The following is a 56,644-nucleotide window of genomic DNA, read 5'->3' as shown; positions in this document are numbered from 1 at the left end:
GGCGCTCCGCTGATGATTTCCGACGGTTTTGTCGAAGCTGCCGATCGCGGCCGCATCGTCGATCTGCTGTCCTGTGCCTAAAAGCTGCCGAGAAGGTGTGTATTATCTCCGGCTTATACTCGGTCCGTTAATACAGCGGGTCTTGAAACCATGACGATTCGGTTACAGTTATGTTTAAGGCCGCCGGAATGAAATAAGAACAGTGGATCAGCGGCGGCGCATTCATCGACGGAGAAGATGCCATGCGCAGCATTTTGACGTGTGTGATGATTGCATATGCGTCGCTGGCGACGGCTCATGACGCACCCTCGGGGTGGAGTTATGACCCCTATTGTTGCAACGGCGACAGTCATACTGGCGACTGCCAGATGATCCCTTCGAAAAGCGTGGCGGTGACGCCGGGCGGATATCGCGTAACGTTGCTGCCGGGCGACCACCGGCTGGTCACGCATGCGCATGTCTTCCTGCTGCCGATGACCAAGGCGATGCAATCCGGCGACGAGGACTACCATCTCTGTCTTTTTCCGAATGAGGATACGCCGCGCTGCTTCTATGCGCCGGAGATGGGATTCTGAGGCTACCGCGATGCCTGCTTCTAATCCCCGGCCGCCTTCATCTCTTCGAGGATCCAGTTGCGGAAGGCTTTGATCTTCGGAACGTTGCGGCGGTTTTCGGGATAGGCGAGCCAGTAGGCCTTGCCGTCGCTGCGGGTCAGTTCGAAGGGCTGATAGAGCCGGCCGAGCGCGATCTCGGCCGCATAGAAGGCCGGGTTGAGGATGGCGACGCCATGTCCTGACATTGCCGCATCGGCTTCCACCGCCTGGGAGCCGAGCTGGTTGCGCGGGCGGCGGTCGAGATCCGTGTCGGTGACGCCGGCTGCCTCGAACCATTGCTTCCACCAGATGTCGCCGGCGTCGAAGAGATCGAACTTCAGGAGATCACGCGGCTCCTTGATGCCACCGGCCGATGCCGCCAGCTTCGGGCTCAGCATCGGGGTGAACTCCAGCCCCATCAGCCGGTGCAGCGCCAGCCCCGGCCAGTTGCCGTCGCCCCAGCGGATGCCGACATCGATCTGCTCGCGGGAAAAGTCGATGATATCGGAGGTCGCCTGAAAGCGCACCGCGATCGCCGGATGCTTCAAATGGAAGGAGCCGAGGCGCGGCGCCAGCCATTTCGAGGCGAAGGTGTGGGTCGAGCTGATGGCGAGCGTGCCTTCGACGCTGTCGCGCGCCGTCGCCATCGCGTCGTGCAGCATGGCAAAGGCTTCGGTCACCTTCGGCGCCAGCCGCTCGCCGGTCTCCGTCAGCGCGATCTGGCGGGGACGGCGCAGGAAGAGCGGCTCGCCGACATTCTCCTCCAAGAGCTTGATCTGGTAGCTGACGGCGGTCTGGGTCATGCCGAGTTCGTCGCCCGCCTTGGTGAAACTGCCGAGCCGGGCGGCGGCCTCGAAAACGCGCAGCGCATTCAGCGGGAATTGTTTCGAGAGTTTCATGGATAAGTTCTCTTGATGCAGGCAGACGGTCGTTCGATTGGAATTGCAGCATTTTCCACGGCAAACTGCAACTCATACCATCAAACTGACGAGGTGATGTCATGGATTGCTTTGCTATCGAAGAGAAGCGCTCGGAGCCGAGCGTGGGTGTGTTCAAGCGTCTTGCCGGACGGCTGGTCGGCCGTTTCTGCCGGCTGCCCCGCCTCGATCTCGATGCTGCGCCGGACCGCGTCAAGCGCGATCTTGGTTTCCTCGACGGACGCGATCCGTTTTACGAGGACGCGTGCAAGCGATAGGCCGCCAGCGCCGTCAGGATTTCGGCGGCGGTCATTGCGGCGATCACCTCGGGGCGTTTGTCCCTGACCGCCGAGCCGCCGATCGGCAGCGTCAATCGCTCCATCCAGGCGCGTTCGCCGCCTTCGCGGGAAAGCCAGCTTGCCAGGGTAGCGCGTTTGGTCGCCGAACCGATCATGCCGGTATAGGCGAGATCCTCTCTTGCCAGCGCTTCACGGGCGATGAGAAAGTCCAGCGCATGGTCGTGCGTCAGGATGACGGCCGCGCCGCCGGCGGCAATATCCTTCACCAGCGCTTCCGGCATCGGCACGAGGCGGGTCTTCGTCGCCGCCGGCAGATTGGCGAGTTCTTCCTGACGGGTTTCGACCACCGTGACCGACAGCGGCAGCGGCGCAAGGGCAGCTGCCAGCGCACGGCCGACATGGCCGGCGCCGAAGAGAAGCACCTCGGGCAGGCGCTCGATCTCGCCGGCATGTGTGGCTTCGAGTTCGTCTTTCAACTTCGGCGTCAGTTGGCGGAACCGCAACTGTGTACGCCCACCGCAGCACTGGCCGATTTCAGGGCCGAGCGGGATATCCATGGTGGCTGCGCCGCCGGTTCCCGCCAGCATCTCCCGGGCATTGTGGATCGCCATGAATTCGAACTGTCCGCCGCCGATCGTGCCCCATAAAGCGGTTGGCGAGACGAGCATGAAGGCCCCAGCCTCGCGCGGGGTGGAGCCCTGTGTCTCGGTGATGTCGACGAGGACGCTGTTGGGGTAGGCGGCGAGGAAAGTGGGGAGGTCGGTCATCAGAGGATGGCCGATGGACGTGCGGGTGTCTCACCCCACTCTGTCCTGCCGGACATCTCCCCCACAAGGGGGGAGATCGGCATGAGGCGCTGGCCTTCGGGACGTGAGGAGCGGTAGCATAGCGTTGGATTTTTGTGGTGTCGCGCCAGGGCAACGAGGCGCAGAGCGTGCTGTTTTGCCGATCTCCCCCCTTGTGGGGGAGATGTCCGGCAGGACAGAGGGGGATGCCACCCGCCCCACTCAAGCAACTCAGCCGGACGCCTTACCATCCTACACCCGCTTCATCCGCTCCACCGCCATCAGCACCCGTTCCGGCGTCGCCGGGGCGTCGAGCCTGGGGCAGACCTTGTAATCCGCGACGCTCGCGACCGCCATCGACAGCGCTTCCAGCACCGAGATCGCTAGCATGAAAGGTGGTTCGCCGACGGCCTTGGAGCGGCCGATGGTGGCCTCGGCGTTCTCCGACCATTCGGCGAGGCGCACATTGAAGATCTTCGGCCGGTCGGAGGCGAGCGGGATCTTGTAGGTGGATGGCGCATGGGTGCGCAGCCGCCCCTTGTCGTCCCACCAGAGTTCTTCCGTCGTCAGCCAGCCCAGGCCCTGGACGAAGGCGCCCTCGACCTGGCCGAGGTCAATCGCCGGGTTCAGCGAGCGGCCGACATCGTGGACAATGTCGGTGCGGTCGATCAGATATTCGCCGGTCAGCGTATCGATCGAGACCTCTGTGCAGGCGGCGCCATAGGCGAAATAATAGAAGGGCGTGCCGCGGCCGGCCTTGCGGTCCCAATGGATCTTCGGCGTCTTGTAGAAGCCGGCGGCGGACAGCTGGACACGGGCGAAATAGGCCTGCTTGATGAAATCGGGGAAGGGGATCTCGCTCTCGCCGACCCGCACGCGGTTCGGCAGGAAGACGATGTCGGATGGCGCCACCTCCCATTTCTCGGCGGCAAAGGCCACCAGCCGTTCCTTGATCTGGCGGGCGGCGTCGTGCGCTGCCATGCCGTTGAGGTCCGAGCCGGAGGAGGCGGCGGTCGCCGAGGTGTTCGGCACCTTGGCGGTCGTCGTCGCGGTGATCTTGACCCGATCGATATCGACCTGGAAGCTGTCGGCCAGCACCTGCGCCACCTTGGTATAGAGGCCCTGACCCATTTCGGTGCCGCCATGATTGAGGTGGATCGAGCCGTCCTGATAGATATGGACGAGGGCGCCGGCCTGATTGAAGGCGGTCATGGTGAAGGAGATGCCGAATTTCACCGGCGTCAGGGCAATGCCCTTCTTGATATAGCGGCTGTCGCGGTTGAAGCCGATGATGGCATTTCTCCGCGCCCGGTAGTCTGACGTATCCTCCAGTTCGTCGACGACGCGGGCGATGATATTGTCCTCGACCTCCTGATGGTAAGGCGTCATCGTGCGCCCGGAGCCCGGCTGGCCGTAGAAATTCAGCTTGCGGATATCGAGCGGATCCTTGCCGAGGGCATAGGCGATCTCCTCGATGATGCGCTCGGCGCCGAGCATGCCCTGCGGCCCGCCGAAGCCGCGGAAGGCGGTGTTGGAGACGGTGTGTGTCTTCAGCGGCTTCGATTGCAGATGCACATGCGGATAGAAATAGCTGGAATCGGCATGGAACAGCGCGCGGTCGGTCACCGGTCCGGAGAGGTCGGAGGAGAAGCCGCAGCGCGCGGCGTAAGTGGCGTCGACCGCGTGGATGCGGCCTTCGGCATCGAAGCCCACTTCGTAATCGACCAGGAAATCATGGCGTTTGCCGGTGGCACTCATATCCTCGTCGCGGTCCGGGCGGAATTTGACGGCACGGCCGAGCTTCTTGGCGGCGATCGCCGCAAGGGCTGCGAACTGACTGCCCTGCGTCTCCTTGCCGCCGAAGCCGCCGCCCATGCGGCGCACGTTGACGGTGACCGCGTTCGACGGGATATCGAGCACGTGGCCGACAATATGCTGGATTTCGCTCGGATGCTGCGTCGAGGACCAGACGGTGACCTCGTCGTCCTCGCCGGGAATGGCCACGGCGATATGGCCTTCGAGATAGAAATGCTCCTGGCCGCCGATGCGCATCTGCCCCTTCAGCCGCATGGCGGTATTCGGCATTTCCGTTTCCGGCTCGCCGCGCTGGAGCGTCATCGGGGTGATGACCAGCGGGCCGCCATTGGCGAGCGCACCGTCGATATCGTGCCAGTGCGTGAGGTCGCGATAATCGATCTTCGCCAGCCGTGCGGCGCGGCGGGCAGCGTCGCGTGTTTCGGCGATGACGGCAAAGATCGGCTGGCCGTGAAATTGAACCAGAGTTTCAGCAAGCAGCGGCTCGTCATGGCTGCCGTTGGAACTGGTGTCGTTGACGCCGGGCACGTCCTTGCCGGTGAAAACCCAGACCACCCCCGGATAGGCGGCGACCTGGGAAAGGTCGACGCTGAGGATCTCGGCATGCGCCCGGTCGGAGAGACCGAGTGCGCCGTGCAGGAGGCCGGCGGGTTCGGGAATGTCATCGATATAATCGGCGGTTCCGGTGACATGCTTGTGCGCTGAGTCATGGCGCAGCGAGCCGTGCATGGGGCCGGAGATGACGACTTTGCGGTCTTCGAAGGTGGACTTGTCCATTAGCGTCTCCCTGTCGAAAAATTGCCCGTCGCAGATGCTCCGGGCGCTCGCGGCTCAGCGCCGCTCGCCCCCCTCATCCGCCCTATCGGGCACCTTCTCCCCGCTGGGGAGAAGAGGGAGTCGAGACGCGGCGTCTTGTCTCTTCTCCCCCGCGGGGAGAAGGTGGCGGCAGCCGGATGAGGGGGTTGGCTTGCGCAAACGTGAGCCGTCTCCATCACGCCACCTCCTCGAACCGCTTCAGCTCCGCCGGCGCGCCGACGGTCTCAAGGTAGAACCGTGTCAGCAGGTTCTTCGCCGTCAGCTGGCGATACTCCGCCGTGGCGCGCCAGTCGGTCAGCGGCTGGTAGTCGGCGTCGAAGGCGGGGCGGGCGGCGTCGATCGAGGCTTCCGTCCACGGCTTGCCGATCAGCGCGGCCTCGACTGACGGCGCGCGTTTCGGCGTCGCCGCCATGCCGCCGAAGGCGATGCGGATGTCGGTGATGGTCTCGGCCTCGTCGAGCGTCAGTAGAAAGGCGCCAAGCACGGCGGTGATGTCCTCGTCACGGCGCTTGGTGATCTTGTAGGCGGCAAAGCGGCTGGCGGCCTTGGGATAGGGCACGAAGACGCTTTCGACGAATTCGCCGGGTCTGCGATCCTGTTTGCCATAGGCGATGAAGAAATCCTCGAGCGGCATTCGGCGCTGCCCTTGCAGGGAACGCAGGGTCAGAGTCGCGCCGAGGGCGATCAGCGGCGGGGGACTGTCGCCGATCGGCGAACCGTTGGCGATATTGCCGCCGATCGTGCCCATGTTGCGCACCTGCTCGCCGCCGATGCGGTCTATCAGCCGCCCGAGCGCTGGGATCTTGCTGGAAATCGCCTCGAAGGCCCTGCTGTAGCTGACGCCGGCGCCGATGGTGACGCCATCATCGCTTTCCGTCACCGACTGCAATTCGCTCAGATGATTGATGAAAACGACCGGGCTCAGCCGGCGCATCTGCTTCGTCACCCAGAGACCGACATCGGTCGCGCCGGCAATGACGGTCGCGTCGGGTTCCTCAGAGAGGACTTCCGCCAGCGCCTGGAGCGAAGCCGGAACGATCAGCCGGTCTTCGCCGCTGGCAATCCGGATGGTGCCGCTCGCCTGCATGGCCCAGAGCCGCGCGACGATCTCCGAGCGTGTCCGCTGCAGTGGGTCGAAGAGCGCGCTCGGCCGCTGCAGGCTGACCTGCTCGGCGGCTTTGACGATCGGCTCGTAGCCGGTGCAGCGACAGAGATTGCCTTGCAGCGCCTTTTCGATCTCGCGGCGGCCGGGTTTTTCCTTCGTCAGCCACAGCCCGTAGAGCGACATGACGAAGCCCGGGGTGCAGAAGCCGCACTGCGAGCCATGACAGTCGACCAGCGCCTGCTGCACCGGATGCAGGGCGCCGTCCCGGCCGGCCAGATGCTCGACCGTCACCACGTGCGTGGCATGCAGTGAGCCCATGAAACGGATGCAGGCATTGACCGATTCGTAAGCGAGCTTGCCGTCGGCCAGCCGCCCGACGAGCACGGTGCAGGCGCCGCAGTCACCTTCGGCGCATCCTTCCTTGGTGCCCGTCAGCCGCCGCTTCATCCTGAGAAAATCGAGAAGTGTCTCGGTCGGCCCGACATTGGCGAGCGCGATATCCTCGCCGTTCAGGATGAAGCGGATGCTGTCGTTCATGATATTCCCGGTTGTTTTTTCCAAATGGTTAAGCCGCCGTCCAGCCACCGTCAATCGAGATATGCGTTCCGGTCACCTGCCGGGCGGCGTCGCTGGCGAGGTAGAGCGACAGGGCGCCGATCTCTTCGGCCTTGACGAATTCACGGGTCGGCTGCGCCTTGAGGATGACCTCGCTCTTCACCTGCTCCTCGGTCATGCCGCGAGCCCTGGCGGTATCCGGTATCTGCTTTTCGACCAGCGGCGTCAGCACATAGCCGGGGCAGATGGCGTTCACCGTCACGCCGAATTCGGCAAGCTCCAGGGCGGCCGTCTTCGTCAGGCCTAATATACCATGTTTTGCCGCGACATAGGCGGATTTGAAGGGAGAGGCGACGAGCCCGTGGGCCGAGGCGATATTGATGATCCGGCCATGCTTTCTCGCCTTCATCAGCGGGATGGCGGCGCGCATGGTGTGAAAGGAGCTCGACAGATTGATGGCGATAATCTGATCCCACTTCTCGATCGGGAAATCCTCGATCTTCTCGACATGCTGGATGCCGGCATTGTTGACCAGGACATCGACGCTGCCGAAGCTCTTCGCCGCCGTTTCGATCAGGTCGGCGATCTCGGCGGGCTTGGTCATGTCGGCCGGATGATAAATCGCCCGTCCCTTCGACACCGATTCAAGCCGTTCGACGATCGCCTTGATTTCATCGGCATTTCCGAAACCATTGATGACGACATTGTCGCCGGTTTCGGCAAAGGCGGTGGCGATCGCCAGGCCGATGCCGCTGGTGGAGCCGGTGACGATGACTGATCTGCTCATGCTGTTTTCTCCTGACATCGCGATGCTGCGTTGCAACGTTATGGCGAGGTTATGCCCAAAGCCGGCAAGCTGGCAATTCCGCTTTATTCGCTTTTCTCGCCCGCATCCGTGTCCTATTGATTCGCCTCGACAATCGACATGCCTCGGGAGGATTTAATGAGCGGATATGTTCTGGCGATCGATCAGGGAACGACGTCGACACGGGCGATCGTCTTCGATGGCGACATGCATGTCGCCGGCAAGGGCCAGAAGGAATTCACCCAGATCTATCCGCGCTCCGGCTGGGTCGAGCACGATTCCGAGGAGATCTGGGACTCGGTCGTCTCCACCGTCAACATGGCGTTGCGCGACGCCGGGATTACGGCGAGGGATGTTGCTGCGCTCGGCATCACCAATCAGCGCGAGACGGTCGTTGTCTGGGAGCGCGAGACCGGCCGGCCGATCCAGAATGCCATCGTCTGGCAGGACCGGCGCACCGCGAGCTATTGCGATAATCTGAAACGGCAGGATCTCGAGCGGCTGTTCACCAGGAAGACCGGCCTGCTCCTCGACCCCTATTTTTCCGGCACGAAGCTTTCCTGGATGCTCGCCAACGTGAAGGGCGCGCGTGCACGTGCCGCCAGGGGCGATCTCTGCTTCGGTACGATCGACACCTTCCTGATCTGGCGGCTGACCGGCGGCAAGAGCTTCGTCACCGACGCCACCAATGCCTCGCGCACGTTGATGTACAACATCGCCGAAAACACCTGGGACGAGGATTTGCTCGAGATTCTCAGAGTGCCGGCCGCCATGCTGCCTGACGTCAAGGATTGCTCCGCCGATTTCGGCACGGTCGATCCTGAGATCTTCGGCGCAGCGATCCCGATCCTCGGTGTTGCCGGCGACCAGCAGGCGGCCACCATCGGCCAGGCCTGCTTTGCAGCGGGCATGATGAAATCGACCTACGGCACCGGCTGTTTCGCGCTGCTCAACACCGGCGCCGATATGGTGCGCTCGAAAAACCGGCTGCTGACCACCATCGCCTATCGTCTGGACGGCGAGACGACCTATGCGCTCGAGGGTTCGATCTTCATCGCCGGGGCGGCGGTGCAATGGCTGCGGGACGGGCTCGGGATCATCGGCAGCGCCGCCGAGACCAATGCGCTTGCCGAGAAGGCCGATCCGACGCAGGATGTCTATCTCGTGCCCGCCTTCACCGGGCTTGGCGCACCGCATTGGGATGCCAAGGCGCGGGGTGCGATCTTCGGGCTGACACGCAACAGCGGTCCGGCGGAACTTTCGAGAGCGGCCCTTGAAGCTGTCTGCTACCAGACTCGCGATCTCCTCGATGCCATGAAGAAGGACTGGAAGAATGCCGGCGACGACACGGTGCTGCGCGTCGATGGCGGCATGGTGGCCTCCGACTGGACGATGCAACGGCTCGCCGATCTGCTCGATGCCCCGGTCGACCGCCCGGTCATTCTCGAAACGACCGCACTCGGTGCGGCCTGGCTCGCCGGCAGCCGGGCAGGGGTCTGGCCGGACCGGGATGGCTTTTCGGCAAGGTGGAAACGCGACCGGCGCTTCGAGCCCGACATGGATGACAAGGTGCGGGCGGCAAAGCTCAAGGGCTGGAAGAGCGCGGTCCGGCGGACGCTGAGCGAGGGGTGAGGCGCGATCGGAACCGCACCATAGCGTTGCCTGTTTCAGCGGGTGGGGCCCGGTTTTCAGCGCCTTTTTCTTGATAATTTTTTGATGCGGCCTGTCGGCTAAGCGGTTACTCCTTCGTCATTCGGAAAGAGGAGTGACCCGATGCTTTATGCAATCCTTTGTTACGCTCACGAGGAAACCGTCTTCGCCTGGACCCAGGAGGAAGAGGCTGCCGTCATGGAGAAGCTTTACGCCGTGCAGGAGCCGCTGGCGAAAGCCGGTAAGCTCGGCCCCGTCGCGCGGCTGATGCCGACGACGGCTGCGACCACCGTGCGCAAAGGCAAGGACGAGCCCTTGGTCATCGACGGGCCCTTTGCGGAAACGAAAGAGGCGCTTCTCGGCTTCTATGTGGTTGACTTCGAAACCCTCGACGAGGCGGTCGCCTTCTCGAAGCAGCTTTCATCCGTCAATCCGGGTTCCACCTCTTACGAAATTCGGCCTTTCTACGTCTTCAGGCCGGGAGATGCTGCATCATGACCGATATTGCCTGGATCGACCTTGCTCTTGCCTCGGCCCGCCCGAAGGCGCTTGGCGCGCTGCTGCGCTATTTCCGCGATCTCGACACGGCGGAAGAGGCGTTTCAGGAGGCATGTCTGAGGGCGATCCGGACATGGCCGGAGAAAGGACCGCCGCGCGATCCGACAGCCTGGCTTATCTTCGTCGGCCGCAACAGCGGTATCGATGCGGTGCGCAAGCGGACGAAACTCCAGGCCCTGCCGGACGAGGAGGTCATTTCCGATACCGAGGATGCCGAAAGCGATATCGCCGATCGGCTGGACGATTCCAATTATCGCGACGACATTCTGCGGCTTCTCTTCATCTGCTGCCATCCGGATCTGCCGGCCACCCAGCAGATCGCGCTGGCGCTGCGCATCGTGTCCGGCCTTTCGGTGACGCAGATCGCGCGCGCTTTCCTGGTATCGGAAAGCGCCATGGAGCAGCGCATCACCCGGGCGAAGGCGCGTGTCGCCAAGGCAGGCGTGCCTTTCGAAACGCCGAGCCCCGAGGAGAGGGCTGAACGTCTCTCGATCGTCAGCACGATGATCTATCTCATCTTCAACGAGGGCTACAGCCAGGCCGACCCCAAGCATGAGGCGGCCGCCTTCAGCGACGAGGCGATCCGGCTGGCGCGGCTGATGCTGCATATTTTCCCGGCGGAACCGGAGCTGATGGGGCTGCTTGCGCTTATGCTCCTGCAAATCTCGCGCCGGCCGGCGCGCTTCAGCGCCGAGGGCGAAATCGTGCTGCTTGAAGATCAGGACCGCTCGCTTTGGAGCCAACCCTTCATCAACGAAGCCCTGGCGCTGCTCGACAAGGCGCTGCGGCACCGCCGGCCCGGGCCGTATCAGCTTCAGGCGGCCATTGCCGCCATCCATTCCCGCGCGAAACGTGCCGAGGATACCGACTGGGTCGAGATCGATCTCCTTTACCGCGCGCTGGAGCGTGTGCAGCCTTCGCCTGTCGTGACCCTTAACCGCGCCGTCGTCGTTTCCAAGCTGCACGGGCCGCAGCAGGCGCTCGATCTCATCGATCCGCTCGGCGAGAAGCTCGGCGGCTATTTCTACTATCACGGTCTGCGGGGCGGGCTGCTGAAGCAGCTTGGCTTGACCTGCCAGGCGCGCGAGGCCTTCGACCATGCCATCGCGCTTGCCCATTCGGCGGCGGAAGCGGCCCATATCCGCCGGCAGATCGACAAGATGCAGGAAGAGCCCACGCAGCCGATCGCAAATTAAATCAGGATTGGCGCGCTGTCGGGACGGCGAAGTTTGATACGTCCTTGTAACAACCTGACAGGAAACAGGTTTCACTCAAATGGAGAGATGTCGAAATGACCGCAAGCACGCAACATGAACTCACCCTGGTTCGCGAATTCGACGCCCCGCGCGAGAAGATCTACAAGGCATGGACCGATCCCGACCTGCTGAAGCAGTGGTTCGTACCGCGCCCCTGGGGTGTCGCGGAAGCGACGCTCGACGTTCGCCCCGGCGGTTCCAATGTCATCGTCATGCAGGATCCCGAGGGCAATCAGTATCCGAACCGCGGCGTTTATCTCGAGATCGTCGAGAACGAGAAGATCGTCTTCACCGACGCCTATGCCAGCGCCTGGGTGCCTGCCGAAAAACCTTTCTTCACCGGCGTCATCCTGCTCGAAGATCTCGGCAATGGCCGCACGAAGTATACGGCCAAGGCGCTGCACTGGCGCGCCGAGGACAAGGAAGAGCACGAGAAGATGGGATTCCACGAGGGATGGGGCAAGGCTGCCGATCAGCTGGCGGAACTGCTGGCAAAGATGTGAAGCGTTGAGGGCGGCGTGGCTGAGGCCCGCGCCGCCCTCCCGCTTCACGTGCGGCGTGAGGTGGCTTGGAAGATGATTCCACTGAGGCTTGGAAGTCGTTGAATTTTAACTTGGAATTGGGATTCGGGTGGCCAGGTGTTGCTGTCGACGCGGGGTGTTACCTGTGCCAATCTACCGGCATGAAGGGTTAGGTCTACATCCTCGCATCCGCGCGCAATGGCACGCTCTATACCGGCGTGACGCGTGACCTTGCAGGTCGGCTATATGAGCATCAGAACGAACTGACGCCAGGCTTTACGTCGAAGTTTGGCGTAAAGACATTGGTGTGGTTCGAGGAGCATGATTTGCTGACGACTGCGATCACGCGGGAGAAGACGATCAAGAAATGGCCGAGGCAGTGGAAGCTCAATTTGATCGAGCGGGAGAATCCTGAATGGGAGGATATCTCGTTTCACCTCTTGGGACTGTGAAGAGTCTCCCGTCGCGCGGACACGCGACTGCTGGATTCCTGTGACGAGCACAGGAATGAGGGAGGTCCTGGTGTCCGCAGTGCTCCAAAACGACCCTCTTCGCCCTGATCTGGCTCTGCATATTGCGCTTTGAATGATAGAGGATATGGAGCGCAGGTTGATCCCCTCGCTCCCTCATTCCTGTGCCTGTCACAGGAATCCAGCAGCGCCGTGTCTACGGCGCAAAGACTCTTTCCTACGCTGCCATCGGACGCCGCATCGCTATCGAAATTCTCGAACATTCCGTTCCAGAGTTTGTATTTGCGCTTGCTCTCCACGATCCTTATCTCCAGGCAGAACATAACGGGATGCAGACGATGGAACTCGGCCTTTATACCTTTGCGGATGTCAATCCCAATCCCTCGCGCAGCAAGGGAGCGGAGGGGGCCGAGCGGCTGAAGCATCTGATCGAGGAGATCGAGCTTGCCGATCAGGTCGGGCTCGACGTCTTCGGACTCGGCGAGCATCACCGGCCGGATTATGCGGCGTCGGCTCCGGCCGTCGCGCTGGCTGCGGCGGCCGTCAAGACCAGGAATATCCGGCTGACCAGCGCCGTCACCGTGCTTTCCTCGGATGATCCCGTGCGAGTCTTCCAGCAGTTTGCGACGCTTGATCTCATTTCCAACGGCCGGGCCGAAATCATGGCAGGGCGTGGCTCCTTCATCGAGTCCTTCCCGCTGTTCGGCTACAATCTCGAGGATTACGACCAGCTTTTCGAGGAGAAACTCGATCTGCTCCTGGCGCTGCGCGACAGCGAGACGGTGGAATGGGAGGGCGAGCTTCGCGCGCCGATCCGCGGGCGCGGCGTCTACCCGAGGCCGCTGCAGGATCCGCTGCCGTTGTGGGTCGCGGTCGGTGGCACGCCGCAGTCGGTGGCGCGCGCCGGCGCGCTCGGACTGCCGGTTGCGCTCGCCATCATCGGCGGCGAGCCGCGCCGTTTCGCGCCGCTTTTCGATCTTTACCGCGAGGCGGCGCGGCGCGCAGGGCAGGATCAGGCCAAGCTGAAGACCAGCATCAATGTTCACGGCTTCATCGCCGATACGACCGAGGCCGCCGCCGAGCAGTTTTACGGGCCGCAGGCGGAAGTGATGAACCGCATCGGTCGCGAGCGCGGCTGGGGACCGACCAGCCGGGCGCATTTCGATCTGTCGCGTGGGCCGAACGGCGCGCTCTTCGTCGGTGATCCGGAGGTCGTCGCGGAAAAGATCGTCGCCCATCACGCGCTTTTCAGGAACGACCGCTTCCTGCTGCAGATGGCGATCGGCCTGATGCCGCATGCTGAGATCATGCGCGGCATCGAGCTCTACGGGACGAAAGTCGCCCCGATCGTCAGAAAGGCATTGACTGAAAGGGGCGAAGGGGCGAAAGCCACGGCTTGAGGCGGCCGCGCCGCGCCCGCGCAAGGCCGGAAGAGACGAATGGTTATCGCAAACGACGATGAACTGACAAAGCTCAAGGAGATCGGCCGGATCTGCGCCAACGCCATCCAGGTGATGGCGGCAGCGATGGAACCGGGCATGACGACGCTGGAGCTCGATCGGATCGGCCGCAAGGTGCTTGAGGATTCCGGCGCGCGCTCGGCGCCGGAGTTCTGCTACCAGTTTCCGGGTGCCACCTGCATCAGCGTCAATGAGGAAATCGCCCACGGCATTCCCGGGCCACGTGTCATCCAGGCCGGCGATCTGATCAATATCGACGTCTCGGCTGAGAAGGACGGCTTCTTCGCCGATACCGGTGCTTCCTTCGCAGTGCCGCCGGTCAAGCCGAAGATCGAACGGCTCTGCCGCGACGGCAGGCGGGCGCTCTGGGTCGGGCTCAACCAAGTGAAATCGGGTGAGCCGCTGGCAAAGATCGGCACCGCCGTCGGCGCTTTCGCCCAGAAGAACCGCTATACGCTGGTTGCCAATCTGGCGAGCCACGGCGTCGGCCGTTCGCTGCACGAGGAACCAGCCGAGCTCTCCACCTGGCCCGATCCTTCGGAAAAGCGTGTCATGACGGACGGTCTCGTCTTTACGGTCGAGCCGTTCCTTTCGCTCGGCGCGACCTGGGCCGAGGGCGGCGACGATGCCTGGACGCTCTATGCCGATCCGAAGGCGCCGACCGTGCAATATGAACACACGGTGGTTGCGACGCGGAACGGACCGGTGATTTTGACTTTGCCGGACGGGCGGGCATAGGGCGACGGCTCAACGCTCTCCCTCATTCCTGTGCTCGTCACAGGAATCCAGCCACCGCGCGTCTGCGCGGTGAATGACTCTATTGGATATCGAGGAGAGTCTCCCGCGCCCAGGGACCTGGGCGCACTGGATCCCTGTGACGAGCACAGGGATGAGGAGGGGAGGTTGGCTCATCCATCAACTCACCCAGCTTGGCGGCCAATCTTCGCGCTCACCCCCGCGTTTCCGGCCTGCCGCCCTGCAGGATCTCCGTCGCAGCGCGTTCCAATATCCCGGCGATGCGGGCGGCCTCGGTTTTCGACCAGGGATAACGCATCCTGAGGGCCGAGCGCAGCAGCATGCGGGCGGCGCGGATATCGCCGCCGTCCTGCATGAAGTCGCCGTCATCGCTGTCGGCGCCGTGGCGATCGGTTTCGAAAACACGCTTCACATAGGCCATCTTCTCGCCGATGCGTTCGAGCTTGGCGAGCGTGTGGAGGATCATGTCGCGGTTTTCCTCGACGCGGCGGCGTCCGGCCTCGGTGATGCGGTAGAGCTTCTTGGTGCCCTCGTTCTCCACTTCGGCAAGGCCGGTTTCCTCGAGATAGGTGAGTGCGGGATAGATGACACCGGGGCTCGGCACATAGAAGCCGCCGGAACGCTCCTCCAGCAGCTTGATCAATTCGTAACCGTGGCGCGGCTGCTCGGCGAGCAGGGCCAGGATGACGAGCTGCAGATCGCCCGCCGCGAATTTGCGGCCCATGCGAAACGCTTCACCGAACATGCCGCCTTTAAAACCTCTCATGGCTTTTCCTTTCGCTAGATGTATCGTTGGCTATGTCGTAAAACATATATCGTAAGATACTCGTTTTCAAGTCGAGCCGGGATTTTTTCGACCTTTCCGGAAATTGATCGACCGATCAGAAATAGTCGTTTGCGATGCCGGTGTTGCGGCGCGATAAGCACTGCATGCTTTCCCGCCCGCCTCGCTCCCAGCCGAACCTCGTTGCCACCGCCGCTGCCGGCGCCGTTGCCATGGCGGCGGCCATGGGCTTCGGGCGCTTCTCCTACACCCCGATCCTGCCCGGGATGATGAGCGGCGTGCCGCTTTCGGCAGCGGATGCTGGCTTCATCGCCTCGGCCAATTTCGTCGGTTATCTGGTCGGCGCCGTGCTTGCGGCCTATGGCTGGGCGGCGGGGCGCGAGCGGCTGGTGGCGCTCTCGGCGCTGCTTGCCACCGCAATCCTGCTCGCGGCCATGGCAGCCACCGATTCCGTCGCGGTCTTCGCCGTCATCCGCTTCCTGGCCGGCCTCGCCAGCGCCTTTGCGATGGTCTTCACCTCGTCGATCGTGCTCAGCCACGGGGCTGCGGCCGGCAACGACCATGTGCAGGCGGCGCATTTCGGTGGGCCCGGGGCGGGGATCGCGCTGTCCTCGGTGATGGTGCTGTTGATCGGCCTCGGCTTTCACGACGGGCCGGGCGGCTGGCGCGCCGATTGGATCGGCGGGGCAATCTATTGTGCGATAAGCCTGGTCGTCGTCTACCTTCTGCTGCCGTCGGCACCGGCGCAAACGGCTGAGGCGGGCAAGGAGCCGGCGCTCAACTGGAGCCGGCCGATGGTGCTGGTAACCCTGTCCTACGGCCTATTCGGCTTCGGCTATGTCATCACCGCGACCTTCCTCGTCACCATCGCCCGCCTGTCGGCAACGGGAGCTTTCGTTGAATTCCTCTGCTGGTTCATCGCCGGTCTGACGGCGGCGGTGGCGCTGTTTGCCTGGAGGCCGCTGGTGAGGCCCCTCGGGCTCGGCGGCGTCTATGTCGCGGCGCTTCTGGTCGAGGCGGCCGGCGTGATGGCAACCGTGGCGCTGCCGCCTTCGGTCGCACCGCTGATCGGCGGCGCACTGTTCGGCGCGACGTTCCTCGCGATCACGGCTTACGGGCTGCAGATCGGCCGCAAGCTTTCGCCCGAGAGCCCGCGGCGAATTCTGGCGATGATGACCGCCGCCTTCGGCCTCGGCCAGATCGTCGGGCCTGTTGTTGCCGGCTGGATCGCCGAACGCTCAGGCAGTTTCACCGTGCCGACGGTGATCGCCGCCGCCGCACTCCTGGTCTGCGCCGCTCTGGTGATGCCCGTGATCAAGAAAGTCGCCTAACCGGTTACATCTCCGTAACAATCGGCCGAACCCATTGCTGCTTCCTTCGAACTGCCTTAGTTTCCGGCACAATCAGTGTTCCAAGACACTCCCGAGACTCCCAGTTCAGGAAAGCAAAGCCCCCCGTGTTTCATTCGTTTTTTCCCCAGCCGAAACCTTTCTTCATTTCGCTTGTCGTGTGGACACTGATTTCAATATTCGGCTGGTATTTTGTCGCTGAGGGCCTCGGCGCGTCGCTCGGCTTTGTGCCGGTTCCGGAAGAGCAGCAGCCGATCGATCTTTCTTTCTTCCTGCTGCCCGAAAATATCTGGTTCTACAGCTACTTCTTTCTCTCGGCGGTGATCTTCTGCGGCGCATGGCATCTGAGGGCGCTGCACCATCCCTGGAAGCTATGGTCGATCTGGGGTTCGGCGCTTATCATTTTCGTCACCTATTTCGGCGTCCAGATCACGGTCGTGATCAACAACTGGCGCCGGCCCTTCGGCGATCTTCTCCAGAACGCCTTGTCGAAGCAGCCGGGCATTTCCGTCGACAATTTTTACAGCCTGATGTGGGTCTTCTGTCAGATCGCATTCCTCAGCATGTTCGTGTCGATCATGACCGACTTCTTTACGAGCCACTACATCTTCCGCTGGCGCGCTGCGATGAACGACTTCTACATGTCGAAGTGGGAAAAGCTGCGTCACATCGAGGGCGCCTCGCAGCGCGTTCAGGAAGACACGATGCGTTTTTCGAGCACCCTCGAAGGTCTCGGCATTAGCCTGATCAACTCGGTGATGACCCTCGTAGTCTTCCTTCCGATCCTTCTGACGCTCTCGCATTACGTGACTGAACTGCCGGTCATCGGGCCGCTGGCGAATTCACTCTTCTGGCTGGCGCTCTTCTGGTCGGCATTCGGCACGCTGCTTCTGGCGGTCGCCGGTATCAAGCTGCCGGGCCTGAACTTCCGCAATCAGCGCGTCGAAGCCGCCTATCGCAAGGAACTCGTCTATGGCGAGGATCATGCCGAGCGGGCTCAGCCGTTGACGGTCAGGGAGCTCTTCAACAACGTTCGGCGGAACTATTTCCGCATGTATTTCCACTACATGTATTTCAACGTCGCCCGCTATTTCTACATTCAGGCAGACGCGCTCTTCGTGGTCTTCATGCTGGTCCCGACGATCGTTGCAGGCACGATCACCTATGGTATCTTCCAGCAGATCTCGACCGCCTTCGGCCAGGTCAGCAACTCGTTCCAGTATCTGGTCAACTCCTGGACGACGATCATCGAACTGCTCTCCATCCACAAGCGCCTCAAGGCCTTCGAGGCTGCTATCGACGACGAGCCGCTGCCGGCGATCGACCAGCATTATCTGGAGCGCGAAGCTGGCGTTGTTCATGTTGATGGCTGATGGGTGAGGCTGGACGGGTGGGGTCGTGGCTTTAAGGCCCGCTGTGCCGTGCGGCCCCCTCATCCGCCCTGACGGGCACCTTCTCCCCGCCGGGGAGAAGGGGGAACCGCGACCTCGCCACTGCTTCCTCTTGGAGAAGGTGGGCCGAAGGGTCGGATGAGGGGGCCGCACGGTACACCGTCCCGGTAATATAAACGCGTCACAACCCCGACGTCTGCTGCAGCTTGCCGCGGGCTTCGATCATCGGGATCGCTTCGGAATAACTGACGCAGGCGACATCGGCCCGATGGCAGACGTCGCTGACCAGGCGGTCCAGCGCCCGCCAGTAGGCGCCGCCGTTCATTTCGACGAAATGGAAGCCGAGCTGGAGGGGGATGCGGCTGCCGTTGTACTGGCGATCGAAGGCCTGGGAGAAGGCTGAATAGGCGCGCTGCTCGAAGGCGACGCTGTCTGCGGAATCTTCCTCGCCCCTCGAGTGGCGGACGAAGAGATTGTAGTCCATGCCGATGATCGGCTTTTCGCTCGGGCCTTCGGGGATCAGCGGCAGGCCGAAGCGGATGATGCCGTCTTCTTCGACCGGCATGGCCGGGCCTTTGGTGACGAGGCTTGCATCGTAAGTGAAGCCCGCCTTCTTTTCGGCGGCGATCATATCGGCGCCCGCGGTTGCCGAGAGATAGGGGGCGCGAAAGCCCTTGATGCCATGATCGACAAGGTCCTGCCAGCCGGCCGGCTCGTCGAGGCCGACGCTCTTCCAGGCATTCTTCAGCGTCGCGTGGAAGGTGGCGTATTCGGCTGACCAGTCGGCCTCGCTCCAGAGGCGGCCGTCGAAATGACCGCAGGCATGGCTCGAGATGTCGTGGCCTTCGAGATGGGCATGCCAGATATTGCCGAGGCGTTCGCGGATTTCGTCGTCGCTCTGGGCGAAGCCGACATTGGATTTTCCGCGTTTCTGATGCGGCGCCTGGTAGGCCTTCTTCGCCGCCTCGTTCATCAGGAAGGTGCAGGAGAGGAAATAGGTGAAGTGGGCGCCGTTCTTGGCGGCCATCTCGCGGCTTTTCAGCCAGAGCGCGTTATCATGGGCGCCGTCGAAGGAAATGATGACCAGCTGCTTCGGCCGGTCGGCCCCCTCTGCCGTGACAGGAAGAAGGAACGAGGCAGCCAAACAGGCGGAGAGGAAAGGACGAGACATGGGCACCGCGACAATTTGTTCGCGGTTTCCCTCTAATAGAATTGCGGCGAAGCTACGGTCCGGCTGGCATTTTTTCACGCCAGGCTCTAAGCCATGACAAACGGCACGGAAGGGACCCGCAATGACTTTGCTTATCATCGGCATCATACTTTTCCTCGGCGTGCATCTGGTGCGGGTGGTCGCTCCCGGCTTTCGCCAGTCGATGATCGCAAGCCTCGGCGAGAAGGGCTGGCGGGCCGCCTATTCGATCGCGAGTCTCGCCACGCTGATCCTCTTGATCTACGGCTTCGGACAGGCGCGCGCGGTGACCGGTGTGCTCTACAATCCGCCGGTCTGGATGGCGCATATCTCGATCACGCTGATGCTGATCGCGATGATCTGTCTGGTCGCCTCGCTGCTGCCGGCCGGACACATCGCCACCAAGACGAAACATCCGATGGTATTGTCGGTGAAGATCTGGGCGCTGGCGCATCTGCTCGCCAACGGCGAGACGTCTTCGGTGCTGCTGTTTGCCGCTTTCCTCGCCTGGGGTGTCATCCTGCGCATCTCGCTGAAACGGCGGCAGCGGGCGGGCGAGATCACGCTGCGCCCCTTCGTCTCGGCGAAATACGATCTCTATGCCGTCGTCATCGGCATCGTTGCCTGGGCGCTGATCATCTGGAAGCTGCACGAATGGTTGATCGGCGTTTCACCGCTGGTCGTGTAACGAATCTTTCATATCCCCCTTACAACCGCGGCAAAATGCGGTAGAAGGCCCGGCAATGTGCGTAGCGCACAGCCTATGGGTATTGCCGCGGCCGGAGACGAGAATGGCATTCAACGACGACAGCTTCATCCGTGAAGTCAATGAGGAATTGCGGTCCGACCAGATGAAGGGCGCCTGGCGCCGGTTCGGCCGCTATATCATCGTCGCTGCCATCCTGATCGTCGTCGGCACCGCCGGCAAGGTTCTCTACGACTACTGGGACGATAGCCGTTCCTCGGGCGCCGGCGACCAGTTCCTGGCGGCGATGAAGCTTGCCGACGAGAACAAGAACGATGAGGCGCTGGCCGCGCTCGACAAGCTGGAGAAGGAAGGGCATGGCGCCTATCCGGTGCTGGCGCGCATGCGGGCTGCGACCGTCCAGGCCCAAAAGGGCGACGCCGCCGCGGCGATCACCGCCTTCAACGAGATCGGCAAAGACAACGGCATTCCCGCTGCCGTGCGCGATGCCGCCAGAATGCGTGCGGGCTGGCTGCTGATCGAGAACGGCTCCTATGAACAGGTTTCGGCCGCGATCGAGGAAATGGCCGTGCCCGGCAACGCCTTCCGCCATTCGGCGCGCGAGGCACTCGGTCTGGCCGCCTACAAGGCCGGCAACATGGCGCAGGCGCGGCAATGGTTCCAGTCGATTGTCGATGACGCCGAAAGCCCGCGTCCTGTTGCCAATCGCGGCCAGATGATGCTTGATCTCATTACCGCATCCGGCAAGGCGCCCGCCGCGCAGGGCTGAGTTTTAAGGAAAAAGAATGAGTTTCACGGTCGCCATCGTCGGTCGTCCGAATGTCGGCAAGTCGACGCTTTTCAACCGCCTGGTGGGCAAGAAGCTTGCGCTCGTCGACGATACGCCCGGCGTGACGCGTGACCGCCGGCCGGGTGATGCGCGGCTGATGGGCCTGACCTTTACGATTATCGACACGGCCGGTCTGGAAGAGGCGGACGAGGAAAGTCTGCAGGGCCGGATGCGCGCCCAGACGGAAGCGGCGATCGACGAGGCCGATCTTTCGCTTTTCGTCGTCGATGCCAAGAACGGGCTGACGCCGGTCGATACCGCTCTTGCCGAAATGCTGCGCCGACGCGGCAAGCCGGTGGTGCTCGTCGCCAATAAATCCGAAGCGCGCGGCTCCGACAGCGGCTTCTACGACGCCTATACGCTGGGTCTTGGCGAGCCGACGCCGATTTCGGCCGAGCACGGGCAGGGCATGCTCGACCTGCGCGACGCGATCGTCGAGGCGATCGGCAAGGACCGTGCCTATGCCAAGGACGATGTCGCGGTTACCGATGTCGACATTCCGCCGGACGAAAACGAGGCCGACGGCGAGGACGAAGAGCCGATCTATGACGACACCAAGCCGCTCAGGGTGGCGATCGTCGGCCGGCCGAATGCGGGCAAGTCGACGCTGATCAACCGTTTCCTCGGCGAGGACCGGCTGTTGACCGGGCCGGAGGCCGGCATCACCCGGGACTCCATCTCGGTCGAATGGGATTGGCGCGGCCGCACCATCAAGATGTTCGACACCGCAGGCATGCGCCGCAAGGCGCGGGTAACCGAGAAGCTGGAAAAACTTTCGGTCGCCGATGCGCTGCGCGCCATCCGCTTCGCCGAGACGGTCGTCATCGTTTTCGACGCGACGATCCCCTTCGAGAAGCAGGACCTGCAGATCGTCGATCTCGTGCTGCGCGAGGGGCGCGCCGCCGTTCTCGCCTTCAACAAATGGGACATGATCGAGGACCGGCAGGCGGTGCTTGCCGACCTGCGCGAAAAGACCGACCGGCTGCTGCCGCAGGCGCGCGGCATCCGCGCCGTGCCGATCTCCGGCCAGACCGGCTGGGGGCTGGACAAGCTGATGCAGTCGATCATCGATACCGACAGGGTCTGGAACAAGCGTATCTCGACGGCACGGCTCAACCGCTGGCTGGAAACGCAGCAGATCCAGCATCCGCCACCGGCCGTCTCCGGCCGGCGCATCAAGCTGAAATACATGACCCAGGTCAAGGCACGCCCGCCGGCCTTCATGATCTCCTGCACCCGCTCCGACGCGCTGCCGGAATCCTATACGCGCTATCTGATCAACGGGTTGCGTGCCGATTTCGACATGCCGAGCGTGCCGATCCGCATCCATTTCCGTTCGCCTGATAATCCGTACGAATCGAAGAAGAAGCGGACGTAGAGGCTGGGCGCCAGTTGGTGCTTGCGGGAATATCCGGTCGCGTTGTGGCGCGGGATACCCCCTCTGCCCTGCCGGGCATCTCCCCCACCGGTGGGGAGATCGGATGGGCGGACCCGCTCGTTCCAACATCAATTGTCTGGTGGGATTCCATCCGCGAGTCGATCTCCCTCCTTGTGGGGGAGATGCCCGGCAGGGCAGAGGGGGGTGCCTCAGGCACGACCTATCTCGGTTGTGGTGAATCTAAGCTATGCTCTTAGTCAGCGCTTCACGCAGCGCCACGATCTCGGCCTGGAGCCGAGTAAGATCCCCAGCGTCAAGGCCGCTCGCTTCCGCGATGCAGCCGGGAATGCCGATCGCCTTTTCCTTCAGGCGAATGCCTGCTTCGCTTAAGCGGATGACGACGACGCGTTCGTCCGTGCTGCTGCGCTCGCGGCTGATATAGCCGGCGCTTTCCAGGCGTTTTAGTAGCGGTGTCAATGTGCTCGATTCCAGGAAGAGTTTCTCGCCGAGGCCGCCGACCGTCTGGCCGTCCTGTTCCCATAGCGCCACCAAGGCAAGATATTGCGGGTAGGTGAGGCCGAGCGTGTCGAGTAGCGGCTTGTAGACGCGGTTCAGCGCGTGGCTTGCCGTGTAGATGGCAAAGCAGATGAAATCGTCGAGCTTCAGCTGATCCTGCATGGGGGCATCTCCAAAACCGAGCGAATTTATATCGCGCGATAAATAATCGGAAGCGATTTTTATGCATGGCTGATATGCGGAAATTTAAATTGTCCAATAAATAATCGTGCGCGATATAAATACGTGTTCGAGACGAACAACGAAACCGAGAGGACAAGACAATGTCGACCATCAAGACCGCAGTTTCCGCAGCAGTACTCCTGGCAACCTCCGCCGTCGGCGCGCTTGCCGATCCGGTCCTCGAGCCGACAACGCAGACGTTCATCGACGGTCTTGCCGGCGGCAAGCCGATCTACACGCTGTCGCCGGCCGATGCCCGTAACGTTCTGTCCGGCGCGCAGAAGGGCGAGGTCAAAAAGCTCGCCGCAAAGGAAGAGGATAAGGTCATCAAAACAGGCCCGACCGGCAGCATCAAGCTGCGCATCGTCCGCCCGGAGCATGCCAAGGGCACGCTGCCGGCCGTTCTCTACTTCCACGGCGGCGGCTGGGTGCTCGGCGATGCGGATACGCATGACCGGCTGGTGCGCGAAATCGCCAATGGCGCCAATGCCGCCGTCGTCTTCGTCGACTATGAACGCTCGCCGGAGGCCCGATACCCCGTGGCCATCGAGCAGGCCTATGCCGCGACCAAATATGTCGCCGAGCATGCCAAGGAATTCAACGTCGACGCCGGCAGGCTCGCGGTCGCGGGCGACAGCGTCGGCGGCAACATGGCGGCGGTGGTGACGCTGCTTGCCAAGGAGCGCGGCGGCCCCGCCATCGACCAGCAGGTGCTGTTCTACCCCGTCACCGACGCCAATTTCGACAATGGTTCCTATAATGAGTTCGCCAATGGCCCGTGGCTGACGAAGGAAGCGATGAAGTGGTTCTGGAACGCCTATCTGCCTGATGAGGCCAAGCGCAAGGAGCCGACGGCTTCGCCGCTGCAGGCATCGCTCGAACAGCTCAACGGCCTGCCGCCGGCCCTTATCATCAGCGATGAAAACGACGTGCTGCGCGACGAAGGTGAAGCCTATGGCCGCAAGCTCAGCCAGGCTGGCGTCAAGGTCACCTCGATCCGTTACAACGGTACGATCCACGACTTCGTGCTGCTGAACGCAATTGCCGAAACGCCGGCGGTCCGCAGCGCGATCAAGGTCGCGAACGACACGCTGCGCAATGCCTTGCACAAATAGATCGGTCAGTCCGAGGAAGGGACAGGCCCGGCGGTTTCGCCGGGCTTTCTGCTTCTTGGAAGCGACTTGGCAAATTGCCAGGCCTTCTTCCATTTCGGCGTGATCACGCCATTGGCGGCGCGGATATTGTTGATGAACTGCGTCGTCGCCGCTTCCCAGGAATATTGCATGGCCAGCGCGCGCGCCTTCTCGCGCGAAGCGGAAAGGGCGGCAAGGCAGGCGGTGCGCAGGTCCGCATTCAGCGCCCCGACCTCGCTATCCTCGCCGATAATATCGAGCGGCCCGGTGACGGGGTAGGCGGCAACCGGCACGCCCGATGCCAGCGCTTCGAGGATGGTGTTGCCAAAGGTGTCGGTGAGCGACGGGAAGACGAAGACGTCGGCTTGAGCATAGGCCTTCGCCAGATCCTCGCCGAATTTCACGCCGGTAAAGTGCACATCGGGATAGCGCTGCTCCAGTTCGGCGCGCGCCGGGCCATCGCCAACGACAACCTTCGAGCCGGGCAGGTCGAGATCGAGAAAGGCCGGCAGGTTCTTTTCCAGCGCGACGCGGCCAACCGTCATGAAGATCGGACGCGGCAGGCCGAAAGGCTCCTTTTCGAGTGGCATGGGATGAAATTGCGTGGCGTCGATACCCCGCGTCCAGGGCATCAAATTCTTGATGCCGCGGGCTGACAGCTCGCGGGCCAGGCTCGGTGTCGCGACCATGCAGCCGGCGCCGCCATTGTGGAACCAGCGTATGAAAGCATAGAGCCAGCTCTGCGGGATCGGCAGGCGGGCCGAAACATATTCGGGAAAGCGGGTGTGATAGCTGGTGGAGAAGGGCATGCCCTTGCGCAGACACCAGCGGCGGGCGGTCAGCCCCAGCGGACCTTCGGTGGCGATGTGCACATAGGTGGGATTATGCTTTTCGATCTCGCGCGCGACGCGGCGGTAACCGGCGATCGACAGGCGAATCTCCGGGTAGGTCGGGCAGGGGATGCTGTTGAAGCGCTCCGGCGTCACCATCGAAACCTCAACGCCCATCTTCGCCAATTCGCGATTGGTGTTCTCGATCGAGCGCACGACGCCGTTGACCTGCGGGTGCCAGGCGTCGGTGATGATCACCAGCCGTTCCGGCAGATTTCCGGCGGCCGCAGCATTGGCCCAGCTCTCGCCGCTATAAGTGTTTGCCGGACGTTGCAGCATGTCGTGATTTCCATCCGCGTTGCAGTGATATGCCAACGCTCAGCCCCATAGCGGGGTTCCGGAACGGCGATTCCCGCCTGCCTATTTTGAGGCATGACCATGATGGAAATATTACAGCCGCATGCCTGCATTTGCAGGGCTTTTGGCGGCCCGATCCCCGCGAATATGTCAGCGGCCGATCGCGAATTTCATGCGGAAGGAATGACGGCGCCGGTCATGGACCGGCGCCGTTTGGGAGGTTAAGCGGCAGCGGAGGCCGAACCTGCAGTCGGAACTTCCGAGATCGTCTTCAGAACCTGCGACGCGATCTGGTAGGGGCAGCCCTGCGAGTTCGGGCGGCGATCTTCCAGATAGCCCTTGTAGTCGTTCTTGACGAAGGAGTGCGGCACGCGGATCGAAGCGCCGCGGTCGGCGACGCCGTAGGAGAACTTGTTCCACGGCGCGGTTTCGTGCTTGCCGGTCAGGCGCTTGTCATTGTCAGGGCCGTAGACGTTGATGTGATCCATCAGGTTCTTTTCGAACTGCGCCATCAGCGCTTCGAAATAGGCCTTGCCGCCGACTTCGCGCATATACTTGGTCGAGAAGTTGCAATGCATGCCCGAACCATTCCAGTCGGTGTCGCCGAGCGGCTTGCAGTGATATTCGATGTCGATGCCGTATTTTTCGGTCAGGCGCTGCAGCAGGTAGCGTGCCATCCAGATCTGGTCGGCGGCCTTCTTGGAGCCCTTGCCGAAGATCTGGAATTCCCACTGGCCCTTGGCCACTTCGGCATTGATGCCTTCGTGGTTGATGCCGGCAGCCAGGCAAAGGTCGAGATGTTCTTCGACGATTTCGCGGGCGACATCGCCGACGTTCGAATAGCCGACGCCGGTGTAGTAGGGGCCCTGCGGAGCCGGATAGCCCTGCTCGGGGAAGCCGAGCGGACGGCCGTTCTGGTAGAAGAAATATTCCTGCTCGAAGCCGAACCAGGCATCTTCATCGTCAAGGATGGTCGCGCGGGCGTTGCTCGGGTGCGGCGTGACGCCATCGGGCATCATGACTTCGCACATGACGAGCGCGCCGTTGGTGCGGGCCGGATCGGGATAAATGGCGACGGGCTTCAGCACGCAATCGGAGCTGCGGCCTTCGGCCTGCATGGTCGACGAACCGTCGAAGCCCCAGAGCGGAAGCTGTTCCAGCGTCGGGAATACGTCGAATTCCTTGATCTGCGTCTTGCCACGCAGGTTCGGTACCGGAGTGTACCCATCGAGCCAAATATACTCGAGCTTATATTTTGTCATCGTGACTCTCTCAATGCTACGAAGGTGAGCAAATCCGGAGACGATCTCCGCGCGTAAGCGCATCCAACCGCCAGGGGATGCGCTTTTAAAAGCACGTAGCGTGCCAGTTCGGCCGCCTCGACAAGAAAATATGCACATCAGCCGCCCGACACGCATTCTCTGTGTGACCGAAATGCCCGCTTTCGGCGCGAAAACGGATTTTCGGCTTTGGAACCGGATGAAAATTTCTGCGTTAGCCCGAGGTGATGAAGTGTTGAACAAATAGGCGGACGCTCGCCGCGAAGACAGCATATCGATCAATCACAATATATGCGTGCATATATTTTGTGCAATTTGCATAAACTATGTGCATTGTGCTAAGGTCGCGACGTCGAATGTTGATGCGCCGAACGGAATGGAGGCGATCTTATGCCCACCGGTTTCCATCGTGAATCCGCAACGATCTACCAGTTTCCCGTCAAGCCGGCGCGGACCCCCAGCCGGTTCGAACGCGCCCGACTGATGGAGCGCGAGGCAGCCGATGTCTGCGACGCGGCGCTCGACAGCTGCTGGTATCATGACGAGGCGGTTCGCGAGACCGATCGGCCGACGAAGTCCTGATTGCTTGATTCCCACGGCAGGTAACGCCGATACGGCGGGGAGCGCCCGCGCATGGCGTTCGTATGTTGGTCGCCATGCGCGGGCTTAACGCCCGCTCAATCCGAGCTTTTCCTTGGCGACCAAGGCGCCATGCTCACTGACGACGCGGGCTGCGACGCTCGCGGCGAATCGGGCGGCTGCCGGCGCGTCCTGGGTCTCGAGATAGCGCGCGAGAAAGGCGCCGTTGAAACTGTCGCCGGCGCTGGTGGTATCGACCACTGTCTCCACCGTCTCGGCCGGAACGAAGGTCTCGTCGCCGGCGAAATTCAGGCGAACGCCGTCCGCGCCGTTCTTGACGACGACGTTGGCAGCGCCAAGGGCGCGATAGCGTTGAATCGTCGCCTCGATGGAATCGTCGCCGAAATGCGCGGCTTCGTCATCGAAGCTCGGCATGACGAGCACGGAAGAGCGGGCGCCTTCGCGGATCGTCGCGTGCATCACGTCGTAACTCGACCAGAGGCGGGGACGGATGTTCGGGTCGAAGACCACGAGCTTGCCGGCCGCCTTGGCGCGGCGGATTTCGGCGAGCAGTGTCGTGGCATCCTCTTGCGGCAGAATGGCCAGCGTGATGCCGGAGAAATAGACGAGGTCGGCGCTTTCCACCGCTTCGCGCAGGCGGTCGGGATCGGCGGCAAGGCTGCGGGCGGCCGAGCTGTCGCGCCAGTAGCTGAAGGAGCGCTCGCCGTTCTTCAGACTGATCATATAGAGGCCGGGCGTCCTGCCCCTGATGCGCCGGATCAGGCTCGTGCCGATGCCTGCCTTGTCGATGAAGGCGACCATCTCGTCCGACATGGCATCGTCGCCGAGGGCGGTGAAATAATCGACCGACCAGTCGGGGCCAAGGCAGGCGCGGGCATACCAGGCGGTGTTGAAGGTGTCGCCGGCAAAGCCTTTGCGCAACAGGCCGTCACCGGCCTGCGAGAGCTCCACCATGCATTCACCGATCGATAGAAACCGTCTTCCGCTCACCTTGTCCTCCCGGCATGAGCGCCGCTGATCCAACAGGCCGCTCTATCGCTTTGAATTGACGCTTCATCCGCTGATACGCGGAGCCGTGCGGAGTGACAAGCATTGATATCGTAAGCGCCGGTATCGCAGGAAATGAAAAACCCGCCTTCGCGGACGAGGCGAAGGCGGTTACCGGCGCGGGTTGATTATTCGTGGATGGTGTAGCTGCCGAGCTCGCAAAGGTCCTGCGTATCTTCGGTCGTGTCGAGGTCCGAGTTTTCGTCGAATTCGAAGCGCATGTCGTATTTGCAGACGGTGCGGCCGTCGGCGATGGTGATGTTCACGGTCTCGCCCGGATTGAGGACCTTCTCGCCGAAGACGTCTTCTTCCCAGCTATTGACGCCGGTCGGCGAGCTGTAGAAGCGCGTCAGGACGGAATTGGTCCCGTTGGTGAGCTGGAACTTCAGATCTTCGGCACGCGATGGCACGGCTGAGGCGGCGATGATCGCGGCGGCAACCGCGATCAATCCAGAGACTTTCGATTTCATATATGCGTTCCCCTCGCCCATGATTGGGCGCAGAAAGGGATAGCATATCCGCAACTAAATCTTTGTTATCGGAGACTATAGATTCCGAAATAAGTCCGTTTTGGGAACACTTCCCCCCAAAGATGGAGGGACGTAGATGTTCTGAAAAGATCGTTCCATTCACGGCCTGTCCATGTGGTAGCAGGCCGCCTTCTGGCCGGGGCGAACCTCCTCGGTCGGCGGCATTTCGGTGCGGCAGATGTCGGTCGCCTTCCAACAGCGCGGTGAGAAGACACAGCCTTTCGGCGGGTTGAGCGGCGAGGGCGGGTCGCCCTGCAGGCGGATGCGGGTGCGCAGGCGCGCGAGCTTCGGATCCGGGATCGGTGCGGCCGAAAAGAGCGCCTGTGTATAAGGATGGGCCGGATGGTCGAAGACGGTGGCGCAGTCGCCCGATTCCACCACCCTGCCGAGATAGAGCACCAGTACATCGTCGGAGATCAGCCGCACGACGGACAGGTCGTGGCTGATGAAGATCAGCGTCAGGCCGAACTCCTTGCGCAGCTTGCGCAGAAGCGTGATCACCTGGCCCTGGATCGAGACGTCGAGGGCCGAAACCGGCTCGTCGCAGACGATGAGCTTCGGTTTGGTGATGACGGCGCGCGCAATGCCGATCCGCTGCGCCTGGCCGCCGGAAAATTCATGCGGATAGCGATTGATCATCTCCGGGACAAGACCAACGGCAGCCATGATCTGGCGGACCCGGTCGGTGCGCTCGGCCTTCGAAAGCTTCGGCTCGAAGACGGTGAGCGGCTCGGCGATGATGTCGCCGACGGTCATGCGCGGGTCGAGCGAGGCGATCGGATCCTGGAAGATGATCTGCATGTCGCGGCGCGCGGCGCGCATCTCCTCTTCACTGAGGTCGAGCAGATTGCGGCCCTGCCAGAGAATGCGGCCCTTCTGCGATTTCAACAACCGCAGGATGGAGCGGCCGAGCGTCGACTTGCCACAGCCGGATTCGCCGACGATGCCGAGCGTGCGGCCTTCGGCGATATCGAAGCTGACATTGTTGACGGCGGTGAGGAAGACCGGCGGCTTGAAGAGGCCTTTTGCCGGCAGTTCGAATTGGGTCGTCAGGTTTTCGACCCTCAGCAGCGATCGCTCAGCCATGGTTCAGCAACTCCTCACGACGCGGGAACGGGTGGTAACAGGCGGCGCAGTGGCGCGGCGCCAGCGTCTCGAGCGGCGGCGGATGGTCGATGCAATCGTTCTGGACCTGCGAACAGCGCGGCGAGAAATTGCAGCCCTTCGGCAGGTGCTGCAGGTTCGGCGGGCGGCCGGGAATGACGACGAGGTCGTCGACATCCTGGTCCGGCCGCGGGATGGAGGCATGCAACGCCGCCGTATAGGGATGGGCCGGATTGTCGAAGAGTTCGTCGACGGGGGCCTCCTCGACGATGCGGCCGGCATACATGACGGCGACGCGGTCGGCGAGGCCTGCGACCACTCCGAGATCGTGGGTGATCATCACCAGCGCCGTGTTCATCTCCGCCGTCAGGTCGTTGAACAGGTCGAGGATCTGCGCCTGAATCGTGACGTCGAGCGCCGTTGTCGGTTCGTCGGCGATCAGAAGCTTCGGCTTGGTCAGCAGCGCCATGGCAATGACGATGCGCTGGCGCATGCCGCCGGAGAGCTCGTGCGGGTAGAGGTGGAACCGCCGGGTCGGATCCGGAATGCCGACGCGTTTCAGCATATCGAGGGCAGCGTCCGATGCCGCGCGGGCCGTCAGGCCGCGATGAACCTCGAGCTGTTCGGTCAGCTGCCGGGAAATCTTGAGCGACGGGTTCAAGGCGGTCATCGGATCCTGGAAGACCATGGCCATGTCCTTGCCGCGAATCTGATCGAGCTCGCGCGGTTTCAGCGACAGCACGTCCTTGCCTTCGAGCAGCGCCTGGCCCGTCGTGGCGCCGTTCTTGGCCAGCAGGCCCATGATGCCGAGGAAGGTCTGGCTCTTGCCGGAGCCGGATTCGCCGACGATGGCGACGCGCTCGCCGCGCCGGACGGTGAGGTTCATATTCGAGACCGCCTTCACCTCGCCGTCAGGCGTCGCGAAGGTGATCGAGTAGTCGTTGAGTTCGAGCAGGACGTCTTTTTGCGTTTCTTGGGGCATTCTTAGCGATCCTTCGGGTCGAACGCGTCGCGCAGGCCGTCGCCGATGAACAGCAGGCTGAGCAGCAGGGCGACGAGGAAGCCGGCCGGGAAGATCAGCAGCCAGGGCATGCTTTCCATGGCGTCGGTTCCCTCGGCGATCAGCGTGCCGAGCGAGGTCAGCGGTTCCTGCACGCCGAAGCCGAGATAGGACAGGAAGCTTTCGGTGGCGATGATTTCAGGCACGGTCAGCGCTGCGAAAATGACCACAGGGCCGACGAGGTTCGGAATGATGTGCTTGACGATGATCTTGAACGGCCGCTGCCCGGAGGCGCGCGCCGCCTCGATGAACTCGCGATGCTTGATCGACAGCGTCTGGCCGCGCACGATGCGGGCCATTGTCAGCCATTCCAGCGCACCGATTGCGGCAAAGAGCAGATAGACGTTGCGGCCGAAGATCACCATCAGCAGGATGACGAAGAGGATGTAGGGAAGCGCATACATGATATCGACGAAGCGCATCATGATGGCATCCAGCCTGCCGCCGATATAGCCCGAGATCGCGCCGTAAAGCACGCCGATGACGACCGACACGACGGTTGCCGTCAGTGCGACCGCAAGCGAGACGCGGGTGCCGTAGAGGACGCGGGCAAGAAGGTCGCGGCCGTTCGGGTCGGTGCCGAAATAGTGGCCGGTCTCGATCGACGGCGGAATGCGGAAGGCCGCCCAGTCCGGATCCTCATAGTTGAACGGAATGAACCAGGGACCGAGGAAGGCTGCGACGATCAGCAGCGCCAGGACGGCGATCGACAGGACGGCCGCCTTGTTGCGTCCGAGCCGGCGCAGGGCGTCCCTGGTGAGCGAGCGGCCTTCGGGCGCCAGGCCTTCCGCTTCGAGAAGCTCCTGAGCGAGCAGCTCGCGTTTCGCGGGGTTGAGGATCATCGGTTTCTCACTTTCGGATCGAGCCAGGCATAGGCGATGTCGACGAGAAGGTTCAGGAACACGATCAGCACCATGTAGAAGATGACCGTGCCGAGAACCATGCCGTAGTCGCGGTTGAGGGCTGCGTTGACGAAATAGCGGCCGATGCCGGGCAATCCGAAGATGCTTTCGACGACCAGCGAGCCGGTGAGAAGGTAGCTTGCCGCCGGACCCAGATAGGAAACGACGGGCATCATGGCGGGTTTCAGCGCATGGCGCATCACCGTCAGGCGCGGGCCGATGCCCTTGGCCTTGGCGGTGCGGATGAAGTTCTGGTTCATCACCTCGATCATCGAGCCGCGGGTGATGCGCGAGATGCGGCCTGCATGCGGCAAAGCCAGAACGACGATCGGCAGGATCAGATATTTGATCGAGCCGTCACCCCAGCCGCCGACCGGAAACCAGGCGAGGTGAATGCCGAAGATCAATTGCAGGATCGGCGCGATCAGGAAGTTGGGCAATACGACGCCAACCAGGATCAGCGCGCCGAGAATGTAATCCGGCGCCTTGTTCTGGTAGAGCGCCCCAAGACAGCCGACGGCCACGCCGACGATGATGGCGATCAGAAAGGCAGCCGTGCCGATGGTGAAGGTATAGGGCAGACCGATCATGATCTGCTGGGCGACGGTGAAATCCTCGCTGGCGAAGGAGGGGCCGAGATCGCCTCGCAGCAGGTCGCCGACATAGATCAGGTATTGCTGGATCAGCGGCTTATCGAGGTTGTAGTGAATGGCAAGGTTCTTCAGGATCACCGGCGGCAATGGCCTTTCGCCATCGAAGGGGCCGCCGGGAGCAAGGCGCAAAACAAAAAAGCAGGCTGTGACGGCGATCCACAGGACGGGGATCGTCGATAGCAGGCGACGGAGGGCGTATTTGATCATGGTCGTGGGCCGGTCCTTCCCGCGCGGGGCGGGAAGGACCGTTTTCCCTTACTCTTTCATCGACAGCCAGCGCGTGCGGTGGATGTCCTGGATGTTGTCGACGAAGCCTTCGATCTTCGGCGAAACGACATTCTTCGAGACATAATAGTAGATCGGCAGGGCGGCGGATTCATCAAGCGCCAGCTGCTCGGCCTTCTTGAAGATTTCGGCGCGCTTCTTCAGATCGGTCTCCGCGTTGCCCTCTTTGATCATCTTGTCGTAATCGGGATTGGACCAGCGGCCGTAATTCATCTGCACGCCCGTCACCAAGAGGTTCAGGAAGTTGTCCGGATCGTTGTAATCGGCGAGCCAGCCGGCACGGCCGATTTCGACCTGGCCACGCTGCATCTGGTCGTAATGCACCTTGGTTTCGGCATTGACGAGCTCGACATTGACGCCGAGCGGCTTCCACATGGAGGCGATCGCCACCGCGATGCGCTTGTGGTTGTCGTTGGTGTTGTAGCTGAGGACGGCATGGAGCGGCTTGTCCGGACCGAAGCCGGCCTCAGTGAGCAGCTTCTTGGCTTCGGCGACCTTGTCCTTATAAGGCAGGTCCTTCCAGCTGACATAGGCCGGCTCGCCGTAATTGGCGGTGCCCGGCGGAACCCAGGAATAGGCCGGCAATTCGCCGGTGCCGAGGATCTGCGGACCGATCACTTCACGGTTGATCGCCATCGACAGCGCCTGGCGGACGCGCTTGTCGCTGAAGGGCGGCTTCTGCGAGTTGACGACATAATAATAGAGGCCGGAGAAGGGGGCGACGTGTGCCTGGCCCGGCAGGTTTTTCTTCATCCATTCATACTGGTCGGTCGGGAAGTCGGTCATAATGTCGAATTCGCCGGCACGGTAACGTTTCAGTGCGGCTTCCTGGTCCTCCAGCACGAAGAACTTGGCGCCGTCGATCTTCAGGTCCTTGGTGCCGTACCACTGATCGTTCTTAACAGTCGTCACATGCGAGCCCGGAACCCATTCGGTCGGCTTATAGGGACCGTTGGTGACGATGTTGCCGATCTTGACCCAGTCCTGACCCTTGGCCTCGACGACATGCTTGGGCAGCGGATAGGCCGTGTAGTGCATCAGGGCGTTGAGGAAATAAGGCGTCGAGTTTTCGAGCGTGATTTCAAGCGTCTTGTCGTCGATCGCCTTGACGCCGAGCTGGTTGAGATCGGTGATTTCGCCCTTGTTGATCTTTTCGGCGTTCTTGATGGTGAACTGCAGATAGGCATACTCGGCAGCGTTCTTCGGGTCGACGAGGCGCTGGAAGGCGAAGACGAAGTCTCCTGCCGTTACCGGCTGGCCATCGGACCACTTGATGCCGTCGCGAAGCTTGAAGGTGTAGACCTTGCCGTCCGGCGAAATGGTCCAGCTTTCGGCCTGGGCGGGAATCGGATTGTCCTTGGCGTCCTCCGTGACGAGGCCTTCGAAAATGTCGCCGGCAATACGGTTCTCCCAGTCGCCGGAAAGCTTCTGCGGGTCGAGCGACTGCGGATCGCCACCATTGTGGATGTTGAGCGTGGCCGCATGCGCCGAAAACGCCAGCAATGTGCCAAGCATTGCGGAGGCGAGAAATTTTTTCGTGAACTGGTTCATCGTGGGTCCACCTTTCTAGGCTTTGCGCCTTTATTAGACATCTGTTCCCGGTATTTGACCTCTTACGTGCAGGTCAGTGCGCACCTTATCGCAAAGGAATCGCGTTGCAACCCCAAATGCGGAGGCTGGAAACGGGTTGTGGACAAGCCTATATACGTCTCCCCCTTGTCGGATCACGACGACGTCACGCGGGGTGTCCGGCACTTTCACAACGACCTCATCCAGTTGTCTTTTGTTTCGTCCGCTTTAGTGTGGCGAGCGCAAACGAAGCAGGAGATGTAGCCGATGGCATTGCAGGCAGGCGGGAATGCGGATTGGTGGCGCGGCGCGGTAATCTATCAGGTCTATCCGCGCTCGTTTCAAGACACCAACAGCGATGGCCTCGGCGACCTCAAGGGGATCACCCGCCGGCTGCCGCATATTGCCAGCCTCGGCGTCGATGCGATCTGGCTCTCGCCCTTCTTCAAGTCGCCGATGGCCGACATGGGCTATGACGTCTCCGACTATTGCGATGTCGACCCGATCTTCGGCACGCTCGCCGATTTCGACGAGATGATGGCCGAGGCGCACAGGCTCGGCATCAAGGTGGTCATCGACCAGGTGATCTCGCACACATCGGACCGGCATCCCTGGTTCGTCGAGAGCCGGGCGAGCCGGAGCAATTCCAAGGCGGACTGGTATGTCTGGGCCGATCCGAAGCCGGATGGGACGGCGCCGAACAACTGGCTATCGATCTTCGGCGGGCCGGGCTGGGAGTGGGACGGCGTGCGCAGGCAATATTACCAGCATAACTTCCTGACCTCGCAGCCGGACCTCAATTTCCATTGCGAAGAAGTGCAGGATGCGGTGCTGGAGACGGTGAAGTTCTGGCTCGACCGCGGCGTCGACGGCTTCCGGCTGGATACGGTGAACTATTATTTCTGCGACAAGCAGCTGAGAAGCAATCCGCCGCATGAGCCCGACGAGGATGACGCCGGCCTCGATGCGCCAGACAGCAATCCGTACGGCATGCAGAACCACCTCTACGACAAGACGCAGCCGGAAAATGTCGGTTTCCTCAAGCGCTTCCGGGCGCTGCTCGATCAGTACGAGGATCGCACGACTGTCGGCGAGGTCGGCGATGGGGCGCGTTCGCTAAAGACGGTTGGCGCCTATACGAGCGGCGGCGACAAGCTGCACATGTGCTACACATTCGACCTGCTCGGACCGGAGTTCACCGCCGAGCATATTCGCGGTTGCGTCGAGGATTTCCAGAAGGTGGTGACCGACGGCTGGGTCTGCTGGGCTTTTTCAAACCACGATGTCATGCGTCATGTCAGCCGTTTTGCGCTGACGGCGGATGAGCGCCCTGTCATCGCCAAGCTGGCGATCTCGGTGCTTGCGGCGCTGCGCGGTTCGATCTGCCTCTACCAGGGTGAGGAGCTCGGCCTGCCGGAGGCGGAGCTTGCTTTCGAGGATCTGCGCGACCCCTACGGCATCCGCTTCTGGCCGGCGTTCAAGGGCCGCGACGGATGCCGCACGCCGATGCCCTGGGAAGCCGGCAAGGCACATGCCGGCTTCACCTCCGCCGAAAAGAGCTGGCTGCCGGTGCCTTACGAGCAGGCGGCCCTTTCGGTGGATACGCAGGAGGACAGCGACTACTCGGTGCTGCACCACTACCGCAGGACGCTCGCCTTCCGGAAGAGCCACCCGGCGCTGATCGACGGCGAAATGACCTTTGTCGACACCAATCAGGACCTGCTCGCCTTCACCCGCGAAAAGGGCGGGGAAAAACTGCTGTTCGTTTTCAACCTGACGCGCAAGCCGGCGGATTTCCGCCTGCCTGACGGTATCGTGCTCAGGGAGCCGTTGGCCATGCCGGGCTACGAGGCTGTGAACGATGGTGGAACGGTGAAACTTGCGGCGCTGGATGGGTTTTGTGCGCGGGTTTGAGGGGTTACTTTAGAAGCTTGTCGTAATCGGCATGAGAGCCGATCCAAAACCAGATGACGTTGTCGCTATCCCTGACGGCTAAAGCTCTCCAGGATGTGCCAACACGTGCCGACCAGAAGCGCCCGACGCGCTTGAAATGCAGGGATGGATGTCTGGGGTCTTGTTTGAGCAGATCGAAATTTTCGTCGGCCAGCTTCCGTATCTGCTCAGGCAAGCCGTCATAGGCCTCCCAGAAGGAGGGAGTTGCATGGTGTTTCAAAGTGGCCTTGTCTTTCCGGCACGAAAATCGGCCAAGGCCTTCTCCGCGAAATGATCGAGCTTGCCGCTCGCGGCGTCTGTTTCCATCTGCCGATCCCAGCGTTCGGCCTGAAGGGCTTCAAACCAAGCGGAAAAGGCTTCGAACTCATGCTTGTCGAGTTCGGTCACGGATTTTTCAATCTGTTCCAGCTTGGTCATGATTTGCTCCAGCGATATCGCAAAATAGGCGCTGCCGTGGAATTTGCCAACAATACTCTCACCCGATCAGCGCGAACTTGTCCACGTCGACCATGCCGCGGTCGGATATTTTCAGGTGCGGAATGACCGGCAGCGGCAGGAAGGCGAGCTGGAGGAAGGGTTCTTCCAGCGTCGCGCCGAGCGCGAAGGCGGCCTTGCGCAGATGGTGCAGCGTATCGCGGACCTTTTCGTAGGGCTCGAGGCTCATCAGGCCGGCAATGGGTAGGGCGATTTCGCCGGTGACCTTGCCATCCTCCACGACGACAAAGCCGCCCTGGATCTCGCCGAGGCGGTTTGCGGCGCGCGCCATGTCATCCTCGCTGACGCCGACGACGCAGATATTGTGGCTGTCATGGCCGACGGTGGAGGCGATTGCGCCCTTTTTCAGGCCGAAGCCCTGGACGAAGCCGTTGGCGTGGTTGCCGTTCTTGCCGTGGCGCTCGATGACGGCGACCTTGATGATGTCGTTGGCAAGGTCGACTGCCGTCTCGTTGCCTTTGACGGGCAGCCGGTAGCGGCGATGTTCGGTGATGATCTTGCCCGGCATGACGCCGATGACCGATGTCTCGCCCTCCCTGGCCGGCACGCCGAAATGGGCGGCGTTGATCGCTCGGGCCTTGACGCTGTCGAGGCCGATCGGAGCGACCGGCTTGCGCGTGGAAAAGAGCGCATCGGTGACGCGCCGGCCGGCGGAGAAGACCATTTCGGCGCGGCAGTTTTCCAGACTGTCGAGAACCACGAGATCAGCCCGCCAGCCCGGCGCCACGAGACCGCGATCGCTGAGGCCGAAGGCGCGGGCCGCCGAGATCGAGGCGGCGCGGTAGATCGCCAAGGGCTCGACGCCGCTGGCGATCGCGGTGCGGATCATGTGATCGAGATGGCCCTGTTCGGCGATGTCGAGCGGATTGCGGTCGTCGGTGCAGAGCGCGAGATATGGTGAAAGCCGCTCGGTAATGATGGGGATCAGTGCGGCGAGATCCTTCGACACGGAGCCCTCGCGCACGAGGATATGCATGCCTTTGCGGATCTTCTCCAGCGCCTCAGTGGCGGTCGTGCATTCGTGCTCGGTGCGGATGCCGGCTGCGAGATAACCGTTGAGGTCGTTGCCTGATAAAAGCGGCGCATGACCGTCGATATGGCCGCCCTGGAAGGCGTCGAGCTTGGCCATGCAGACGGGATCCTTGTGGATCACGCCGGGGAAATTCATGAACTCGGCGAGGCCGATGACCTTCGGGTGATGGCGGAAGGGCAGGAGACGTTCGATCGGCAGGTCGGCGCCTGCGGTTTCGAGATGGGTCGCCGGCACGCAGGAGGAAAGCTGGACGCGAATGTCCATGATCGTTTCCAGCGCCGATTCCAGAAAGAATTCGATGCCAGCGGTGCCGAGCACATTGGCGATCTCGTGCGGATCGCAGATCGCGGTGGTAACGCCATAGGGCAGGACGCAGCGGTCGAATTCATGCGGCGTGACGAGCGAGGATTCGATGTGCAGATGCGTGTCGATGAATCCCGGAACGACTATTCTGCTCGATATATCGATTTCGGTCTCGCCCTCATAGCTGCCCGAAATGCCGACGATGCGATCGGCGCCGATGGCGATGTCTGATTGGACGAGCTCGCCGGTGACGAGATCGAAGAAGCTGCCGCCCTTCAGCACGATATCGGCCGGCACGCGGCCGACACCCTGGTCGATAAGACGTTCGAGTTTGGTGGTCATGGATTGCTACCTCTTCGACCGTTGTCTGCCGATGATCCGGAGCGTTATCGAAATCCGGAGGTTGTGCCATCCGGTGACTTTCGCTGCGACATTTGCAGTGCTAGTGACGCAAGAATACAGATGTCGGTTTTCAACTCAAGGTCATGATATGAAAGCAATTATTTCGGCAGCCTGCATGGCTGTCCTACTGTTAAGCGGCTGTGTGAACAACTCAGCTGTACTCACGACCGATAAACATGGAAAGGTCAGTCGGATCATTCTCGCGAAGTCGACTGGAAGCGTCGCTTCCGATGAAGACCTTAAGCGCGTCGTGGTCGCCAGTTTCTACGCACGGATTTCAAATCCAAAACCTAGCTGGACTTATCGTCAACCGATGGTGCTTAACAAACACCCGACAGTGGAAAGCTATCTGCGTGACGGGAAGCGGGATTGACAGGCAGCCCATCTCTTAAAATACCGATCGGACGCCGCGGGCGCCCGATCCTGTTTTCCGCAGACCTCGTCGATCACTCAGCAGCGACGATCTTGCCGCCTTCCCACTTGTAGAGCGAGAAGCTCTGCGAGGTCAGGTCGCCGGCTTCGCCGTAGGTGACCTTGCCGATGGCGGTCGGGATCTCCTTGCCGTCTTTCAGGGCGGCGGCGACGGCTTCGGCATCCTCGGCGCTGCCGGCCTTCTCGATTCCGGCCTTCAGCACTTCGACGGCGGCATAGGCATTCAGCGTGAAGGCCTCGGCCGGAATGTTCTTGGCGGCGAGCGCGTCGGCGGCCGTCTTGGAGTCCGGGCTCTTGGTGGCGTCGGAGGCGTTGGTGAACAGCGTGCCTCCCGCCGCATCCGTGCCGATCGCCCAGAATTCGGTGTTGGAGAGGCCATCGCCGCCGATGATCATTGCGTTGGCGGAGAGATCATGCAACTGGCGGGCGAGCAGGCCGCCTTCCGGGTGATAGCCGCCGAAATAGACGATATCGACCTTCTCGGACTTGATGCGGGTGGTGAGCGCGCTGAAATCCTTGTCGCCGGGCGTGATCGCGTCATTGACGACCTCGGTAACGCCGCCGGCGTTCAACGTCGCCTTGAAGGCATCGGCGAGGCCTTTGCCATAGGCGCCTTTGTCGTTGACGATGGCGATGCGCTTGTCCTTGAAGTTCTGCAGCACGTATTTGGCGGCGACTTCCGCCTGCTGGTCGTCGCGACCGCAAGTGCGCAGCACATTGGTGAGGCCGCGCTTGGTCAGGTCGGGGGCGGTCGCCGTCGGGGTGACCATCAGCACGCCGTTTTCAGCCAGCACGTCCGAAACGGGGATCGCGACACCCGATGTCACCGGGCCGACGACGAAGCGGATGCCGTCGCCGACGACCTTGTTGGCGGCGGAAACGCCCTGCTTCGGTTCGCCGGCATCGTCGGCCAGTTCGAGGACGACCTTTTCGCCGAGAATTCCGCCCTTCTTGTTGATCTCGTCGACGGCGGTCTGAGCACCGTTCTTCACCTGATCGCCATAGGCGGCGACCGGGCCGGTCAGCGGCGCGATCAGGCCGATCGTGATATCGGCATGGGCAAGCGGTGCAAAGGCGAGTGACGCGACGAGGGTCGCCGTCAATGTCTTGAGGGTCATTGTCTGTCTCCTTGGATGGGGTCTTCGACCCGCGATGAGGTGCCGCGCCGGCCTTCCCCGATCATTCAACAGCCTTTTCGGGGCCGTGCCAAGGACGATCGGTATCGGCGCGATCAGCGAGCCCGCCGGCCATGTTTGACTCGAGGAAGCTCATGCGAGATTTCTAGGAATTTTGATGAGATTGCGCAAGTTCATAACAAAATGGACGGAAAATACGGTCGATCCGACCGAAAATGCGCTTGAGCGGATCATTTTCTACGTTTTTCAGGGATTTTTCAGGGGGCGAGGTCGCCAAAGGCCAGGGCCGCCGCCGGACGAAACCACCTCCATACGGTTGTCTTTATCTTTCCCATTAACCGTTAGTTTGGCCAATGACACTACGATCCCACCATACCCAAATACGGCAGCATTGAAAAAGAGACGACATAAAGAATTACGTAAACATATCGGGAAACAGAGATCTGGATGCTCAAGCGTATCGATGCCGGTCAGGTGCGGATCGGAATGTTTGTGGAGGCTGTCGAGGGCCTGTGGCAGGATCCGCTTTTGTCCAAGCGCAGATTTTCCCTGCGGCGCGAGGTCGATGCGGCAAAAATTCGTAAATCCGGCACCGCCAGCGTCGTCATCAATACCAGCAAGGGGCTCGACATCAACGGCCTGCCGGGCCGTGACATCGAGGTCGACATCCAGGCGGCGCGCGAAACCGTCCAGAAATCCGTGCAGTTGCTGGAGGAGGCTTTCGGGCGGCTGCGCAATGGCGACGGAATCAGCGTCGATCACCTGACGCCAGTCATTTCTTCCGTCTCCAAATCGATGGATGAGAACCCGTCGGTTTTCCTCAGCGTCACACGCCTGAAATCAAAAGACGAAGTGACCTTCCTGCATTCCATTTCGGTGAGCGCGCTGATGATCCTTTTCAGCCGCCATCTTGCACTCGATGAGCATACGATCCAGATGCTCGGCACCGCGGGTCTGCTGCACGACGTCGGCAAGCTTGAAATTCCGCTTGAAGTCCTCAACAAGGCAGGGCCCCTGGAAAGGGATGAGATCAGCTTGCTCCGGGGCCATCCGGAGAAGGGGCATGCGATCCTCTCGCGGCAGGAGGGCATGTCGGAGATCGTCCTCGACGTTTGCCTCAATCATCACGAGCGCATTGACGGCAAAGGCTATCCGCGCAGCTTGTCCGGCAGCGAGGTGAGCCTTCACTCGCGGATTGCGACGATCTGCGATGTTTACGACGCTATCACTTCAGTGCGGCCGTATAAGGCGCCGTGGAGCGCCAGCGAGGCACTGAAATGGATGCTCGGCGCTGAAGGGCATTTCGATCGCCAGCTCTTGAAAAAATTCGCCCTCTGCCTTTCCGTCGCTTCTGTGAGCTGAGTTTCTTGTATCTTCAGACGGAAAGACCCGCGACAGCATTGTCCATCGCGGGTCTTGAGGATCTTCGATCGCCTCTCAGATGTTGTTCTGAAGGATGGTCCTGAGCTTGCCGAAAAGTTCGTCGATATGGTGCTTCTCGATGATCAGCGGCGGGGAGAGCGCGATGATGTCGCCGGTGGTGCGGATCAGAAGTCCGCTCTCATAGGCCTTCAGGAAAGCCGTGAAGGCGCGCTTGGTGGGTTCGCCGGCGATCGGGTCGAGTTCAATTGCGCCGATCAGGCCGGTGTTCCTGATATCGATGACGTTGGGGCAGTCCTTGAGCGAATGCAGCGCGTCGGCCCAATAGTCGGAAAGTTCGGCAGCGCGGGTGAGCAGGCCCTCTTCCTTGTAGGTGTCGAGCGTGGCGAGGGCTGCAGCGGACGCGATCGGGTTGCCGGAATAGGTGTAGCCGTGGAAGAACTCGATCATGTGCTCGGGGCCGTTCATGAAGGCGTCATGAATCTCGGAGGTGACGAACACGGCGCCCATCGGGATGACGCCGTTGGTCAGTCCCTTGGCGGTGGTGATCATGTCGGGCTTGACGTCGTAATATTGCGCGGCGAACGGGGCGCCGAGGCGGCCGAAACCGGTGATGACTTCGTCGAAGATCAGCAGGATGCCGTGCTTGGTGCAGATTTCGCGCAGCTTCTGCAGGTAACCCTTCGGCGGGATGAGGACGCCGGTCGAACCGGCGACTGGCTCGACGATGACAGCGGCGATGGTGGACGCGTCATGCAGCGTGACGATGCGCTCGAGTTCGCCGGCGATGTCGCCGCCATGCTCAGGCTCGCCGCGGGTGAAGTTATTCTTGCCGGGCTGGTGGGTGTGCGGCATGTGATCGACACCGGTGAGCAGCGTGCCGAACATCTTGCGGTTGGCGACGATGCCGCCGACGGAAATGCCGCCGAAATTGACGCCGTGGTAACCGCGCTCGCGGCCGATCAGGCGGAAGCGTGAACCATTGCCCTTCACGCGGTGATAGGCAAGCGCCACCTTGAGCGCGGTCTCGACGGATTCGGAGCCGGAATTGGTGTAGAGGACGTGGTTCATGCCTTCCGGGGCGATGTCGACCAGACGGTTCGCCAGTTCGAAGGCCTTGGGGTGGCCGAGCTGGAAGGCCGGGGCGTAATCGAGCTCGCCCGCCTGCTCGCGGATCGCCTCGGTGATCTTCGGACGGCAGTGGCCGGCGTTGACGCACCAGAGGCCGGCCGTGCCGTCCAATACCTGACGGCCGTCATGGGTGGTATAGTACATGTCCTTGGCGCCGACGAACAACCGCGGCTCCTTCTTGAACTGGCGATTTGCCGTAAACGGCATCCAGAAGGCGCGAAGATCGTTCGGCGTATTGAGGCGGTTGGACATGCTGTTCTCCTGGCCGTCGACGGCCCGTTCCCGAGGGCTTGTCGCCCGAATTTTTACTGCCCGGTCAAATTATCAGGGCCTCTCAACGCGTCAACGAGAAAAGTCCCGACATGCTTCCGCCCGGAAGAACGCGCCAAAAGACACGACCGGCAAATCGCCAGATTTGCCGGTCGTGCCGTTAAGGTTCACGTGCTGAAATATCGTTGCCGAGGCTTCCGGGAGGATTCCCGAGCGCCACCGGCACGGCTGACGGTCATGTCAGCGCTATCATCAGGCTGCAGATCTGCTTCTGCTCGGAACGAGGTAGATGTCTTCGAGCGTTGCCAGGATCTTCATGACCGGCTCGGACGTGCTTGAGTAATAGATGGTTTGGGCGTCGCGGCGGGTCTTGACCAGCTTCTGCGCGCGCAATTTCGACAGGTGCTGCGAAAGAGCCGACTGGCTGAGGCCGACTTGCGTGGCAAGGACGCCGACGGCGACTTCGCCCTTCACCAGGCTGCACAGGATCAGCAATCTTTTGGGGTTGGCCATGGCTGACAATAGTGCTGCCGCCACATTCGTGTGGTCAGCCAAATCAGGGGTTTCCATATTGTTATCTTCCTAATGCGAAACGTACATCATCTGTATGGGGCAGGCCGTACCGGAGCGGCGGCCAAAACTAGCAACTCGGCTCGAAGATTGTATATACCTAAATTTAAGGTATCGAGTATGCTATTTTAGATATGTTTGAACAAATGTGATCGGAATCGGCAGCGAGAGTTTCGAATTCGTATCGCACCAAAAAGTCCCCGGAAATGATCTCAAAACCCGCCGGATCGACGCCGCAGATGCGCCAAGAAGGTGATTCCGGGGCATTTAAGCGCACCGCAAGGGTTGCCGCCACGTCGGGATGGCGCTCTACTAAATCTCGCACTGTTTCGGCCGCTTTGGCGGCGATCGCCTCGTTTGCCGGCGATTGGATGACGAGGTCACTTCCGTCGAGATGGTAAGCGCGGCCGAAGCCGCCGTTGAGGCTCGCCCGCTCCGGCTTGAGACGGAAGAAGAGGAAGTCGGGAAAATCGATATAAAGTTTTGCCTTGGGATGGCGATCGAGAAAACGCGTGCGGATGCGCTCGTGGAAGCGATGACCAAGCTCGACCGGCTCCGCCACACATTGGGTCGTCAGCCGGCCATGGGCGAGGGGATCGCCCTTGCCCGGCTCGCTGGTGAGCAGTGACGCGCGTGGATCCCTTGCCAGTGCCTTGGTGTGAGCCGAAAGCCTCGAAACGAGGATGACGGGCGTGCCGTCGATATCGGTGGCGAGAAGAACGCGGCTGGCGAAAGGAAAACCGGTCTCGGGATCGAGAACGGCGATCGCCGCGTGCCGAGCGGAGCGCAGCAGCACGCGGGCGAGTTTGCGGGCCTCATCATCGGTTTCGCGTATAGGCGATGGCTGATCTTTCATAACCGCTTTGTGACAAAGCGGCTTGAAAACATCAAGCGTCCTCCTTGCGGCGATGGCGTGTAAGGCCGGCGACGATATCCTGGGCCGTGATGGTGCCGATGACCGTGCCGTTTTCCACGATGCCGATGCTGCCCGGCTGGCGGGCGAGCACGTCGAGGATATCGACAAGCGGGGTGGCGGCGCGGGCCGTGGCGCTGACGCTCATGCCGGCGGCCGTCTGGCCGAGGCCGGGCTGCATGACATCGGCGGCGGTCAGCATGTTGATCGGATTGAGGTTCTGCACGAAATCGGCGACATACTGATCGGCAGGGTTCTTGACGATATCATGCGGGGTTCCGCACTGAATAATGCGGCCGCCCTCCATGATGGCGATGCGGTTGCCGATGCGGAAGGCCTCGTCGAGATCGTGGCTGACGAAAAGTATGGTTTTCTTCAGCCGCCGCTGGAACTCCAGGAGTTCATCCTGCAGGCGGGTGCGGATCAGCGGGTCGAGCGCCGAGAACGGCTCGTCCATCAGCAGGATCGGCGCGCCGGTGGCAAAGGCGCGGGCAAGGCCGACACGCTGCTGCATGCCGCCGGAAAGCTCGTTGACCTTGCGGTCGGCCCATTTCGTCAGGTTGACGAGTTCGAGCTGCTCGCCGACGCGCTGCTTGCGTTCGGCCTCCGGCATGCCGGCAAGTTCGAGACCGAAGCCGACATTTTCCGCCACTGTGCGCCAGGGCAGAAGCGCGAACTGCTGGAAGACCATGGAGACGGTGTGGGTGCGCAGGCCGCGCAGCGCCTTGGCATTGCATCGGTAAGGGTTGACGGGGCCGGTGGAGGTCGAGACCGAAACGTCGCCGCGCACCACGGGGGCAAGCCCGTTGACGGCGCGCAGCAGCGTCGACTTGCCGGAGCCGGAAAGGCCCATCAGCACGAGGATCTCGCCTTCCTCGATGGTCAGCGAGGCATTGGCGACGCCGAGCACGAGGCCGGTTGCGGCGCCGATTTCGTCACGCGTTTTGCCCTGATCGACCATGGCAAGCGCCGTTTCCGGCCGGTCGCCGAAGATGATGCTGACATTCTTAAAGTCTATCGCTGTCATGCGCCGTCTCCTTCGTCCCCTGCGCGGAATATGCGGTCGAGAATGATCGCCAGGATGACGATGCAGAAACCGGCGTCGAAGCCTTTCGCGATATTGACGGTGTTCAGCGCGCGTACGACAGGCACGCCAAGTCCGGGAGCGCCGACAAGCGCGGCAATAACCACCATCGACAGCGACAGCATGATGGTCTGGGTGAGACCCGCCATGATCTGCGGCGCGGCGAAGGGCAGCTCGACCTTGCGCAGCACCTGCATCGGCCGCGCGCCGAAGGCGACAGCGGCTTCAACGAGGGACGGCGGCGTCGAGATGATGCCGAGGCGCGTCAGCCGGATGGGGGCGGGAATTGCGAAAATGACGGTTGCGATCAGGCCCGGCACCATGCCGAGGCCGAACAGGATCAGCGCCGGGATCAGATAGACGAATGTCGGGATCGTCTGCATGAGATCGAGCACCGGGCGCATCGCGGCATAGACCCAGGGGCGGCGGGCGGCGGCAATGCCGAGCGGAATGCCGATCACCATACAGACGAAGGTGGCGGCGAGCACGAGAGCGAGCGTCTCCGTCGTCTCCTTCCAATAGTCCTGGTTCACGATGAGCAGCAGCCCAAGACAGGTGAAGAGGGCGACCGCGATCGACCGGCGCAGCCAGAAGGCGATGCCGGTGATGGCCGCGATGACGATCAGTGGATGAGGCTTCTGCAGCACGAAGAGCAGGCCGTCTATGGCGCTCGACAGCAGGAATGCCAGCTGGTTGAAGAACCACTCTCCATTCGAGGTCAGCCAGTCCACGAAGGATTTGGCCCCGGGGCCGATGGGAATCTTAAAGTCGGTGATCCAATTCAAGGTGCGCGCCTATCCAAAAAAAATCAACAATCGGACAAAAATGAAACGGGGCGGCAAGCCGCCCCATTCATACCATCAAAGGCCGAGGCCGGTCTTGGCGGCTGCGAGCGCTTCGCCTTGGCCGTCGCGGGTCTTGACGCCGGCGAGCCAGGGCTCGAGGGCCGAGGGGTTGGCCTTCAGCCATGCGGAAGCGGCTGCTTCAGGCTCTTCGCCGTCGTTGAGGATCTTGCTCATGATCTGGTTCTCCATGTCGAGGGAGAACTTCAGGTTCTTCAGCATGGTGCCGACATTGGGGCATTCTTCGAGATAGCCGGCGCGAACGTTGGTGAAGACCTTGGCGCCGCCGAAGTCGGGACCGAAGACGGCATCGCCGCCGCTCAGATAGGTCAGCTTGAAGTTGGTGTTCATCGGATGGGGTTCCCAGCCGAGAAAGACCACCGGCTTGCCTGCCTTGTCGGCGCGGGCGACCTGGGCGAGCATACCCTGTTCGGAGGATTCGACCACCTCCATACCCTTCATGCCGAAGGTGTCCTTTTCGATCATGTCCATGATCAGGCGGTTGCCGTCATTGCCGGGCTCGATGCCGTAGATCTTGCCGTCGAGATCGTCCTTATGGGCCGCGATGTCCTTGAAGTCCTTGATGCCGAGTTCCGCCCCCTTGGCGTTGGTGGCGAGCGTGTACTTGGCGCCGACGAGGTTCGGGCCGAAGGATTCGACCGACTTGTCGTCGAGATAGGGACGGACGTCCTTTTCCTGGGTTTCCATCCAGTTGCCGAGGAAGACGTCGATGTCCTTGTTCTTCAGCGAGGTATAGGTAACCGGCACCGAGAGAACCTTGACGTCCGTCTGATAGCCGATGCTCTTCAGAACGACGGATGCGGTGGCGGTGGTGGCGGTGATGTCGGTCCAGCCGACGTCCGAGAAGCGCACGGTGGAGCAGCTTTCAGGGTCTGCGGCGAAGGCGGCGGTCGCAACGGAGAGGGCGGCGACGGCGGTTGCGGTGACAAGTTTGAATGTGCTTGTTGTTTTCATTTTAGACTCCCAGTCTTTAGGTCCCCAAGCCAATCACCAATAGCCCAGTTTGACAAGCGACCTCAGTGCGTTTGCGTCGTATCGACGGGTGCGATTGCGACGTCGCCGATTTTTTCGCAATGTCTCGTTTTCGCGGCTTTCGCCGGTCTTTAGGTGCTGATTCTTGTGATTATCGCGGGCGCGGGGCTTTTCTTTGCGGTTGTGAGCTTTCAATAAGCCGAGCAAGGAGACATCGGATGGCAAAACTCTATTTCAACTATTCGACGATGAACGCCGGCAAGTCGACGCTGCTGCTGCAGGCCTCCTACAATTATCAGGAGCGCGGCATGCGTACGGTGCAGCTGATCGCCGCCTTCGACGAGCGCGCCGGCCGGGGCGTCATCGGCTCGAGGATCGGGCTGGAAGCGAGCGCCATCCCCTTCGAGCCGCACGAGGATCTGTTCCAGCTCATCGCCGGGCTGCGCGGCGAGGGGGCACCGATTTCCTGCGTCTTCGTCGACGAGGCGCATTTCATGACGGCCGTCCATGTCTGGCAGCTTGCCCGTGTCGTCGATCGGCTCGGCATCCCTGTCATGGTCTATGGGCTCCGGACCGACTTCCAGGGCAAACTGTTTCCGGCCTCGCAGGAGTTGTTGGCGATTGCCGACGAGATGCGCGAAGTGCGCACGATCTGCCATTGCGGCCGCAAGGCGACGATGGTGGTGCGGCTCGACGCCGAAGGCAAGGTGCTGCACGAGGGCGCGCAGATCGATGTCGGCGGCAACGAAAAATATGTCTCGCTCTGCCGCAGGCACTGGGACGACGAAATGAACGGGGCCTGGATCGCAGAGCCGGTCTGAAGGAGGAGCCCTGTTTTCTTTGGCGCCATAAGCGACTAGCCTGCGGGCAGGAGATTCCCTGGAGAAATCAGGTGCGCAAAGCCCCGCCATTCGACAGCCGTTATGAAGCCGCCGGGGGCTTCGCCGAAAAGATCGCGGCCGATGGAGTCTACTGCGCAGCCTGCATCCGTGCCTTTGACAGCGACGAAAAACATTCGGCCGATGAGGTCTTCCTCGAACAGAATGTGCGCTTTCAAGACCATATCGCAGATGGCGCCGCGCTGGACGCGCTGCTCGCCGAGCTCGTCCTCTCCCTCGACCGGCTGACGGCGGAAGTGTCGGCAGACCTCGACAGTTTCCGGGGATTGACGATGCGCGAGAAAATGGCCGGCTGGACGTCGCGCCAGCGGATGTGGCGGATGTATACCGAGCGTGTGCGCGAGGCGCCCGTTGTCGAGCGGTTGCTCGACCTCTTGGTGAAATCGGACGCGCTTGCGGGGCTGATCACCACACAGCGCGCTGCGCTCATCGAACGCCACAAGGCGGCGGAACACAATCTCGTCAGCATTGTCGAGCACCGCCGCCGGCTGGTCGATTCCATCGATATCGCCCGTCTCAGGATGAAGGAGCTCAACGCCAAGGCGCTGACGACGCAGGGTCGCATCGGCGTCTACGGCAACAGGGCGCATTGGGAGCAGATGGAGGCGGAGCGGCGGGCGCTGAAGGCGGAGGCCGAGCGCATCTCCGCCGAGGAGCACGAGATGCGCGACGACAGCCAGCGGCGCGAGCGCTTCATCAGCCTGTTTCAGGCCTTCGTCGATGCGATGAACGGCCAGATCGCCGCCTGCAACGTGCTTTTGTACAAGCTGATGATCGATGTCGAGGAGCGGCTGATCATCTATCAGGCCCAGGTCGATACCGACAGGCCAGGCATGAAGGTCAGGATCAAGCCGGAGTTCTTTCCCAATATCGCCGCGCCGATCAGTTTGTTCGAGAAGGGCATGCTGGTCGCCCAGGATCTGGAGCGGCGCAAGGGCCGCGCCGATCTCGAAGTCGCGAGACGGCTTCCTGCCTATGCCGAACCATCGCCCGAAGCACCGGGAGCGCCGCTCATCGATACGGCCCGCAGGCCTTTCCGCTTCAGCCTGCCTTTTCTGCGTTCCTGAGCCCGAGGCGCGGCCGCGCTGCTTTCATTCGTAAAAATCGAGAGGCTCGTGTTGTGCTCGGCCCATCGAGCGCATATGTGGATGCAACGGGGGCGCGATGTCCGCCGCATAATTCCTTAAGTCGGAATCGATTTAAGGAATTATGCAGCAACTCAAAGTGCTACAGCGTCCTTAGCGCGTCTGAAAAGACGCGCGGCGCTGTAGTGTTCGCCTCGCCTGACAGGAGACGACGATGCTTGACCGGATAGCCGGTTTCTTCAGGCTGATCGGCCAGACGATCGGCCGCTGGGCCCGCCTGTTTTTCGCCTGGGCCTTCTGGCCCTTTCTCGCCGCGCATGGGTGGTATCAGCGCCGGAGCTGGATGGTCCGCTTGCCGGTCATCGCATTCGTAGCGCTCTTCGTCGTGCTCTACGGCTATTTCTTCTGGCAGACGCAGGTCTGGACGAATTTCAACACCGCTTTCGTCGACCAATACCGGCTTTCCGAACGCAAGGTTCCCGCTGGGCAGGAACTGCCTGTCGCCGAGGCGAGCGGCGCTGCCGCCGCCAAGACCTGCCAGCGCTCGGCCATCGTCGACGTCACGGCCGACCTGACCGATTTCAACGTCAACCAGAACGCATGGATATCCTCCATGCTGCTCTACAAGATGGGCTTCTTCGGTATCGACTGGGATCACACGCCCTTCCTCGATAACAAGGCATCGTTCCAGCGCGGCATCAACCAGGCGGTTCGTCGGACTTCGGCGGAGCTCGTCGATTCGCTCGGGCGCGTGCGCGGCACATCGGGCGTCAACAACGACCTGCAGCGCGCACGCGGCCAGCTACAGTTCGACGAGTACAGCTGGTATTTCGGGCTTCATCCCTTCGGACCGAAGACGCCGACGCCTTCCTTCTACCGCACGGCGATCAGCGACCTGCGCAAGTTCAACACCGATCTTGCTGCCTGCAACGCGATTTTCGACGGTCGCGCCGACAACCTCATGCAATTCATCGACCGCATCGCCAACGATCTCGGCAGCACCTCCGACATCCTGGCCGAGCGGTCGGAACACCACAATCGCGGCTGGTTCGACACCCGTGCCGACGACCGGTTCTGGTTCGCCTATGGCCAGCTCTATGCCTATTACGCCATCCTGACTGCAGCGCAGGCGGATTTCTCGCAGGTCGTGCAGGAACGCAATCTCGGCGCCATCTGGGGCGGCACGACGCGGCAGTTCCAGGCGGCACTGCGCATTCAGCCGGCGATCATCTCGAACGGCCGCGAGGACGGCTGGATCATGCCGAGCCATCTCGCCACCATGGGCTTCTACATTTTGAGGGTGCGCTCGAACCTTGTGGAAATCCGTTCGGTGCTCGACCGGTAGAGCGTGGTGACGATTTAACGTCTTGGATTCCCAAGAGCAAGCAAATCAGATTTCAGCGCATTCACACCCGCTGTGCTGAAGATGTCGGTACCCTATCGGCGGCGGGACTGGTACCGCGTCAATGTCAATCTCACCCGGCCGTCTTCGCGTTGGGGACAGGCTGCTATGGACAGGTCTCATCACTGGCGGCAATGTGGCTCAGGATTCGATGCAGGGAACCGGCATGGAGAATCTCGAACTTTTCGAACGTTTCGGGCTGGCGATCGCCATCGGCGCCATCGTCGGCGTGGAACGCCACTGGCGTGAACGCGATGAGGAGGAAGGAAAGCGCACCGCTGGGCTGCGCACTTTCACGCTTGTCGGTATGTTGGGTGGGCTTGCCGGCTTTATCGAGCAGGCCGTTTCCGCCCCATCAACGCCCGACGGGCTCGTCGTTACCGGCATCCTGATTATCTTTTCGGCCGTCTTCGCGCTCTATCAGTACCGGGAATCGGAGGCATCCGGCAGCTATAGCGTTACGTCTGTCATCGCCGGGATGGCCACTTTTTCGCTCGGGGCATTGGCTGTGCTCGGGAACCTGACCCTTGCAGCCGCGGGCGGTGTAGCGTTGGTGGCGATATTGGCCAGCCGCGAGGTGCTGCACGGCTTCATGAAAACGCTGACTTGGAATGAACTGCGTTCGGCGATTATATTTCTCGCCATGGCCTTCATCGTATTGCCGGCCCTTCCCACAACGCCTATCGGTCCCTTCGGCGGCGTCTCGCCAGCTGAAACCTGGATGCTGGTCATTCTGCTCGCCGGCATTTCCTTCATCGGCTATGTGGCGGTGAAGGTGCTCGGACAAACGCGCGGCGAATTGCTGGCCGGAGCCGTCAGCGGCCTGGTCTCCTCCACAGCTACCGCCATCAACAACGCCCAGCTCAGTGCGGCCGGTCATCCGCCACAGGTGTTGGTCGCCGGAGCGCTTGCTGCCAATGCTGTCTCCTGCCTCAAGGTCGCGCTATTTTCGGCCCTCATCGCCGCGCCGATCGCGTGGCGGATCGGCCCGGCGCTTGTCACCGCCGCCCTCGTCATGGGCGGCATTTCCCTTTTGATCGCCCGCCGCAGTACGGGGGAACAGATATCCCGCAGTTCGCGAAATCCCTTCGAACTTCGGGCAGTGTTGAAAATGGCGCTCCTGCTCGTCGCCGTGGCCTTTCTGGCGCGGGCATCGGCGGCTTGGTTTGGCGAAGCAGGCCTGCTGACCGTTTCGATGCTCTCGGGTATCGCCGATGTCGACGCCATTGCCGTCACCGTTGCCGGCATGCTTGACAGCATCGGCACTGAGCTTGCAGCGGCCGCTCTCGGCGTTGCAGTGATCTCCAACACCGTAGCGAAAAGCGGCTATGCTATGGCATTCGGCACGAGCGCCTTCAGCATACGCTTCCTCTTGGCCAATGCCGGAGCGCTCGCTGCAGGATTCTTCGTTTATCATGCCCTGCCTGCGCTGGTGCAAGCAGCGGGCATAATTCCTTAAGTCGGAATCGATTCAAGGAGAAAATTATGCAGCAATTCAAGATGTTGCAGCGTTCTTAGAGCGGTTCGGCTTTTCATGGAAACGCAGAACCGCTCTATCCTTTTGTTTTTACGCAATTCCCGGCAAAAGCGCTTCGCGCTTTGCCTGGAATTGCTCTAGCGTGTCTGAAAAGACGCGCGGCGCTGTAGGGGCTATGCGCTGAGGGCGGTCAGCCAGATATCGTGCCGTCCTCGACGCAGACGACACGCAGTTTCTCGACGAATTCGTAGGTGACGCCGACGATGCCACCGCGGCTTTCATCGTCACGGAAGCGGCCGACGCCGCGCACCAGTTTGTAGCCACCAAGCCGGTTGTCGACGCGGTAGACGAAATGGAAGCCGCCGCCGTGACGGCTCGCCTCTTTGAAGGTCTGGGCGATCAGGCTGCGATCCTCCTCATGGATGCGCGACATCAGTTCGGTTAGATTGACGGGGCCGTCGCTGTAGGGGAGGGCGAAGATTGCGTGCACATCCTCGCTTGCAAAGAAATGTCCGGTCTCGATGTCGATACGCCAGAAGCCGAAAAGGCGATAGGCAGCGAGCATCTGGACGATTTCGGCATCGGTGATGCCGATGTGGGTGCGGGATTGCTCTGTCTTGTCAATGACGGGCTGTTCAAAGCGAAGAGACACGTTTCCCCCAATTTACGGGATGACGTTCTGACTCTCGTCTGATTGCTCAGTTGATCAGCTTCAATCGAATTGCTTTTGCTACTAATTGGGTGCGGTTGACGCAATCGAGTTTTTTGATCGCGTTCGTCATGTAGGCATTCACTGTATGGTCCGACAGCGTCAGGATCTGGCCGATTTCGATCGAGGTCTTGCCCTGTGCGGTCCAGCGCACGACTTCGAGTTCGCGCGCCGACAGCGCATTGTGGACGCTTTCCTCGTTACGTCTGACGGTATTATATGCGTCGAGGGCGTGGAGGATGATGATCGCCAGCTCGTTGACCTCGCTCTGGCCGAGCGCGGCACGTTCGCCGCAAAACCAGAAGACCAGGCGGCGGCCGTCGACTGCAATGGTCGGCATGGCGACCCCCGCCGGTATCGCATGGTGCAGCATCAGGGCGCGCAGTTCGGCTGGAAAGGCCTGACCATTGACGGCATCGTTGAGGTGCCACGCTAGCGGCACGGCCGACTCCCTCAACCGCAGGCCGAAAGGACAACCACGCATCATGTTGGCGCGGTCGAAGTCGCGGACATAGGCGGCGGGAAGCGAGCTTTCGATCAACAGCGGCTTCAGCAGGATGTCTTCCGGGGAAGGGGCGTGCATCAGCGTCGCATGAGACAATCCGAAGGCCGCGGATACTCTGCCGAGAGCCTGCGCAAACAGGCCGCGCGTTCCTGCGACTGCAAGCTCCGCCGAAAGCAACGACTGTCTTTCAGAGGTGGTCATGTAAGACATTTGTACGCCTCCGGCAGCCCCGATGTTAACGCTATCAAATACAGAAACAGCGGCGGATGCTAGTCCCAATTGCCTTATCTCGCGCCGATTATTCCGAATCGTGAAGAAATAGTCACAGTCGCGCGCGTCTCGGTTGAGTTGTCGCCGGTGCAAGTAGCGTTGTGGTATCTTTGACTTCTCCTGCGGCGGGGCAGCTGTGGATTTCGCCCAAGCCGGGCAGGAAGAGAATCATGCCGGAAGAGGCGGGGGCGGCGCGAGGTGCCGAAATCCGGCTTGCTGCCGCCCGATGCAATTGCTAAGCGTATTCGCATGTATAACTGAGGCGATTTAATCGTGCGCTTTGCAAGCAAATTGCATCTGAAGTATCTGCTTTTTCCGGTATTACTTGTTTTTCTTCTTTTGAGCTTGCCGTTCGGTGCTGCGACCTCGCAGGCTGCCGGACAGAAGCAGCCGGCAGGGCAGCCGCCGATGCGCTTCATCCTCGTTCACCATCCCCTCTGCGTGGAAAACTGTCCGGGATGGATATCGGCAGAGGGACGCATAACCTCCGATACGCCAGCCCAATTTCGAAAAATTCTGAAAAAGATCGGCGGTCGGAAATTGCCGATCGTCTTCCGGTCCGAGGGCGGTGATGTCGAAGCCGCTTATGCGATCGGCCGGATGATCCGCAAAGCCGGTCTGGAAACGGCGGTAGGCGGCACGCGGCTGAAGGATTGCCCGGCTGACGATCTGCGTTGCAATGCCGCCATCGCAAAGGATGGGACCGCGCTTGGCAACACCTATTCGGCCGGTGCTTATTGTTTTTCCGCCTGTCCGCTGGCATTCGCCGGCGGTACGGAGCGGGTCGCCTCGCAATGGGCGTTGATCGGCGTCCACCAGATCACGACAATCTATAACAAGGTGCGGGTCTCCTACCGCATCGAATACAAGATCGTGAACGGCAAGAAGAAGGAAATCTCCCGCAAGGAAGTTGGACGCAAGTCAGCAGGGCAGAGCAGTTCCACCAAGCTCGGCAAGAAGGCCGCCGCGGCCCTGACGGGTTACCTGAAGGAAATGGGCGTCAGCGCCGATTTGATCGGCCTGATGATGAGCGCCACGCCTGACAGCATCAAGATCGTACCGACCGCAGATTCACTCCGTATGGGCCTCATGACCGATATGCTGGCCTACAAAGAATGGCCCGGCATGCCTGCCTGCGGGCCGGATGCGGCGGCCGGGGCTGTCTGCCATGGCCATCCCCCGGTCGAAACGCCCGTAGCCAAGATGCCTGTGCAGGATGCGGCCGCAACCACGGGCGAGAGCCTGCCGAAAACCCGGCCGATGGACTTTCTCCTGATGTACAGTGGCAATTGTCAGGAAGAGTGCATGCAGTGGATTTCTGCGGATGGAGACATCACGCCGGATACGCCGGCTCGGCTGGAAGCGATCCTGAAGACGCTCGGCGGAAGAAAGCTGCCGGTGGTCCTTCAGTCCAATGGCGGGGACATGGGTGGGGCTTTCGCGATGGGGCGGATGATCCGTGCTGCAGGTCTGGAGACCTCCATTGGCAGAACGCAGTTGCCGAATTGTCCAGAGCTGGATCCGCGTTGCAACGCCAGTATCGCCAAAAACGGACCGACCAAAGGCGAGGTCTTTGCCGCCCGTGCCTATTGCCTTTCGACCTGTACTCTTGTCCTGATGAGCGGAACGCCGCGGATTGTCGGCTATTCGTCTATCGGCCTCGTTAGACCCACGACGGCTGAATATACGAAATTCCGCGCCTATTTCGACGAGATGGGCGTCAGTGCCGAGACATACGAGACGGTAATGCCTGCCATATCAACTGAGCGAGGAAGGATCATACTTCCTTCTCAGGCCCTCGAGCTTGGCATCATCGATGGTATCATTCCCTATGATGAAGAGCCTGGATTGCATGTCTGCGGGCCGGAGGCGAAGGAAAGTCTCCGGTGCCCCAGAAAGCCGGAGGCAGAAGCAGGCCCTGTCACAGCCACGGTAAATTGACATCGGGGTGTGAAGGCACGCTGTAGCGGCAATCGTGATGCGCCAGATAAACACCGAGCGTGGCAGCCGCAAGGCGCGGCGCTATTCACACCCTGCCGATATTTCGCTATCCCGATGAAGAGGAAATGTCGGCTCCGCTGCCGCGGAGCTCGGGAGGGGAGCGTCTATGCCGTCAATCAAATCCGACATCGAAATCGCGCGCGCGGCGGCCAAGAAACCGATCTTCGAGATCGGAGCGAAACTCGGCATACCGGCCGATCAGCTCGCTCCTTACGGCCACGACAAGGCCAAGGTCAGCGCCGAGTTCATCGCAGCGCAGGCGGGCAAGAAAGATGGCAAGCTGATCCTCGTCACGGCGATCAACCCGACGCCGGCGGGCGAGGGCAAGACGACCACGACCGTCGGGCTCGGCGACGGGCTGAACCGGATCGGCAAGAAGGCCATCATCTGCATACGCGAGGCTTCTCTCGGTCCCTGCTTCGGCGTCAAGGGCGGAGCGGCAGGCGGCGGTTATGCGCAGGTCGTGCCGATGGAAGACATCAATCTGCATTTCACCGGCGATTTCCATGCGATCACCTCGGCGCATAATCTGCTGGCGGCGATGATCGACAACCACATCTATTGGGGCAACGAAGAGAATATCGACATCCGCCGCATCGCCTGGCGGCGGGTCATGGACATGAACGACAGGGCGCTCAGGAGCATGGTCTCCTCGCTCGGCGGCGTCGCCAACGGCTTCCCGCGCCAAGGCGGGTTCGACATCACCGTCGCCTCCGAGGTGATGGCGATCCTCTGTCTCGCCACCGACCTGAAAGATCTGGAGCGGCGGCTCGGCGATATCATCATCGGCTATCGCTTCGACAGGACGCCGGTGCATGCGCGCGACCTGAAGGCCGACGGCGCAATGGCGGTGCTGCTCAAGGATGCGATGCAGCCGAACCTCGTGCAGACGCTGGAGAACAATCCCGCCTTCGTGCATGGCGGTCCCTTCGCCAACATTGCTCATGGCTGCAATTCGGTGACGGCGACGAAGACGGCGCTGAAGCTTGGCGACTACGTGGTGACGGAAGCAGGTTTCGGGGCGGATCTCGGCGCCGAGAAATTCTTCGACATCAAATGCCGCAAAGCCGGGCTGAGACCGGATGCGGCGGTCATCGTCGCGACCGTCAGGGCGCTGAAGATGAATGGCGGGGTGAAAAAAGAGGAGCTCGGCACGGAGAATGTCGCGGCGCTGAAGAAGGGCTGCGCCAATCTCGGTCGGCACGTCGCCAATGTGCGCCGTTTCGGCGTGCCGGTGGTCGTCGCGATCAACCATTTCGTCTCGGACACCGACGCCGAGATCGC

General features: G+C 61.6%; 55 protein-coding genes (2 of these 55 running past the window's edge). 26 read left to right on the top strand and 29 right to left on the bottom strand.

Annotated elements, in window-relative coordinates:
* Together CO655_RS17440 and CO655_RS17435 are read left to right on the top strand one after the other, a co-directional pair.
* Positions 1-81: the 3' portion of a Type 1 glutamine amidotransferase-like domain-containing protein gene (locus CO655_RS17440; RefSeq protein ID WP_097604379.1), read on the top strand. It extends 606 nt beyond the left edge of the window; only the last 81 of its 687 coding nucleotides appear in the window; its start codon lies beyond the left edge, outside the window; it ends in the stop codon at positions 79-81.
* 161 nt (positions 82-242) lie between these two features.
* The gene (locus tag CO655_RS17435) at positions 243-575 is read left to right on the top strand and encodes a hypothetical protein (RefSeq protein WP_097578447.1); all 333 of its coding nucleotides are present in this window, start codon (positions 243-245) and stop codon (positions 573-575) included.
* 20 nt (positions 576-595) lie between these two features.
* Here the strand turns inward: CO655_RS17435 and CO655_RS17430 are convergent, their stop codons facing one another.
* Positions 596-1,492 carry a LysR substrate-binding domain-containing protein gene (locus CO655_RS17430; RefSeq protein ID WP_097578449.1) on the bottom strand — a complete coding sequence of 299 codons (897 nt, stop codon included), beginning with the start codon at positions 1,490-1,492 and terminating at the stop codon, positions 596-598.
* A 101-nt stretch (positions 1,493-1,593) separates the two neighbouring features.
* Between CO655_RS17430 and CO655_RS17425 the strand changes: the two genes are divergently transcribed.
* Complete coding sequence (locus CO655_RS17425; protein ID WP_097665596.1) at positions 1,594-1,788, top strand: hypothetical protein; 195 nt, start codon at positions 1,594-1,596, stop codon at positions 1,786-1,788.
* Here the strand turns inward: CO655_RS17425 and xdhC are convergent.
* The 4 genes from xdhC to CO655_RS17400 all read right to left on the bottom strand — a co-directional run bounded on the left by xdhC (position 1,764) and on the right by CO655_RS17400 (position 7,672).
* On the bottom strand, positions 1,764-2,576 hold the full coding sequence (xdhC, locus tag CO655_RS17420; RefSeq protein ID WP_097665595.1) for a xanthine dehydrogenase accessory protein XdhC: 813 nt from the start codon (positions 2,574-2,576) through the stop codon (positions 1,764-1,766). The two genes, CO655_RS17425 and xdhC, sit on opposite strands and share 25 nt — an antisense overlap.
* 270 nt (positions 2,577-2,846) lie before the next feature.
* Positions 2,847-5,186 (bottom strand): xanthine dehydrogenase molybdopterin binding subunit, encoded by a 2,340-nt coding sequence (xdhB, locus tag CO655_RS17410; RefSeq protein WP_097665594.1) that lies wholly within the window; start codon positions 5,184-5,186, stop codon positions 2,847-2,849.
* 214 nt (positions 5,187-5,400) lie between these two features.
* Positions 5,401-6,867, bottom strand: coding sequence for a xanthine dehydrogenase small subunit (xdhA, locus tag CO655_RS17405; RefSeq protein WP_097604388.1), 1,467 nt, complete (start codon positions 6,865-6,867; stop codon positions 5,401-5,403).
* Positions 6,868-6,895: 28 nt separating this feature from the next.
* On the bottom strand, positions 6,896-7,672 hold the full coding sequence (locus CO655_RS17400; protein WP_097604391.1) for a 3-hydroxybutyrate dehydrogenase: 777 nt from the start codon (positions 7,670-7,672) through the stop codon (positions 6,896-6,898).
* 156 nt (positions 7,673-7,828) lie between these two features.
* On the opposite strand from CO655_RS17400, the gene glpK reads away from it, so the two are divergent.
* The 7 genes from glpK (at position 7,829) to map (ending at position 14,343) form a co-directional block, all read left to right on the top strand.
* Positions 7,829-9,322 carry a glycerol kinase GlpK gene (glpK, locus tag CO655_RS17395; RefSeq protein WP_097665593.1) on the top strand — a complete coding sequence of 498 codons (1,494 nt, stop codon included), beginning with the start codon at positions 7,829-7,831 and terminating at the stop codon, positions 9,320-9,322.
* 141 nt (positions 9,323-9,463) lie between these two features.
* Positions 9,464-9,838: a YciI family protein gene (locus tag CO655_RS17390; protein WP_097665591.1), complete on the top strand. Its 375-nt coding sequence runs from the start codon at positions 9,464-9,466 to the stop codon at positions 9,836-9,838.
* Complete coding sequence (locus tag CO655_RS17385; RefSeq protein WP_097665590.1) at positions 9,835-11,094, top strand: RNA polymerase sigma factor; 1,260 nt, start codon at positions 9,835-9,837, stop codon at positions 11,092-11,094. The genes CO655_RS17390 and CO655_RS17385 overlap by 4 nt, the downstream gene beginning before the upstream one ends.
* Before the next feature lie 95 nt (positions 11,095-11,189).
* Complete coding sequence (locus tag CO655_RS17380) at positions 11,190-11,657, top strand: SRPBCC family protein (protein WP_097665589.1); 468 nt, start codon at positions 11,190-11,192, stop codon at positions 11,655-11,657.
* 197 nt (positions 11,658-11,854) lie between these two features.
* The gene (locus CO655_RS17375; RefSeq protein ID WP_245423852.1) at positions 11,855-12,127 is read left to right on the top strand and encodes a GIY-YIG nuclease family protein; all 273 of its coding nucleotides are present in this window, start codon (positions 11,855-11,857) and stop codon (positions 12,125-12,127) included.
* A 356-nt stretch (positions 12,128-12,483) separates the two neighbouring features.
* Positions 12,484-13,545 carry an LLM class flavin-dependent oxidoreductase gene (locus CO655_RS17370; protein ID WP_097665620.1) on the top strand — a complete coding sequence of 354 codons (1,062 nt, stop codon included), beginning with the start codon at positions 12,484-12,486 and terminating at the stop codon, positions 13,543-13,545.
* A 39-nt stretch (positions 13,546-13,584) separates the two neighbouring features.
* The gene (map, locus tag CO655_RS17365) at positions 13,585-14,343 is read left to right on the top strand and encodes a type I methionyl aminopeptidase (protein WP_010030330.1); all 759 of its coding nucleotides are present in this window, start codon (positions 13,585-13,587) and stop codon (positions 14,341-14,343) included.
* Between the two features lie 211 nt (positions 14,344-14,554).
* Here the strand turns inward: map and CO655_RS17355 are convergent, their stop codons facing one another.
* Positions 14,555-15,127, bottom strand: coding sequence for a PadR family transcriptional regulator (locus CO655_RS17355; protein WP_097604410.1), 573 nt, complete (start codon positions 15,125-15,127; stop codon positions 14,555-14,557).
* Between the two features lie 134 nt (positions 15,128-15,261).
* Between CO655_RS17355 and CO655_RS17350 the strand changes: the two genes are divergently transcribed.
* Both CO655_RS17350 and sbmA read left to right on the top strand, forming a co-directional pair.
* Positions 15,262-16,476, top strand: a complete 1,215-nt coding sequence (locus CO655_RS17350) for a YbfB/YjiJ family MFS transporter (RefSeq protein ID WP_097665587.1) — start codon at positions 15,262-15,264, stop codon at positions 16,474-16,476.
* Between the two features lie 125 nt (positions 16,477-16,601).
* Positions 16,602-17,867, top strand: a complete 1,266-nt coding sequence (gene sbmA / locus CO655_RS17345) for a peptide antibiotic transporter SbmA (RefSeq protein WP_097604417.1) — start codon at positions 16,602-16,604, stop codon at positions 17,865-17,867.
* 199 nt (positions 17,868-18,066) lie between these two features.
* Here the strand turns inward: sbmA and CO655_RS17340 are convergent, their stop codons facing one another.
* Positions 18,067-19,056 (bottom strand): polysaccharide deacetylase, encoded by a 990-nt coding sequence (locus tag CO655_RS17340; protein ID WP_097604420.1) that lies wholly within the window; start codon positions 19,054-19,056, stop codon positions 18,067-18,069.
* Positions 19,057-19,177: 121 nt separating this feature from the next.
* On the opposite strand from CO655_RS17340, the gene CO655_RS17335 reads away from it, so the two are divergent.
* The 3 genes from CO655_RS17335 to der all read left to right on the top strand — a co-directional run bounded on the left by CO655_RS17335 (position 19,178) and on the right by der (position 21,987).
* A complete protein-coding gene (locus CO655_RS17335) occupies positions 19,178-19,762 on the top strand; it encodes an NnrU family protein (RefSeq protein WP_097604425.1) in 585 nt (194 codons plus the stop codon).
* Positions 19,763-19,865: 103 nt separating this feature from the next.
* On the top strand, positions 19,866-20,549 hold the full coding sequence (locus CO655_RS17330; protein WP_097604429.1) for a tetratricopeptide repeat protein: 684 nt from the start codon (positions 19,866-19,868) through the stop codon (positions 20,547-20,549).
* 16 nt (positions 20,550-20,565) lie between these two features.
* Positions 20,566-21,987 (top strand): ribosome biogenesis GTPase Der, encoded by a 1,422-nt coding sequence (gene der, locus CO655_RS17325; RefSeq protein ID WP_097604433.1) that lies wholly within the window; start codon positions 20,566-20,568, stop codon positions 21,985-21,987.
* Positions 21,988-22,227: 240 nt separating this feature from the next.
* Here der and CO655_RS17315 read toward each other — a convergent pair whose 3' ends face one another.
* Positions 22,228-22,665, bottom strand: coding sequence for a MarR family transcriptional regulator (locus tag CO655_RS17315; RefSeq protein ID WP_097665586.1), 438 nt, complete (start codon positions 22,663-22,665; stop codon positions 22,228-22,230).
* 161 nt (positions 22,666-22,826) lie between these two features.
* Between CO655_RS17315 and CO655_RS17305 the strand changes: the two genes are divergently transcribed.
* Positions 22,827-23,840: an alpha/beta hydrolase gene (locus CO655_RS17305; protein WP_097665585.1), complete on the top strand. Its 1,014-nt coding sequence runs from the start codon at positions 22,827-22,829 to the stop codon at positions 23,838-23,840.
* Between the two features lie 5 nt (positions 23,841-23,845).
* Here CO655_RS17305 and CO655_RS17300 read toward each other — a convergent pair whose 3' ends face one another.
* Both CO655_RS17300 and CO655_RS17295 read right to left on the bottom strand, forming a co-directional pair.
* Entirely contained in the window at positions 23,846-25,027 is a 1,182-nt protein-coding gene (locus tag CO655_RS17300) for a glycosyltransferase family 1 protein (protein ID WP_097665584.1), read from the bottom strand.
* A 239-nt stretch (positions 25,028-25,266) separates the two neighbouring features.
* Entirely contained in the window at positions 25,267-26,307 is a 1,041-nt protein-coding gene (locus CO655_RS17295) for a glutamine synthetase beta-grasp domain-containing protein (protein ID WP_064684407.1), read from the bottom strand.
* Positions 26,308-26,715: 408 nt separating this feature from the next.
* Here CO655_RS17295 and gstI point away from each other — a divergent pair, with 408 nt between their 5' ends.
* Positions 26,716-26,907, top strand: coding sequence for a glutamine synthetase translation inhibitor GstI (gene gstI, locus CO655_RS17290; RefSeq protein ID WP_097665582.1), 192 nt, complete (start codon positions 26,716-26,718; stop codon positions 26,905-26,907).
* Positions 26,908-26,991: 84 nt separating this feature from the next.
* On the opposite strand, the gene CO655_RS17285 is transcribed toward gstI, so the two are convergent.
* From CO655_RS17285 to CO655_RS17255, 7 genes are all read right to left on the bottom strand, one after another.
* On the bottom strand, positions 26,992-27,915 hold the full coding sequence (locus CO655_RS17285; RefSeq protein WP_097665580.1) for a sugar kinase: 924 nt from the start codon (positions 27,913-27,915) through the stop codon (positions 26,992-26,994).
* A gap of 185 nt (positions 27,916-28,100) precedes the next feature.
* Positions 28,101-28,442 (bottom strand): hypothetical protein, encoded by a 342-nt coding sequence (locus CO655_RS17280; RefSeq protein ID WP_097604455.1) that lies wholly within the window; start codon positions 28,440-28,442, stop codon positions 28,101-28,103.
* Positions 28,443-28,601: 159 nt separating this feature from the next.
* The gene (locus tag CO655_RS17275; RefSeq protein ID WP_097665579.1) at positions 28,602-29,588 is read right to left on the bottom strand and encodes an oligopeptide/dipeptide ABC transporter ATP-binding protein; all 987 of its coding nucleotides are present in this window, start codon (positions 29,586-29,588) and stop codon (positions 28,602-28,604) included.
* Positions 29,581-30,588 (bottom strand): ABC transporter ATP-binding protein, encoded by a 1,008-nt coding sequence (locus CO655_RS17270; protein WP_097665577.1) that lies wholly within the window; start codon positions 30,586-30,588, stop codon positions 29,581-29,583. The genes CO655_RS17275 and CO655_RS17270 overlap by 8 nt, the downstream gene beginning before the upstream one ends.
* Before the next feature lie 2 nt (positions 30,589-30,590).
* Positions 30,591-31,508, bottom strand: a complete 918-nt coding sequence (locus CO655_RS17265; protein ID WP_097604465.1) for an ABC transporter permease subunit — start codon at positions 31,506-31,508, stop codon at positions 30,591-30,593.
* Positions 31,505-32,428, bottom strand: coding sequence for an ABC transporter permease subunit (locus CO655_RS17260; RefSeq protein ID WP_097665576.1), 924 nt, complete (start codon positions 32,426-32,428; stop codon positions 31,505-31,507). Before CO655_RS17260 ends, CO655_RS17265 begins: the two co-directional genes overlap by 4 nt.
* A gap of 48 nt (positions 32,429-32,476) precedes the next feature.
* Positions 32,477-34,057: a peptide ABC transporter substrate-binding protein gene (locus CO655_RS17255; protein ID WP_097604472.1), complete on the bottom strand. Its 1,581-nt coding sequence runs from the start codon at positions 34,055-34,057 to the stop codon at positions 32,477-32,479.
* Positions 34,058-34,342: 285 nt separating this feature from the next.
* Between CO655_RS17255 and CO655_RS17250 the strand changes: the two genes are divergently transcribed.
* Entirely contained in the window at positions 34,343-35,989 is a 1,647-nt protein-coding gene (locus tag CO655_RS17250; RefSeq protein WP_097665574.1) for an alpha-glucosidase family protein, read from the top strand.
* A 4-nt stretch (positions 35,990-35,993) separates the two neighbouring features.
* On the opposite strand, the gene CO655_RS17245 is transcribed toward CO655_RS17250, so the two are convergent.
* Genes CO655_RS17245 through ade form a run of 3 tightly spaced genes read right to left on the bottom strand, consistent with a single transcriptional unit; the run spans position 35,994 to position 38,201 of the window.
* Positions 35,994-36,248 carry a hypothetical protein gene (locus tag CO655_RS17245; protein WP_097604478.1) on the bottom strand — a complete coding sequence of 85 codons (255 nt, stop codon included), beginning with the start codon at positions 36,246-36,248 and terminating at the stop codon, positions 35,994-35,996.
* Positions 36,245-36,445, bottom strand: coding sequence for a hypothetical protein (locus tag CO655_RS17240; RefSeq protein ID WP_097604481.1), 201 nt, complete (start codon positions 36,443-36,445; stop codon positions 36,245-36,247). The genes CO655_RS17245 and CO655_RS17240 overlap by 4 nt, the downstream gene beginning before the upstream one ends.
* A 58-nt stretch (positions 36,446-36,503) precedes the next feature.
* The gene (gene ade / locus CO655_RS17235; RefSeq protein WP_097665573.1) at positions 36,504-38,201 is read right to left on the bottom strand and encodes an adenine deaminase; all 1,698 of its coding nucleotides are present in this window, start codon (positions 38,199-38,201) and stop codon (positions 36,504-36,506) included.
* 148 nt (positions 38,202-38,349) lie between these two features.
* Here ade and CO655_RS33435 point away from each other — a divergent pair, with 148 nt between their 5' ends.
* Complete coding sequence (locus CO655_RS33435) at positions 38,350-38,634, top strand: hypothetical protein (protein ID WP_141514332.1); 285 nt, start codon at positions 38,350-38,352, stop codon at positions 38,632-38,634.
* Positions 38,635-38,707: 73 nt separating this feature from the next.
* On the opposite strand, the gene CO655_RS17230 is transcribed toward CO655_RS33435, so the two are convergent.
* Entirely contained in the window at positions 38,708-39,811 is a 1,104-nt protein-coding gene (locus CO655_RS17230; RefSeq protein WP_097665572.1) for a branched-chain amino acid ABC transporter substrate-binding protein, read from the bottom strand.
* Between the two features lie 465 nt (positions 39,812-40,276).
* Here CO655_RS17230 and CO655_RS17225 point away from each other — a divergent pair, with 465 nt between their 5' ends.
* Positions 40,277-41,191, top strand: coding sequence for an HD-GYP domain-containing protein (locus CO655_RS17225; protein ID WP_010032582.1), 915 nt, complete (start codon positions 40,277-40,279; stop codon positions 41,189-41,191).
* Positions 41,192-41,266: 75 nt separating this feature from the next.
* Here the strand turns inward: CO655_RS17225 and CO655_RS17220 are convergent, their stop codons facing one another.
* The 6 genes from CO655_RS17220 to CO655_RS17195 all read right to left on the bottom strand — a co-directional run bounded on the left by CO655_RS17220 (position 41,267) and on the right by CO655_RS17195 (position 46,994).
* On the bottom strand, positions 41,267-42,592 hold the full coding sequence (locus CO655_RS17220; RefSeq protein ID WP_097604492.1) for an aspartate aminotransferase family protein: 1,326 nt from the start codon (positions 42,590-42,592) through the stop codon (positions 41,267-41,269).
* Positions 42,593-42,862: 270 nt separating this feature from the next.
* Positions 42,863-43,180 carry a metalloregulator ArsR/SmtB family transcription factor gene (locus CO655_RS17215; protein ID WP_064684394.1) on the bottom strand — a complete coding sequence of 106 codons (318 nt, stop codon included), beginning with the start codon at positions 43,178-43,180 and terminating at the stop codon, positions 42,863-42,865.
* Between the two features lie 106 nt (positions 43,181-43,286).
* Positions 43,287-44,036 carry a pyridoxamine 5'-phosphate oxidase family protein gene (locus CO655_RS17210; RefSeq protein ID WP_097665570.1) on the bottom strand — a complete coding sequence of 250 codons (750 nt, stop codon included), beginning with the start codon at positions 44,034-44,036 and terminating at the stop codon, positions 43,287-43,289.
* A 31-nt stretch (positions 44,037-44,067) separates the two neighbouring features.
* Positions 44,068-45,120, bottom strand: coding sequence for a choline ABC transporter ATP-binding protein (gene choV, locus CO655_RS17205; protein WP_097604497.1), 1,053 nt, complete (start codon positions 45,118-45,120; stop codon positions 44,068-44,070).
* Complete coding sequence (choW, locus tag CO655_RS17200) at positions 45,117-45,962, bottom strand: choline ABC transporter permease subunit (protein ID WP_064684391.1); 846 nt, start codon at positions 45,960-45,962, stop codon at positions 45,117-45,119. The genes choV and choW overlap by 4 nt, the downstream gene beginning before the upstream one ends.
* Before the next feature lie 75 nt (positions 45,963-46,037).
* Positions 46,038-46,994 carry a choline ABC transporter substrate-binding protein gene (locus tag CO655_RS17195; protein ID WP_097665569.1) on the bottom strand — a complete coding sequence of 319 codons (957 nt, stop codon included), beginning with the start codon at positions 46,992-46,994 and terminating at the stop codon, positions 46,038-46,040.
* A 236-nt stretch (positions 46,995-47,230) separates the two neighbouring features.
* On the opposite strand from CO655_RS17195, the gene CO655_RS17190 reads away from it, so the two are divergent.
* From CO655_RS17190 to CO655_RS17175, 4 genes are all read left to right on the top strand, one after another.
* Entirely contained in the window at positions 47,231-47,833 is a 603-nt protein-coding gene (locus CO655_RS17190; protein WP_010030170.1) for a thymidine kinase, read from the top strand.
* Positions 47,834-47,904: 71 nt separating this feature from the next.
* Positions 47,905-48,978, top strand: coding sequence for a hypothetical protein (locus CO655_RS17185; protein WP_097665568.1), 1,074 nt, complete (start codon positions 47,905-47,907; stop codon positions 48,976-48,978).
* A 232-nt stretch (positions 48,979-49,210) separates the two neighbouring features.
* Entirely contained in the window at positions 49,211-50,341 is a 1,131-nt protein-coding gene (locus tag CO655_RS17180; RefSeq protein ID WP_097604504.1) for a DUF2333 family protein, read from the top strand.
* A 223-nt stretch (positions 50,342-50,564) separates the two neighbouring features.
* Positions 50,565-51,857: a DUF4010 domain-containing protein gene (locus CO655_RS17175; RefSeq protein ID WP_097665618.1), complete on the top strand. Its 1,293-nt coding sequence runs from the start codon at positions 50,565-50,567 to the stop codon at positions 51,855-51,857.
* 208 nt (positions 51,858-52,065) lie between these two features.
* Here CO655_RS17175 and CO655_RS17170 read toward each other — a convergent pair whose 3' ends face one another.
* Both CO655_RS17170 and CO655_RS17165 read right to left on the bottom strand, forming a co-directional pair.
* Positions 52,066-52,527, bottom strand: coding sequence for a PAS domain-containing protein (locus CO655_RS17170; protein WP_097665567.1), 462 nt, complete (start codon positions 52,525-52,527; stop codon positions 52,066-52,068).
* 46 nt (positions 52,528-52,573) lie between these two features.
* Positions 52,574-53,299, bottom strand: a complete 726-nt coding sequence (locus tag CO655_RS17165) for a LuxR family transcriptional regulator (RefSeq protein WP_097604513.1) — start codon at positions 53,297-53,299, stop codon at positions 52,574-52,576.
* 333 nt (positions 53,300-53,632) lie between these two features.
* On the opposite strand from CO655_RS17165, the gene CO655_RS17160 reads away from it, so the two are divergent.
* Together CO655_RS17160 and CO655_RS17155 are read left to right on the top strand one after the other, a co-directional pair.
* Positions 53,633-55,300, top strand: a complete 1,668-nt coding sequence (locus CO655_RS17160; RefSeq protein ID WP_097604516.1) for a hypothetical protein — start codon at positions 53,633-53,635, stop codon at positions 55,298-55,300.
* Positions 55,301-55,466: 166 nt separating this feature from the next.
* Positions 55,467-56,644, top strand: the 5' portion of a protein-coding gene (locus tag CO655_RS17155) for a formate--tetrahydrofolate ligase (protein ID WP_097604519.1). Its footprint extends 502 nt past the window's final position; only the first 1,178 of its 1,680 coding nucleotides appear in the window; the start codon lies at positions 55,467-55,469; its stop codon lies beyond the right edge, outside the window.

The organism is Rhizobium sp. M1, from assembly GCF_002531805.1.
Lineage (GTDB): Bacteria > Pseudomonadota > Alphaproteobacteria > Rhizobiales > Rhizobiaceae > Rhizobium > Rhizobium etli_C.
This window is presented reverse-complemented; position numbering and strand designations above follow the sequence as displayed.

Coding starts and splice junctions, on each gene's coding strand:
- CO655_RS17435 (WP_097578447.1), top strand. CDS start 243: ATGCGCAGCATTTTGACGTGTGTGATGATTGCATATGCGTCGCTGGCG.
- CO655_RS17430 (WP_097578449.1), bottom strand. CDS start 1,492: ATGAAACTCTCGAAACAATTCCCGCTGAATGCGCTGCGCGTTTTCGAG.
- CO655_RS17425 (WP_097665596.1), top strand. CDS start 1,594: ATGGATTGCTTTGCTATCGAAGAGAAGCGCTCGGAGCCGAGCGTGGGT.
- xdhC (WP_097665595.1), bottom strand. CDS start 2,576: ATGACCGACCTCCCCACTTTCCTCGCCGCCTACCCCAACAGCGTCCTC.
- xdhB (WP_097665594.1), bottom strand. CDS start 5,186: ATGGACAAGTCCACCTTCGAAGACCGCAAAGTCGTCATCTCCGGCCCC.
- xdhA (WP_097604388.1), bottom strand. CDS start 6,867: ATGAACGACAGCATCCGCTTCATCCTGAACGGCGAGGATATCGCGCTC.
- CO655_RS17400 (WP_097604391.1), bottom strand. CDS start 7,672: ATGAGCAGATCAGTCATCGTCACCGGCTCCACCAGCGGCATCGGCCTG.
- glpK (WP_097665593.1), top strand. CDS start 7,829: ATGAGCGGATATGTTCTGGCGATCGATCAGGGAACGACGTCGACACGG.
- CO655_RS17390 (WP_097665591.1), top strand. CDS start 9,464: ATGCTTTATGCAATCCTTTGTTACGCTCACGAGGAAACCGTCTTCGCC.
- CO655_RS17385 (WP_097665590.1), top strand. CDS start 9,835: ATGACCGATATTGCCTGGATCGACCTTGCTCTTGCCTCGGCCCGCCCG.
- CO655_RS17380 (WP_097665589.1), top strand. CDS start 11,190: ATGACCGCAAGCACGCAACATGAACTCACCCTGGTTCGCGAATTCGAC.
- CO655_RS17370 (WP_097665620.1), top strand. CDS start 12,484: ATGGAACTCGGCCTTTATACCTTTGCGGATGTCAATCCCAATCCCTCG.
- map (WP_010030330.1), top strand. CDS start 13,585: ATGGTTATCGCAAACGACGATGAACTGACAAAGCTCAAGGAGATCGGC.
- CO655_RS17355 (WP_097604410.1), bottom strand. CDS start 15,127: ATGAGAGGTTTTAAAGGCGGCATGTTCGGTGAAGCGTTTCGCATGGGC.
- CO655_RS17350 (WP_097665587.1), top strand. CDS start 15,262: ATGCCGGTGTTGCGGCGCGATAAGCACTGCATGCTTTCCCGCCCGCCT.
- CO655_RS17340 (WP_097604420.1), bottom strand. CDS start 19,056: ATGTCTCGTCCTTTCCTCTCCGCCTGTTTGGCTGCCTCGTTCCTTCTT.
- CO655_RS17335 (WP_097604425.1), top strand. CDS start 19,178: ATGACTTTGCTTATCATCGGCATCATACTTTTCCTCGGCGTGCATCTG.
- CO655_RS17330 (WP_097604429.1), top strand. CDS start 19,866: ATGGCATTCAACGACGACAGCTTCATCCGTGAAGTCAATGAGGAATTG.
- der (WP_097604433.1), top strand. CDS start 20,566: ATGAGTTTCACGGTCGCCATCGTCGGTCGTCCGAATGTCGGCAAGTCG.
- CO655_RS17315 (WP_097665586.1), bottom strand. CDS start 22,665: ATGCAGGATCAGCTGAAGCTCGACGATTTCATCTGCTTTGCCATCTAC.
- CO655_RS17305 (WP_097665585.1), top strand. CDS start 22,827: ATGTCGACCATCAAGACCGCAGTTTCCGCAGCAGTACTCCTGGCAACC.
- CO655_RS17300 (WP_097665584.1), bottom strand. CDS start 25,027: ATGCTGCAACGTCCGGCAAACACTTATAGCGGCGAGAGCTGGGCCAAT.
- CO655_RS17295 (WP_064684407.1), bottom strand. CDS start 26,307: ATGACAAAATATAAGCTCGAGTATATTTGGCTCGATGGGTACACTCCG.
- gstI (WP_097665582.1), top strand. CDS start 26,716: ATGCCCACCGGTTTCCATCGTGAATCCGCAACGATCTACCAGTTTCCC.
- CO655_RS17280 (WP_097604455.1), bottom strand. CDS start 28,442: ATGAAATCGAAAGTCTCTGGATTGATCGCGGTTGCCGCCGCGATCATC.
- CO655_RS17275 (WP_097665579.1), bottom strand. CDS start 29,588: ATGGCTGAGCGATCGCTGCTGAGGGTCGAAAACCTGACGACCCAATTC.
- CO655_RS17270 (WP_097665577.1), bottom strand. CDS start 30,588: ATGCCCCAAGAAACGCAAAAAGACGTCCTGCTCGAACTCAACGACTAC.
- CO655_RS17265 (WP_097604465.1), bottom strand. CDS start 31,508: ATGATCCTCAACCCCGCGAAACGCGAGCTGCTCGCTCAGGAGCTTCTC.
- CO655_RS17260 (WP_097665576.1), bottom strand. CDS start 32,428: ATGATCAAATACGCCCTCCGTCGCCTGCTATCGACGATCCCCGTCCTG.
- CO655_RS17255 (WP_097604472.1), bottom strand. CDS start 34,057: ATGAACCAGTTCACGAAAAAATTTCTCGCCTCCGCAATGCTTGGCACA.
- CO655_RS17250 (WP_097665574.1), top strand. CDS start 34,343: ATGGCATTGCAGGCAGGCGGGAATGCGGATTGGTGGCGCGGCGCGGTA.
- CO655_RS17240 (WP_097604481.1), bottom strand. CDS start 36,445: ATGACCAAGCTGGAACAGATTGAAAAATCCGTGACCGAACTCGACAAG.
- ade (WP_097665573.1), bottom strand. CDS start 38,201: ATGACCACCAAACTCGAACGTCTTATCGACCAGGGTGTCGGCCGCGTG.
- CO655_RS33435 (WP_141514332.1), top strand. CDS start 38,350: ATGAAAGCAATTATTTCGGCAGCCTGCATGGCTGTCCTACTGTTAAGC.
- CO655_RS17230 (WP_097665572.1), bottom strand. CDS start 39,811: ATGACCCTCAAGACATTGACGGCGACCCTCGTCGCGTCACTCGCCTTT.
- CO655_RS17225 (WP_010032582.1), top strand. CDS start 40,277: ATGCTCAAGCGTATCGATGCCGGTCAGGTGCGGATCGGAATGTTTGTG.
- CO655_RS17220 (WP_097604492.1), bottom strand. CDS start 42,592: ATGTCCAACCGCCTCAATACGCCGAACGATCTTCGCGCCTTCTGGATG.
- CO655_RS17215 (WP_064684394.1), bottom strand. CDS start 43,180: ATGGAAACCCCTGATTTGGCTGACCACACGAATGTGGCGGCAGCACTA.
- CO655_RS17210 (WP_097665570.1), bottom strand. CDS start 44,036: ATGAAAGATCAGCCATCGCCTATACGCGAAACCGATGATGAGGCCCGC.
- choV (WP_097604497.1), bottom strand. CDS start 45,120: ATGACAGCGATAGACTTTAAGAATGTCAGCATCATCTTCGGCGACCGG.
- CO655_RS17195 (WP_097665569.1), bottom strand. CDS start 46,994: ATGAAAACAACAAGCACATTCAAACTTGTCACCGCAACCGCCGTCGCC.
- CO655_RS17190 (WP_010030170.1), top strand. CDS start 47,231: ATGGCAAAACTCTATTTCAACTATTCGACGATGAACGCCGGCAAGTCG.
- CO655_RS17180 (WP_097604504.1), top strand. CDS start 49,211: ATGCTTGACCGGATAGCCGGTTTCTTCAGGCTGATCGGCCAGACGATC.
- CO655_RS17175 (WP_097665618.1), top strand. CDS start 50,565: ATGGAGAATCTCGAACTTTTCGAACGTTTCGGGCTGGCGATCGCCATC.
- CO655_RS17165 (WP_097604513.1), bottom strand. CDS start 53,299: ATGTCTTACATGACCACCTCTGAAAGACAGTCGTTGCTTTCGGCGGAG.